52 protein-coding genes and 1 tRNA gene (1 of these 53 only partly in view) are annotated in these 57,233 nt (G+C 61.0%); 20 read left to right on the forward strand and 33 right to left on the reverse strand.

Features of this window, described 5'->3' with window-relative positions:
• The first annotated feature begins 293 nt into the window (after nt 1-293).
• Nucleotides 294-1,076, forward strand: a complete 783-nt coding sequence (locus NA645_RS11575) for an IclR family transcriptional regulator (protein ID WP_256048935.1) — start codon at nt 294-296, stop codon at nt 1,074-1,076.
• Nucleotides 1,077-1,094: 18 nt separating this feature from the next.
• Here the strand turns inward: NA645_RS11575 and NA645_RS11580 are convergent, their stop codons facing one another.
• Entirely contained in the window at nt 1,095-1,673 is a 579-nt protein-coding gene (locus NA645_RS11580) for a TetR/AcrR family transcriptional regulator (RefSeq protein ID WP_256048936.1), read from the reverse strand.
• Nucleotides 1,674-1,764: 91 nt separating this feature from the next.
• Here NA645_RS11580 and NA645_RS11585 point away from each other — a divergent pair, with 91 nt between their 5' ends.
• Nucleotides 1,765-2,649: a serine aminopeptidase domain-containing protein gene (locus NA645_RS11585; RefSeq protein WP_256048937.1), complete on the forward strand. Its 885-nt coding sequence runs from the start codon at nt 1,765-1,767 to the stop codon at nt 2,647-2,649.
• A 145-nt stretch (nt 2,650-2,794) separates the two neighbouring features.
• Nucleotides 2,795-4,144, forward strand: coding sequence for a spinster family MFS transporter (locus NA645_RS11590; protein ID WP_256048938.1), 1,350 nt, complete (start codon nt 2,795-2,797; stop codon nt 4,142-4,144).
• A 48-nt stretch (nt 4,145-4,192) separates the two neighbouring features.
• Here NA645_RS11590 and NA645_RS11595 read toward each other — a convergent pair whose 3' ends face one another.
• The 8 genes from NA645_RS11595 to gabD form a co-directional block, all read right to left on the reverse strand.
• Nucleotides 4,193-5,680 (reverse strand): HsdM family class I SAM-dependent methyltransferase, encoded by a 1,488-nt coding sequence (locus tag NA645_RS11595; RefSeq protein WP_256048939.1) that lies wholly within the window; start codon nt 5,678-5,680, stop codon nt 4,193-4,195.
• A complete protein-coding gene (locus NA645_RS11600; RefSeq protein WP_256048940.1) occupies nt 5,673-7,181 on the reverse strand; it encodes an RNA-binding domain-containing protein in 1,509 nt (502 codons plus the stop codon). The genes NA645_RS11595 and NA645_RS11600 overlap by 8 nt, the downstream gene beginning before the upstream one ends.
• A gap of 201 nt (nt 7,182-7,382) precedes the next feature.
• On the reverse strand, nt 7,383-8,960 hold the full coding sequence (locus NA645_RS11605; protein ID WP_256048941.1) for a restriction endonuclease subunit S: 1,578 nt from the start codon (nt 8,958-8,960) through the stop codon (nt 7,383-7,385).
• A gap of 14 nt (nt 8,961-8,974) precedes the next feature.
• Nucleotides 8,975-11,821 (reverse strand): type I restriction-modification enzyme R subunit C-terminal domain-containing protein, encoded by a 2,847-nt coding sequence (locus NA645_RS11610; protein ID WP_256048942.1) that lies wholly within the window; start codon nt 11,819-11,821, stop codon nt 8,975-8,977.
• Nucleotides 11,822-11,960: 139 nt separating this feature from the next.
• Entirely contained in the window at nt 11,961-13,103 is a 1,143-nt protein-coding gene (locus NA645_RS11615; RefSeq protein WP_256048943.1) for an acyl-CoA dehydrogenase family protein, read from the reverse strand.
• Nucleotides 13,104-13,115: 12 nt separating this feature from the next.
• Nucleotides 13,116-14,312, reverse strand: a complete 1,197-nt coding sequence (locus NA645_RS11620) for an acyl-CoA dehydrogenase family protein (protein ID WP_256048945.1) — start codon at nt 14,310-14,312, stop codon at nt 13,116-13,118.
• Between the two features lie 46 nt (nt 14,313-14,358).
• A complete protein-coding gene (locus NA645_RS11625) occupies nt 14,359-16,464 on the reverse strand; it encodes a 3-hydroxyacyl-CoA dehydrogenase NAD-binding domain-containing protein (RefSeq protein ID WP_256048946.1) in 2,106 nt (701 codons plus the stop codon).
• Between the two features lie 371 nt (nt 16,465-16,835).
• Nucleotides 16,836-18,284, reverse strand: a complete 1,449-nt coding sequence (gene gabD, locus NA645_RS11630) for an NADP-dependent succinate-semialdehyde dehydrogenase (protein ID WP_256048947.1) — start codon at nt 18,282-18,284, stop codon at nt 16,836-16,838.
• 326 nt (nt 18,285-18,610) lie between these two features.
• Here gabD and NA645_RS11635 point away from each other — a divergent pair.
• Nucleotides 18,611-18,687: transfer RNA gene (locus NA645_RS11635), tRNA-Arg, on the forward strand.
• Between the two features lie 110 nt (nt 18,688-18,797).
• The gene (locus NA645_RS11640; RefSeq protein WP_256048948.1) at nt 18,798-20,642 is read left to right on the forward strand and encodes a site-specific integrase; all 1,845 of its coding nucleotides are present in this window, start codon (nt 18,798-18,800) and stop codon (nt 20,640-20,642) included.
• On the opposite strand, the gene NA645_RS11645 is transcribed toward NA645_RS11640, so the two are convergent.
• Together NA645_RS11645 and NA645_RS11650 are read right to left on the reverse strand one after the other, a co-directional pair.
• Entirely contained in the window at nt 20,639-21,439 is an 801-nt protein-coding gene (locus NA645_RS11645; RefSeq protein ID WP_256049008.1) for an HNH endonuclease, read from the reverse strand. The genes NA645_RS11640 and NA645_RS11645 overlap by 4 nt on opposite strands.
• A gap of 34 nt (nt 21,440-21,473) precedes the next feature.
• Complete coding sequence (locus NA645_RS11650; RefSeq protein ID WP_256048949.1) at nt 21,474-22,382, reverse strand: hypothetical protein; 909 nt, start codon at nt 22,380-22,382, stop codon at nt 21,474-21,476.
• 216 nt (nt 22,383-22,598) lie between these two features.
• Here NA645_RS11650 and NA645_RS11655 point away from each other — a divergent pair, with 216 nt between their 5' ends.
• From NA645_RS11655 to NA645_RS11670, 4 genes are all read left to right on the forward strand, one after another.
• Entirely contained in the window at nt 22,599-23,225 is a 627-nt protein-coding gene (locus tag NA645_RS11655; RefSeq protein ID WP_256048950.1) for a recombinase family protein, read from the forward strand.
• 152 nt (nt 23,226-23,377) lie between these two features.
• Entirely contained in the window at nt 23,378-23,797 is a 420-nt protein-coding gene (locus NA645_RS11660) for a hypothetical protein (RefSeq protein WP_256048951.1), read from the forward strand.
• A gap of 5 nt (nt 23,798-23,802) precedes the next feature.
• Complete coding sequence (locus NA645_RS11665) at nt 23,803-24,393, forward strand: helix-turn-helix domain-containing protein (protein ID WP_256048952.1); 591 nt, start codon at nt 23,803-23,805, stop codon at nt 24,391-24,393.
• 159 nt (nt 24,394-24,552) lie between these two features.
• Nucleotides 24,553-25,749, forward strand: a complete 1,197-nt coding sequence (locus tag NA645_RS11670; RefSeq protein ID WP_256048953.1) for a hypothetical protein — start codon at nt 24,553-24,555, stop codon at nt 25,747-25,749.
• 549 nt (nt 25,750-26,298) lie between these two features.
• Here NA645_RS11670 and NA645_RS11675 read toward each other — a convergent pair.
• A complete protein-coding gene (locus tag NA645_RS11675) occupies nt 26,299-26,670 on the reverse strand; it encodes a hypothetical protein (protein ID WP_017246016.1) in 372 nt (123 codons plus the stop codon).
• A 465-nt stretch (nt 26,671-27,135) separates the two neighbouring features.
• Between NA645_RS11675 and NA645_RS11680 the strand changes: the two genes are divergently transcribed.
• Complete coding sequence (locus tag NA645_RS11680) at nt 27,136-27,504, forward strand: PH domain-containing protein (RefSeq protein ID WP_256048954.1); 369 nt, start codon at nt 27,136-27,138, stop codon at nt 27,502-27,504.
• Nucleotides 27,505-27,536: 32 nt separating this feature from the next.
• Here the strand turns inward: NA645_RS11680 and NA645_RS11685 are convergent, their stop codons facing one another.
• Complete coding sequence (locus NA645_RS11685; protein WP_256048955.1) at nt 27,537-27,953, reverse strand: VOC family protein; 417 nt, start codon at nt 27,951-27,953, stop codon at nt 27,537-27,539.
• 917 nt (nt 27,954-28,870) lie between these two features.
• On the opposite strand from NA645_RS11685, the gene NA645_RS11690 reads away from it, so the two are divergent.
• Nucleotides 28,871-29,791 (forward strand): LysR family transcriptional regulator, encoded by a 921-nt coding sequence (locus tag NA645_RS11690; RefSeq protein WP_256048956.1) that lies wholly within the window; start codon nt 28,871-28,873, stop codon nt 29,789-29,791.
• Between the two features lie 21 nt (nt 29,792-29,812).
• Here the strand turns inward: NA645_RS11690 and madM are convergent, their stop codons facing one another.
• The 12 genes from madM to NA645_RS11750 form a co-directional block, all read right to left on the reverse strand.
• Complete coding sequence (gene madM / locus NA645_RS11695; RefSeq protein ID WP_256048957.1) at nt 29,813-30,577, reverse strand: malonate transporter subunit MadM; 765 nt, start codon at nt 30,575-30,577, stop codon at nt 29,813-29,815.
• A 5-nt stretch (nt 30,578-30,582) separates the two neighbouring features.
• Nucleotides 30,583-30,996, reverse strand: a complete 414-nt coding sequence (madL, locus tag NA645_RS11700) for a malonate transporter subunit MadL (protein ID WP_256048958.1) — start codon at nt 30,994-30,996, stop codon at nt 30,583-30,585.
• Nucleotides 30,997-31,119: 123 nt separating this feature from the next.
• On the reverse strand, nt 31,120-32,046 hold the full coding sequence (mdcH, locus tag NA645_RS11705; RefSeq protein ID WP_256048959.1) for a malonate decarboxylase subunit epsilon: 927 nt from the start codon (nt 32,044-32,046) through the stop codon (nt 31,120-31,122).
• Entirely contained in the window at nt 32,043-32,666 is a 624-nt protein-coding gene (locus tag NA645_RS11710) for a malonate decarboxylase holo-ACP synthase (RefSeq protein WP_256048960.1), read from the reverse strand. The genes mdcH and NA645_RS11710 overlap by 4 nt, the downstream gene beginning before the upstream one ends.
• A 63-nt stretch (nt 32,667-32,729) precedes the next feature.
• On the reverse strand, nt 32,730-33,515 hold the full coding sequence (mdcE, locus tag NA645_RS11715; RefSeq protein ID WP_256048961.1) for a biotin-independent malonate decarboxylase subunit gamma: 786 nt from the start codon (nt 33,513-33,515) through the stop codon (nt 32,730-32,732).
• Entirely contained in the window at nt 33,512-34,378 is an 867-nt protein-coding gene (locus NA645_RS11720; RefSeq protein ID WP_256048962.1) for a biotin-independent malonate decarboxylase subunit beta, read from the reverse strand. The genes mdcE and NA645_RS11720 overlap by 4 nt, the downstream gene beginning before the upstream one ends.
• Nucleotides 34,371-34,670, reverse strand: coding sequence for a malonate decarboxylase subunit delta (locus tag NA645_RS11725; protein ID WP_256048963.1), 300 nt, complete (start codon nt 34,668-34,670; stop codon nt 34,371-34,373). The genes NA645_RS11720 and NA645_RS11725 overlap by 8 nt, the downstream gene beginning before the upstream one ends.
• A 2-nt stretch (nt 34,671-34,672) precedes the next feature.
• Nucleotides 34,673-35,551 (reverse strand): triphosphoribosyl-dephospho-CoA synthase, encoded by an 879-nt coding sequence (locus NA645_RS11730; RefSeq protein WP_256048964.1) that lies wholly within the window; start codon nt 35,549-35,551, stop codon nt 34,673-34,675.
• Nucleotides 35,551-37,227: a malonate decarboxylase subunit alpha gene (gene mdcA / locus NA645_RS11735; protein WP_256048965.1), complete on the reverse strand. Its 1,677-nt coding sequence runs from the start codon at nt 37,225-37,227 to the stop codon at nt 35,551-35,553. Before mdcA ends, NA645_RS11730 begins: the two co-directional genes overlap by 1 nt.
• A gap of 117 nt (nt 37,228-37,344) precedes the next feature.
• Complete coding sequence (locus NA645_RS11740; protein WP_256048966.1) at nt 37,345-37,782, reverse strand: YqaA family protein; 438 nt, start codon at nt 37,780-37,782, stop codon at nt 37,345-37,347.
• A 41-nt stretch (nt 37,783-37,823) separates the two neighbouring features.
• A complete protein-coding gene (locus tag NA645_RS11745) occupies nt 37,824-38,066 on the reverse strand; it encodes a hypothetical protein (protein ID WP_256048967.1) in 243 nt (80 codons plus the stop codon).
• Nucleotides 38,067-38,246: 180 nt separating this feature from the next.
• A complete protein-coding gene (locus NA645_RS11750) occupies nt 38,247-38,675 on the reverse strand; it encodes a DNA methylase (protein WP_256048968.1) in 429 nt (142 codons plus the stop codon).
• 397 nt (nt 38,676-39,072) lie between these two features.
• Here NA645_RS11750 and NA645_RS11755 point away from each other — a divergent pair, with 397 nt between their 5' ends.
• From NA645_RS11755 to NA645_RS11765, 3 genes are all read left to right on the forward strand, one after another.
• Nucleotides 39,073-40,026, forward strand: coding sequence for a TAXI family TRAP transporter solute-binding subunit (locus tag NA645_RS11755; protein WP_256048969.1), 954 nt, complete (start codon nt 39,073-39,075; stop codon nt 40,024-40,026).
• A 141-nt stretch (nt 40,027-40,167) separates the two neighbouring features.
• Nucleotides 40,168-42,195, forward strand: coding sequence for a TRAP transporter permease (locus NA645_RS11760; RefSeq protein ID WP_256048970.1), 2,028 nt, complete (start codon nt 40,168-40,170; stop codon nt 42,193-42,195).
• Nucleotides 42,192-42,593: a DUF1850 domain-containing protein gene (locus NA645_RS11765; RefSeq protein ID WP_256048971.1), complete on the forward strand. Its 402-nt coding sequence runs from the start codon at nt 42,192-42,194 to the stop codon at nt 42,591-42,593. The genes NA645_RS11760 and NA645_RS11765 overlap by 4 nt, the downstream gene beginning before the upstream one ends.
• A 283-nt stretch (nt 42,594-42,876) precedes the next feature.
• On the opposite strand, the gene NA645_RS11770 is transcribed toward NA645_RS11765, so the two are convergent.
• From NA645_RS11770 to NA645_RS11790, 5 genes are all read right to left on the reverse strand, one after another.
• Nucleotides 42,877-44,058, reverse strand: coding sequence for a PepSY-associated TM helix domain-containing protein (locus NA645_RS11770; protein WP_256048972.1), 1,182 nt, complete (start codon nt 44,056-44,058; stop codon nt 42,877-42,879).
• A gap of 69 nt (nt 44,059-44,127) precedes the next feature.
• A complete protein-coding gene (locus NA645_RS11775; RefSeq protein WP_256048973.1) occupies nt 44,128-46,605 on the reverse strand; it encodes a TonB-dependent siderophore receptor in 2,478 nt (825 codons plus the stop codon).
• A 106-nt stretch (nt 46,606-46,711) separates the two neighbouring features.
• Nucleotides 46,712-47,659, reverse strand: coding sequence for a FecR domain-containing protein (locus NA645_RS11780; protein ID WP_256048974.1), 948 nt, complete (start codon nt 47,657-47,659; stop codon nt 46,712-46,714).
• The gene (locus NA645_RS11785; RefSeq protein ID WP_256048975.1) at nt 47,656-48,174 is read right to left on the reverse strand and encodes a sigma-70 family RNA polymerase sigma factor; all 519 of its coding nucleotides are present in this window, start codon (nt 48,172-48,174) and stop codon (nt 47,656-47,658) included. The genes NA645_RS11780 and NA645_RS11785 overlap by 4 nt, the downstream gene beginning before the upstream one ends.
• 150 nt (nt 48,175-48,324) lie before the next feature.
• Nucleotides 48,325-48,681: an NADH:ubiquinone oxidoreductase gene (locus NA645_RS11790; protein ID WP_256048976.1), complete on the reverse strand. Its 357-nt coding sequence runs from the start codon at nt 48,679-48,681 to the stop codon at nt 48,325-48,327.
• Between the two features lie 90 nt (nt 48,682-48,771).
• On the opposite strand from NA645_RS11790, the gene NA645_RS11795 reads away from it, so the two are divergent.
• Complete coding sequence (locus NA645_RS11795; protein ID WP_256049009.1) at nt 48,772-49,737, forward strand: CobW family GTP-binding protein; 966 nt, start codon at nt 48,772-48,774, stop codon at nt 49,735-49,737.
• Nucleotides 49,738-49,745: 8 nt separating this feature from the next.
• Here the strand turns inward: NA645_RS11795 and NA645_RS11800 are convergent, their stop codons facing one another.
• Entirely contained in the window at nt 49,746-50,117 is a 372-nt protein-coding gene (locus tag NA645_RS11800) for a DUF3301 domain-containing protein (protein ID WP_256048977.1), read from the reverse strand.
• Between the two features lie 34 nt (nt 50,118-50,151).
• Nucleotides 50,152-50,559, reverse strand: coding sequence for an SMI1/KNR4 family protein (locus NA645_RS11805; protein WP_256048978.1), 408 nt, complete (start codon nt 50,557-50,559; stop codon nt 50,152-50,154).
• A gap of 313 nt (nt 50,560-50,872) precedes the next feature.
• On the opposite strand from NA645_RS11805, the gene NA645_RS11810 reads away from it, so the two are divergent.
• Nucleotides 50,873-52,147 (forward strand): MFS transporter, encoded by a 1,275-nt coding sequence (locus NA645_RS11810; RefSeq protein WP_256048979.1) that lies wholly within the window; start codon nt 50,873-50,875, stop codon nt 52,145-52,147.
• Nucleotides 52,148-52,150: 3 nt separating this feature from the next.
• Here NA645_RS11810 and NA645_RS11815 read toward each other — a convergent pair whose 3' ends face one another.
• Nucleotides 52,151-52,555 (reverse strand): RidA family protein, encoded by a 405-nt coding sequence (locus tag NA645_RS11815; protein ID WP_256048980.1) that lies wholly within the window; start codon nt 52,553-52,555, stop codon nt 52,151-52,153.
• Nucleotides 52,556-52,693: 138 nt separating this feature from the next.
• Here NA645_RS11815 and NA645_RS11820 point away from each other — a divergent pair, with 138 nt between their 5' ends.
• From NA645_RS11820 to NA645_RS11835, 4 genes are all read left to right on the forward strand, one after another.
• Complete coding sequence (locus NA645_RS11820; RefSeq protein WP_256048981.1) at nt 52,694-53,620, forward strand: LysR family transcriptional regulator; 927 nt, start codon at nt 52,694-52,696, stop codon at nt 53,618-53,620.
• Nucleotides 53,621-53,910: 290 nt separating this feature from the next.
• On the forward strand, nt 53,911-56,181 hold the full coding sequence (locus NA645_RS11825; protein ID WP_256048982.1) for an ATP-binding protein: 2,271 nt from the start codon (nt 53,911-53,913) through the stop codon (nt 56,179-56,181).
• Nucleotides 56,175-56,645, forward strand: a complete 471-nt coding sequence (locus NA645_RS11830) for a response regulator (RefSeq protein WP_256048983.1) — start codon at nt 56,175-56,177, stop codon at nt 56,643-56,645. Before NA645_RS11825 ends, NA645_RS11830 begins: the two co-directional genes overlap by 7 nt.
• A 64-nt stretch (nt 56,646-56,709) precedes the next feature.
• Nucleotides 56,710-57,233, forward strand: the beginning of a protein-coding gene (locus NA645_RS11835) for a response regulator (protein WP_256048984.1). 1,885 nt of this gene lie beyond the right edge of the window; 524 of the gene's 2,409 nt are visible here — the first part of the coding sequence; its start codon is at nt 56,710-56,712; its stop codon lies beyond the right edge, outside the window.

Below are 57,233 nucleotides of genomic sequence, written 5' to 3' on the forward strand. Positions count from 1 at the left end.
GGCCGGCATCTCACGACATGCAGCGATGCACCGTTCGTCGCCTGTTATCCGGTGCCGGCGCAGTAAATGGAGTTCCAGCACGCTACGCGCCTGCTTGCACAAAGCCTCACGGCAGCAACTTGAGCAAGCAAAACAGCGAACCATTGTTTTACTGTGCAGAACACAAGCTCGTTTTATTCGACTACTATGAAACAACGCCATCCACAGCAAGGCGGACTGAGCGCACTGCCAGCCATCAGGGCGATCTGCTATCGTTCGCGCCCGCTGCCACCAACAGACAGACCGACATCACCATGAGCGACGCTGAAGACATCGAGAACCCCAAGGACCGTAAGTTCGTCGAGGCCCTGTCTCGCGGGTTGGACGTACTGCGCGCCTTCACCCACGGCTCGGTGGTGATGGGCAACCAGGACATCGCACGCATCACCGGGCTGCCCAAGCCTACGGTGTCGCGCATGACCTATACCCTGACCAAGCTCGGCTACCTCAGCTACTCGCAGCAACTGGAGAAGTATCAACTCGACTCCGGCGTGCTGGCCTTGGGTTATGCCTACGTGTCCAATCTGCGTGTGCGCCAGCTGGCCAAGCCGTACATGGACGAGTTCTCCCGACGCACCAATACATCCGTAGGGCTGACCTGCCGCGACCGACTGTCGATGATCTACATCGAGAACTGCCGCCCCGCCGAGGTTTCGACGCTGCGCATGGATGCCGGTGTTCGCCTGCCGCTGGCCACCACCGCAGCGGGCCGGGCCTTTCTCGCCGCCACGCCGGAAAAGGAGCGTGAGCACCTGATGGCAGCGCTGGAAACCAAGTACGGCGAAGGCTGGCCAGCGATGAAGCAGTCGCTGGAAGTGTCCTTCGAGGAATTCCGCCAGCATGGGTTCTGCCTGTCTCTGGGCGACTGGGACCGCAACGTTAAAGCCGCTGGCGTGCCGCTGCACCTGGCCGATGGCAGCGTCATGGCGCTGACCTGCGGCGCCCCGTCGTTCCAACTCAGCGAAGAAACCCTCAGAGGCTCGCTGGCTCATCAGCTGGAAATGCTGGCTCGCGATATCGAGAGCCTCGGCGTCTGACCTGGGCCGACGCGCTTTTTAGGCCTTGACGCTCGCCCAGGCAATCTCGGCGAGCAGTTCGCGACAATCGGCCAGGGCGGTGCGTGAACGCCCGGCCAGCCAATTGCGCGCCATGTCGTGACAGGGTCCGATCACCACCGCCAGAAAGCAGTCGCCCGGCATTCGGCGAAAGGCGCCGCTTTCACGGTGGCGACGCAGGATCGCACCGACCCGCTCGCCATGGCCGCGATTGACCTCTCGCAACCGCTCACCCATCTCCCCCGCCTCGACCCTGCCACGGTTGTGTAGAACGAAGCGCGCCCAGTTCGGGTTCTCCACCACCCAGTCGATGTAGCTGGTGACGAACAGCTTGATGCAGGCTTCGGCATCCAGCGTCTCGATCAGCCCTGCTTCCAGCAACGCGGCGTACTCACCGATGCCTTCGAGATAAAGCGCGGCGATGATCCGCTCGCGGTTGCCGAAATGGTGATAAAGGCTGCCGATGCTGGCGCCGGAGCGATCGCGGATCATCTCGATGGTCGTGGCTTCCACGCCGTGTTCGGTGAAGCAAGCCAGCGCGGCCTGAAGGATTTCCTGTTTGCGGCTGCTACGGGCCATTCGGACTCCATTTAGAATATTTTTCTAGAAATACTTTCTGCCGCTCGTATACTGCGCCGATCCAGGCCATACGAAAAGACGGAGAACAAACATGGCGACGATACAGGCTGAGGCACGCACCCTCGACAACGGCAACGGTCATCAGATTTCCAGCTACTGGTACCACCCAGCCGGCACGCCACGTGGTGCCGTACTGATCGCACCGGCAATGGGCGTTAAGCAGCGCTTCTATGCCGACTTCGCCGGCTGGCTCGCCGAGCAAGGGTTTCTGGCGGTCACCTTCGACTACCTCGGCATGGGCCTGTCCCGCCAGGTTCCACTGCGCCAGCTCGACGTGGACGTGCTCGACTGGGCTCGCCATGACGGTAGCGCGGTACTGGCGAAGGTCACCGAAGCGGCTGGAAGCCTGCCGCTGTACTGGATCGGCCATAGCGTCGGTGCGCAGATCCTCCCCTTAGTGAAGGGGCATGAGCGGCTCACCCGCATCGTTACCATCGCCGCCGGTAGCGGTTACTGGCGAGAGAACAGCCCACAGATTCGTCGCAAGGCCTGGTTCCTCTGGCATGGCCTGGCGCCGGTGCTCACCGCGCTGGCCGGATATTTCCCCGGTGGTCGCATTGGCGCGGTCGGCGACCTGCCCGCCGGGGTGATCCGTCAGTGGCGCCGCTGGTGCCTGCATCCCCAATATCTGGTCGGCGTCGAGGGCGAGCCCGTGCGCCGCGCCTTCGACGCCGTGCGAACACCGCTGACGTCGCTGTCGTTCACCGACGACGAGATGATGTCGGCACGCAACACTGAGTCGTTGCACGGTTTCTATACATCCGCGCCGAAAAACCTTTACCGAATCGCTCCAAGCGAAATCGGCGTGGCTCGCATCGGTCACTTCGGCTTTTTCCGTAAGTCCTTCGAACCAACTCTGTGGCTACGCTGGTTGTTGCCGGAGCTGGCGTCTGAGGAAAGCCGAACGGTGGCCTAACGCAGCAAAACAGATGTTTTGCACTGCGGAACTACACGACCATATTTCGAAACATATATAGGGCTTATCGAACTTGCCGGATGGCTGAACTCCGACGACATTGAGGTGGGCTGATTACAGCGATCCCATCAATTCGGAGCCTGCCATGGACAACAACAATAATGGCTACCCCTCGAGCACCCGCGCCTGGGTAACGGTCGCGATTCTGATGCTCGCCTACGTCCTGTCCTTCGTCGACCGGCAGATTCTCAACCTGCTGGTCGAGCCGATCCGCCGCGATCTGGACATCACCGACACCCACATGAGCCTGCTGATGGGCTTCTCCTTCGCGGTGTTCTACACCATCTGCGGCGTGCCGATCGGGCGCCTGGCCGATCGCAAGAGCCGCCGCGGCATCATCGCCGTTGGCGTGCTGGTCTGGAGCCTGATGACCGCGCTGTGCGGCACCGCCCGGACGTTCTGGCAGTTCCTCGTGTTCCGTATCGGCGTGGGCGTCGGCGAGGCCGCGTTGTCGCCCTCGGCCTACTCACTGATCGCTGACAGCTTCCCGCCCAAGCTGCGCGGCACGGCGATGAGTGTTTACTCGATGGGTATCTACATTGGCTCGGGCCTGGCCTTCCTGCTCGGCGGTCTGGTGGTCAAATTCGCCTCGGCCCAGGGCGATGTGCTCCTGCCGGTCCTCGGCATGGTTCGCCCGTGGCAGCTGATCTTCCTCGTGCTCGGCGCTGCCGGGGTGTTGTTCACCGCCGTCCTGCTGCTGATCCGCGAACCGTCGCGTAAGGGCGTCGGCGCCGGCGTCGAGGTGCCGCTAAGCGAAGTGGCCGGCTATATCCGCCAGAACCGACGCACCGTGCTTTGCCACAACTTCGGCTTCGCCTGCCTGGCCTTTGCGGCCTATGGCAGCTCGGCGTGGATCCCGACCTTCTTCATCCGCACCTACGGTTGGTCCGCCAGCGACGTGGGCGTGCTCTACGGCTCGGTGGTGGCGGTAGCCGGCTCGCTGGGCATCATCGCCGGCGGGCGGCTGTCCGATCTGCTGCACCGCCGCGGTTATCGGGACGCGCCGCTGCGCGTGGGAATCATCTCCGCCGCGCTGACGCTGCCGCTCAACCTCGCCTACCTGGCTGGCACTGGCGAACTGGCGCTGGCCTTGATTGCCCTGCATGTTTTCACCATCGCCATGCCCTTTGGGGTCGGCCCGGCGGCGATCCAGGAAATCATGCCCAACTCCATGCGCGGCCAGGCCTCGGCGGTGTACCTGTTCGTCATCACCATGGTCGGCCTCGGCATCGGCCCGACGGCAGTGGCGCTGGGCACCGACTTCGTCTTCGGCGACGACAACGCCCTGCGCTACTCGCTGCTGATCGTCACCGGCATCGCTCTGGTCGGCGCGATCATCCTGCTCGGCATGGGATTGAAGCACTATCGCGGCAGCCTGGACCGGCTGCAGGAGTGGAAGCCGCAAGGATCGGGAGGGGCAGTACAGCCCGCCTGAGCAAGCCTCCAGTAGACAATCCGGCCAGTCGCTGGCCGGACGTCCCCTCTATCGGCCACCCAGCCCCGCCAGCACTTCGCGGAAGCTGGCCAAGCCGGCCTCGATGTTCTCGATAATCTCCTCGGCCAGATCATCCGGCTCGGGCAGGTTATCCAGATCGGCCAGCGTCTTGTCCTTCAGCCAGAAGATATCCAGGCTGGTCTTGTCGCGGGCGAGAATCTGATCGATACCGTACTTGCGCCAGCGGCCGTCGGGGTTGTCCGATTCGTGCCAAGTTTCTTGCCGGTTCTGGCGATTCGCCGAGTTGTAGCAGCTGATGAAGTCCTGAAGATCCTCGAAGCGCAGCGGCTTCTTCTTCAACGTGTGGTGAACGTTGGTGCGGTAGTCATAGAACCAGACCTCCCGCGTCCAGGGCGTCTTGCTCGCCGGATGGTTATCGAAGAACAGCACGTTCGCCTTGACGCCCTGCGCGTAAAAAATCCCGGTCGGTAACCGCAGGATGGTGTGCAGCTCGGTGGTTTCCAGCAAGCGCTTGCGCACGGTCTCACCCGCGCCGCCCTCGAACAACACGTTATCCGGCACCACCACGGCCGCGCGCCCCGTGCTCTTGAGCATGCTGCGAATGTGCTGTACGAAGTTGAGCTGCTTGTTCGAGGTGGTGGTCCAGAAGTCCTGACGGTTGTAGGTCAGGTCATCCTTCTCCTGCTCACCTTCGGCATTGGTGAAGCTCATCGAGCTCTTCTTGCCGAACGGCGGGTTGGCCAGCACGTAGTCGAAATGCTGGTCGCTCTCTGCGATTAGCGAGTCGTTGGGGGAAATACTGCTTTCACCGTCGATCTCGCCGATGTTGTGCAGCAGCATGTTCATCAGGCAAAGCCGCCGCGTGCTGGCGACGATCTCGTTACCGAAGAAGGTGTGATTCTTCAGGAAATCCTTCTGCGCCTTGTCCAGGTTCGGGTTGGCCGCGAGAAAATCGTACGCCGCGAGGAAGAAACCGCCGGTGCCGCAGGAAGGATCGGCAATGGTCCGGTTCGGCTCTGGGCGCATACACTCGACCATGGTGCGAATCAGCGCGCGCGGGGTGAAGTACTGGCCGGCACCGGACTTGGTGTCCTCGGCATTCTTTTCCAGCAGGCCTTCATAGATATCGCCTTTGACGTCAGCGCCCAACGTGACCCACTTTTCATCGTCGATCATCGCTACCAAGCGGCTGAGCTTGGCTGGATCCTGAATCTTGTTCTGCGCCTTGGTGAAGATCTGCCCGAGGATGCCCGGCATGCCGCCCAACACCAGCAGCGTCTTGACGTAATGCACCTCCAGCTCAGCGCCGCGCTTTTCCTTCAATTTTTTCCAGGCGCAGCCCTCGGGAATGCCGATGTCGCGGTTGTAGGGCGCCTGGCTGTACTCATCGGCCATCTTGAGGAAGATCAGGTAGGTCAGCTGCTCCAGGTAATCGCCATAGCTGACGCCATCGTCGCGCAGCGTTGTGCAGAAGCTCCAGACCTTGGAGATGATTGCGTGGGTGTTGCTACTCATGGTGACTGTCCTGCTGAGCGAGATGCGCCTGCCCGGCGGGCGTGAGGCGATATGTTTGCAGCCGGCTATTGGGTTTTTCCGGCAAGGTGTATTCGATGAGGTTTTCCGTCAGGAGCTGGCGCACCGCCTGGTTGAGCGGTCCGGAGACGCTGCGCTGGCCGAGCGCGCGTGACAACGCCGCCTTGCTCAGAGCGCCGCTCTGCAGACAACGCAGGACCCGCAGTTGCAGCGACTCTGGCTGTGACTCTGGCTGTGACTCTGGCTGTGACTCTGGCTCTGCCCAAGGGCTGGGCTCCCGGATGATCATGCCTTTGTCCGACAAATCTGGCCTGTAGGGCAGCATCAGCGTCACGCGAAAGATCGATTCCTCACTGAGGATCGGGTCCTGCCCGCCAAAGGCGCGGGCGTATTTGAACAGGTTGCGCACGCCGGAACCCAGTTCCTCGGCCCACTGCATCTCGCGGAACACCCGGGCGATGGCCGGGTTCTTCGGCGAAGGCGCGAAATCATCCGGGCGCAGCAGGCCCAGGCCGTGAGGGTTGTTGCTGTTTTCCGTGGTCACCCGATCACGCTGGATGATCAGCTTGGCTGGAAACGGGTTGAGGTATTCACGGTGAATCAGCAGGTTGGCCACCACTTCGCGAAAGATCCGCTCACGCAGGCTGACACGCTGGTTGCCCTCCAGATAAAAGGGATCGGCGACGTGCTTGTTCACGAAGGCCATCAGCCGGTCGTAGCTTTCCAGCAGGTTGGTGCGGATATCGTCGCGGTCGTCGTAACGGTCGAGGTCCTTCACCCGCAGAATGGCATCGGTGCGGTGATGCGGCACCACGCCCAGCGCCACCTCGTCGCGACCGAACAGCAGCGCGCCGGCCATGGAAATGCCCTCCTCCCCGGTCTGGTAATCGCGCTGATACAGGCGGGCGCTTTTCAGCAGCTCCAGATCATCCAACTCGGCCCAGGGGTGACCGCTGCGCTGCAGCCGCACGTTATGCCGCACCCGCTCGATCAGGTCGTTGCGCAGGTCATCCAGGCGGAGGAACGGAAAGATGCGGTTCTCGCTGTAGCTGACCTGTTTGCGCAGGTACAGCTCGGCAATCAGCTGCGACCGGCCGGTGATATCGAAGTCGCCGTCCTCGTTGCGGCTGAAGATTCGGCCATTGCAGCTGTGAACCTGGGAGCTTTCCGGCACGCTCAATACCAGCAACACCTGCCCGTCCAGCTCAACCTGCTCGGGCACCAACGGCATCGGCGGGTTGATCTTCTGCGGGTTGTGCAGCGTATTGGCGAGGTCCTTGCGCATTTGCGCCAAGGCCTCGGGCGCGATGCCAGTCACCTGACCATCATCCGCCGCGCCCAGTATCAGCGTGCCGCCGCGCTGGTTGAGAAAGGCGCAGATGGTTTCGTAGATATCGCGATTCAGTGCCTCGCGGGCACGCTTGAACTCGACCGTCAGGCCTTCACCGTCACGTAGTAGGCGCGCCAGATGTTCAGGCGTCACGGCAAAACCTCCGCGGCGGGGTACGCACGCAAACCCTGTAGGAGCGAGGGGGACGCCTAGTCCTTGCTCGCGATGCTTTTGCGCTGTGGCGAATCGCGAGGCCGCAGCAGTTCCCTACCACTGCCGGCACTTCCCACATCCCTGTGGGGCGCAAGCTCGCCCCTACAAAAGCGCTTTGCGGCGTGCGTCCTGTCAGCAGACTCATACCGATGCCTTCGCCTTGCGCCCACGCGCCTTGGGCTGAGCGGCGCGCTCAGCTCGAATACGCTCGAGCAGCACGCTGGCCGGTTCGTCATTCGGGTCTTGCGGCACCAGCTGGCCGGAGAAGGCTTTTTTAAGGATGGATTGGCGCAGGGCGTCGGCTTGTTGCAGGGAGTGGGTGATGGTTTGTTGGAGCTGGTCAACTTCAGAGAGTTTGGATTCGATTTCTTTAATGATCAGGCACTGCTCGAAAGGCGAGCAGACAGGTACTGGAGTGCTCTTGATGTCGTCGCCCGAGACTCCCGACTGCCCTGCTGTTGTCCGAATTTTTGATTCAATAAACTGGCGTGAAGCCCCCGAATTTAATGTTTTTTCCAAGTAGGAAGTGGATATTTTTTTGGAAAAAACTCTCGTTTGTACCAGCTTGTCCGGGAAAAGATATTTTCCGTCTGACCGATACTCGGCACAGACACCTACATAGTGTCGCGACCCGTTATAGCGTGTGAAAACTAGGTCGCCGCGCTGAAGGTAATAACTATCAAACCCTCCGGTTGAATTGTCGATGTACCTAATGTCTGTCATATCGAAGAAGAGTGGGCGAACGGCACTGATTCTGAAAATTGGCGTTCCAGAATCTCCATCGGGCTTAGCTGAAATTCCGTTCCTTACCAGCGAGCACAAATCTCCGTACTTCACCCACGCCCACCCCATCGGCAGTTTCGGCAACTCGACCAACTCCTCGACAGTCAACGGTGGCAATGCTTTCTGCACTTTGGGCTTACTAGGCTTGCTACCGACTTTGCCATTTTCTTCCCATTCTTTCTGCGCGGCCTGCCAGTCCTGCAACAACTGCTGGTCGCGGCCCTCGCGCTCCTGCTGGATATGCGCCAGCAGGGCCTCAGCGGATTCCAGTTTGTCTGGATTCTGCGCGCGCCAGCCGGCGGTCAGCTTGCCCTCGAATGCATGCTTGAGCAGGACCTGGCGGTAGACCTTGAGTTGTTGCTGGGCGGTGCGCAGGTTTTCCACGCCCTTGTCCAGCTCAGAAAACAGTTCTTCGATTTTGGCGACGATGCGCTGCTGTTCGGAGGCTGGTGGGAGCGGTATTTTGCTTTCATTGATATAGCTGGTCGGAACGCGGCGCTGACCAACTGCGCCTGTCATGTTGCGTTCCGCAATCATTCGGAACTGTTTGGATGACACGAAGTAGTAGAGATATTGCGGGCTGATATCACCGTAAACACGTAACACATGGAATTCGGTGGAGCCAAAGCCAATGTCATTTTGCAACGCAGGAACAACGGCCATCTTGCCGTTTTCCATGCATGGCGTGATCTTGGCGAATAGCACGTCACCTTCACGAAAACCGGTATAGCCTTTCTTTACTTCGGAAAATTCGCGCTGCGCGCTTACGTCGATATGTCCTGTTTCGGCTTCCACAGCGGGCATAGGGACAAATGATACCAACAGGTTGTCGTCGATATCCCGCTTGTCCAGTGTTGGGTTTATTTCTGCTATTTCAGGTAGCTGAACCAGTGACCAACTTGTAGGCAGCTCACTTTGTTCTTGCCCATTGTCCACTACTTCATTCCCCATCACGCCACTAACGCCTCATTAATCTCATCCATTACCGCCTCGTACTGCGCGCCAAACTGCTCATAGAAACCACCCAACCCGCCATGGCGGTTGAAAGGCGCGAAGTCTAAAGCATCGCGGTCGATATGGATCGAGGTGGCGATATGGTCGCGGATCATCTGTAGCCACTGCATCTGCGCTTCGTTGAATTTCTCGCCGCCGCCAGCGTGGCGCTTGAATATCCACTGCTTGAAGTTGCGATTGACCGTGTCTTCGAAGGGGGTGACTTTCGCGTCCAGCCCGCAGACGCGCCGGATCAGCGCGACCAGGGCAGTCAGTTCATTGAGGGGGTTCTGGCCGCTGACCTCGTCCAGCCGGGCGTAGGCCTGCCACACGTGCAGCGGCGCCAGATGCGGCTTATCCGTCGTGAGCCGGTCGAACAGGGCGCGAATCTGCTCGTAGGTGACTTCGCGGCGACGCTGTGGCTGAGTGAAGTAGATGCTCAGGGCGTCGATTTCATCGCGGTGTTCCTGCAGGTAGGCGGCAAAGTCCTCGCTGAGGCTTTGTGCCTGTTCGGCGCTGTCGCGCTGCCAGCCGGCATTGAGCACTTCGTCCAGGGTGTCGTGGTCGATCTTCTGTTCCTTGTCGCGGCGAATGCGGTCGATCACCTCGATCAGTTCGCCGTTGAACACCTTGGCCGCGTCCTTGACCAGCTCGGCCTGGGCCTGATCACGCAGAGCCTCGCCGGGGTCCGTGCCGGCGGGCTGGCCGGCCAGCTGCAATGCACGGGCTTCGACCAAGTCAGCATCGATGGCATTGAACAGCCGGCTGACGATCTGCTGCAGGCTGACACCGCCGCTAAGCGCTTCAAGCTTCTTGTGCTCGGCCGGCTCCAGCTGCTTGTTCAACCGCGCCAGGCGTCCGGCCAGGGAGCTGACGCTGTCACTGTCGCTGGCGCCCATCATCACGCCCATGGCTAGGTCCTTGAGCGGCACGCTGGGCTTGGTGATCAGCGGCTGGCTGGCGGTTTTCAGGGATTTGCTGACACCGATGGCATCGACGATGACGTAGTGGGTCTTGCCGGTGATGGCCGCCGAGGAGACCTTCTGCAGGTCGTCTTTTTCCAGCGTGCGGGTGCCGCGGCCCTTCATCTGTTCGAAGTAGTTGCGGCTCTTCACGTCGCGCATGAACAGCAGGCATTCCAGCGGTTTGACGTCGGTGCCGGTGGCGATCATGTCGACGGTCACGGCGATGCGTGGGTAGTAGGCGTTGCGGAACTGGGCGAGCAGGTCCTTCGGGTCTTCGCCGGCTTCGATGATGTTGCCGTCGGCATCCTTGCGGTCCTGGCCGACGCGGTAGGTGATCTTCTTGCAGAAGGCGTTGCCTTCACCGAACTCCTCGCGCACGCAGTGGATGATGTCGTCGGCGTGGCTGTCGGTCTTGGCGAAGATCAGCGTCTTGGGCACCTGATATTTGCCGTCGGCTTCGTAACGGTTCGGGAAAATCTCCGGCAGCTGGTCGCGGAAGGTGCGGATCACCGTGCGGATCTGGTCCGGGTTGACGATGTTGCGGTCGAGCTGTTTGCCGCTGTAGGCCTCGTCTTCGTCCTGTAGCTCCCAGCGCTTGCGACGGGTCAGGCGTTCACGGCGTTCGATCTGCTGTTCGGCGCTCAACGCCCCGCCGCGCTGGGTCACCGCGGTTTCGATCAGGTAGACCTCGTTGCCGACGTTGACGCCATCGGCCACGGCCTTCTCGTGACTGTAATCGCTGACCACGTTCTTGTGGAAAAAGCCGTAGGTGCGGTTGTCCGGCGTGGCGGTAAGACCGATCAGGCTGGCGTCGAAATAGTCGAGCACCTGTTGCCAGAGGTTGTAGATGGAGCGGTGGCACTCATCGATAAAGATGAAATCGAAGAACTCCGGCGAGATCTTCGCGTTGTAGACCACGGGCAGCGGCGCCTTGGGTTTGGTCAGTTGCTCGGCTGGGTTGATCTCTTCGGCGGCGTCATCCAGCTCCTCGCCCTTGAGCGTCGCGTATAGACGCTGGATGGTGCTGATGCACACCGCGCTGTCGCTGGCGACATAGGCGGACTTGAGCCGCTGCACCGGGTAGAGCTCGGTGAACTTGCGGTTATCGTCGATGGGCAGATAACTCATCATTTCCTGCTCGGCCTGTTCGCCGAGGTTCTTGGTATCGACCAAAAACAGGATGCGCTTGGCGCCGGCGTGTTTGAGCAGGCGGTAGATGGCGGTTATCGCCGTGTAGGTCTTGCCGGCGCCGGTAGCCATTTGAATCAATGCACGTGGCCGCGCGGCATGAAACGAGGCTTCGAGGTTGCAAATCGCCACTTCCTGGCAGTCGCGCAGGCGCAGTTCGCTGGCTGGCAGCTGCTCCGGGTTGAGCGGCGGTATGGCTTGCAGACGTGCGCGCAGCGCCAGCGGCTGGCCCAGCCATTCGCGCAAGGTTTCGGGGCGGTGAAAATTGAATACTTCCCTGGAGCGCGGCTTGGGGTCACGCGCATCGGTGAAGCGGGTGATGACGCCTGTGCTTTCATAAAGGAAGCGCAGCGGTTCGCTGGCCTTGATCCACTTCAACTGGGCATTGGCATAACCCAGCGTTTGATCTTCAACAGCGCTGATGCTATGCCCGACTTCCTCCCGCTTGGCTTCGATCACGCCCACAGGCTTGCCATCGACGAACAACAGGTAGTCGGCAGGCCCGACGCTGGTGCTGTACTCACGCACAGCAACACCGGGGCCGGCGCTGAAGTCGATCTTCTTCTGCGCCTGCACAACCCAACCGGCCTGACGCAGTTGTTCGTCGATGCGGTCGCGGGCGAGCTGTTCGGGGTTCTGATTCAGCGTCATGGGGTCATCCAAGCAGGCGGGACGACTGGATGGTAACCGCTTTGCCACGCGTGTCGGCAGAGGGCTGAGCGCCGCGGATAGATATATGGAAAGCAAAACCGGGCCATGAGGCCCGGTCCTGGCGTAGCGACTGACGTGGTTACGCCACCTGCATCAACTTCGCATAGGCCTTCAGATGATGATCGTCGTCACCGAATTGGTGGGCAATCATCACCAGGCGTTTGGCGTGGTGGGCGAGGTTGTATTCCCAGGTCATGCCGATGCCGCCGTGCAGCTGGATCGCTTCCTCGGCCACCTTGCGCGCGGCGCGAGCGCAGATGTATTTGGCGGCGGCAATGATGCGGCGGCGGTCGTCGTTGTCTTCGCCATCGGCAAAGGTCGCGGCGAGGATCGCCATGCTGGTGGCCTGTTCCAGCTCGGTCTGCATGTCGACCATGCGGTGCTGCAGGACCTGGAACTTGCCGATCGGCACGCCGAACTGCTTGCGCGTCTTGAGGTAGTCGAGGGTCAGCTTGCAGGCTTCGTCCATGCTGCCCAGCGCATCGGCGCACTGCGCGGCGATGGCGCGGCCCTGTTGGTAGCGCAGCGCGGACAAGGCATTGCCCACCTCACCGAGCACCGCGTCAGCACCGACCTGCACGTTGTCAAGGAACAGCTCGCAGCCCTTGCGCCCATCAATGGTCGGATAGACGCGCCGGCTGACGCCCTGGGCGTTGGGATCGACGAGGAACAGGCTGATGCCGGCCTCGTCGCGGCTGTCGCCAGCGGTGCGCGCGGAGACGATGATCTGCCCGGCGCTGTGCCCACCGATCACCACGACCTTGCGTCCGGACAGACGATAGCCGCCTTCGACCGTCTCGGCCTTGGTCTGCACGTCGTTGAGGTTGTAGTGGCTCTGCGGCTCTTCGAAAGCCACCGCCAGCTGCAGCGAGCCGGCCGCCACCTGAGGCAGCAGGTCTTCCTTCTGCGTGTCGCTGCCCAGCTGGTTGAGCAATCCGCCGCCATAGATGACCGATTGCAGATAGGGCTCAAGCGTCAGGCCGCGACCCAGCTCGGTCATGACCAGCATGGTTTCCACGCCGCCGCCGCCAAAGCCGCCAATTTCTTCGGAGAACGGCACGGCGGTCAGGCCCAGCTCGCCCAGCTGCGCCCAAAACTCGGCGGAAAAGCCCAGCTCCGACTCGCTGAATTTCTCGCGCTGCTCGAACGGGTAGGCGTCGCGCACCAGACGCGCCGCGGTGTCTTGCAGCATTTGCTGCTCTTCAGTCAGTTTGAAGTCCATTGCGGTGCCTCCTCACAGCTCGAGAATCATCTTCGAGACGATGTTCTTCTGGATTTCGTTGGAGCCGCCGAAGATCGACAGCTTGCGCATGTTGAAGTAGTCGCCGGCCAGCGCCGCGCTGTAGTCGGCGTGCAGCAGCTCACCGTCGTAATCCAGCTGCAACTCTTCATCAAGGAACGGCAGCGCGTAGGGGCCAATCACCTTGCGCAGCAGGCTGGTGATGGCCTGGCGGATCTCGGTGCCCTTGACCTTGAGGATCGAGGATTCGGCACCAGGGACGCCGCCCTCCTTCGCCGCGGCGAGGATGCGCAAGGTGCTCATCTCGATGGCCATGAGCTGCATCTCGACCTCGGCGACCTGAGCGCGGAACAGCGGGTCCTCGAGCATCGGCTTGCCGTCGCAGACTTCCTTCATGGCGATGCGTTTCAGATGCGCCAGCGCCGCTTTCGAGGCGCCAATGCCGGCCAAGCCCGTGCGCTCGTGGGTCAGCAGGTACTTGGCGCAGGTCCAGCCCTGATTCTCTTCGCCAACGAGGTTTTCCACCGGCACCCGGACGTTATCGAAGAAGACCTCGTTGACTTCGTGATCGCCGTCCAGGGTAATGATCGGTCGCACGCTGATGCCCGGCGTGCTCATATCGATCAGCAGGAAGCTGATGCCGCGCTGCTGCTGGGCTTCGGGATCGGTACGCACCAGGCAGAAGATCATGTTGGCGTGCTGGCCGAGGGTGGTCCAGGTCTTCTGGCCGTTGACCACGTAATGGTCGCCGTCACGCACGGCGCGGGTCTTCAGGCTCGCCAGGTCGGAACCGGCACCCGGCTCGGAATAGCCCTGGCACCACCAATCCTCGCCGGAGAGGATGCGCGGCAGGTAATGATCCTTCTGCTGCTGGCTGCCGAACTTGATGATCACCGGGGCGACCATGTTGACGCCGAACGGCACGGTACGCGGCGCACCAAAGGCGGCGCATTCCTCGTCGAAGATGTGCTTTTCCACCGGGCCCCAGGTGGTCCCGCCCAGTTCCACCGGCCAGCCCGGTGCGTACCAGCCACGCTTGACCAGAATCTGCTGCCAGCGCTGATGGTCTTCCTTGGACAGGTGCTTGCCGAGCTTGGTCTTGGCGGCGATGTCGGCCGGCAATTCGTTGGTGAGGAAGGCGCGCACTTCATCGCGGAAGGCGAGCTCTTCGGCCGTGTAGTTGACGTTCATGGATGGATCCTCGTTATCCGATCGGCAGAGTGCAGGCGGGCGGCGCTCATTGCCCGGCCTGCCATTCGGTAAAGGTGCGGCCTTCGGCGGCCAGTTTTTCCAGTAGCGGCGCGGGCTTCCACCAGTCGCCGCAGCGTGCGTGCAGTTCCTTGACCCGCGCCAGCACGGTGTCCAGCCCGACGCTGTCGGCGTAGAACATCGGCCCGCCGCGGAAGGCCGGGAAGCCGTAACCGTTCAGGTAGATCACGTCGATATCGCTGGAGCGCTGGGCGATGCCCTCTTCGAGGATCTTCGCGCCCTCGTTGACCAGCGCGTAGATGGTCCGCTCGACGATGTACTGCTCGTCCAGCTGGCGGCGCTCGATGCCTTTTTCCCGCGACGCTGCTTCGAGCATAGGCGCGAGTTCCGGATTCTCCAGCGGCGTGCGATTGCCCGGCTCGTAGCGGTAGTAGCCCGCACCGGTCTTCTGCCCGAGCATGCCGGCTTCGCAGAGCTTGTCCGAAACCGTGGGGAAATCGCGATCGGCCGGCAGGTCGACGCGCTGGCGCTTGCGGATCGCCTGACCGATATCCAGACCGGAAAGATCGCGCATCGCAAACGGCCCCATGGCCATGCCGAAATTGCGCAGCGCACCGTCGACCTGCTGCGGCGTGGCGCCCTCTTCCAGCAGAAATTCCGCCTCGCGGCCGTACTGAAAGACCATGCGGTTGCCGACGAAGCCGTCGCAGACGCCGACCACCACCGAGACCTTCTTCAGCTGCTTGCCAATGGCCATGGCGGTGGCCAGCACTTCATCGCTAGTCTTCTCGCCGCGCACCACTTCCAGCAGGCGCATCACGTTGGCCGGGCTGAAGAAGTGCAGGCCGACCACGTCTTCGGGGCGCTTGGTGAAGGCCGCGATGGCGTTCAGATCCAGCGACGAGGTGTTCGAGGCGAGAATCGCGCCTGGCTTGCATACGGCATCAAGCTGCTCGAAGACCTTCTGCTTGACGCCCATTTCCTCGAATACCGCTTCGACCACCACGTCCACATCTGCCAGTGCGGCGTACTCGGTGACGCCCTCGACCAGCTTCAGGCGCGCTTCCATCGCCTCCTCGGTCAGGCTGCCGCGCTTGACGCTCGCGGCATAGGTATCACGGGCGCGCTGCAGGCCGCGCTGCAGCGCCTCGTTATTGATTTCCAGCAGCTTCACCGGCACACCGGCATTGGCAAAGCTCAGGGCGATACCGACACCCATGGTGCCGCCGCCGATCACCGCGGCGGTGTTGACCGCACGCGGTTTCACATCGGCCGGCAAATCGTTGATCTTGCTCGCCTGGCGCTCGGCGAAGAATGAATGGATCAGCGCGCCGCGCTGTGGCGAGTTCAGGCACTCGACGAATAGTTCGCGCTCGCGCTTGAGGCCCTCGGCCAGTGGCAGCTGGGTGGCGGCCTCAACCGCCGCGATGCAGCGCAACGGCGAGAACAGCCCCGGCATGCGCTTGGCCACCTCGGCATGCTTGGCGCGGATCAGCGCCTCGTTGTCGGCATTTTCCAGACCGCGGGCCTGTTCGCCGCTGCGGCGCGGCGCGCGACCTTCCTCGACCATGCGATGGGCGTAGGCCAGGCCGGCTTCGGTCACATCGCCGTCGAACAACTCATCGACAATGTGATGTTCAACGGCCTCAGCCGCACCGATCGGCGTGCCGCTGACGATCATGTCCAGCGCCTTGGCGACCCCGGCCAGACGCGGCAGCCGCTGCGTACCGCCGGCACCCGGCAGCAGGCCCAGCTTCACTTCAGGCAGGCCGACCTTGGCGTCCCGCCGGGCGATGCGGTAATGGCAGCCCAGCGCGACTTCCAACCCGCCACCCAAGGCGGTGCCATGGATTACCGCGATACTCGGCTTGCTGCTGCCTTCGATGACCTCGATCACTTCCGGCAGGCTCGGCGCCTGCGGCGGCTTGCCGAATTCCTTGATATCGGCGCCGGCGATAAAGGTAGTGCCCTCGCAAACCAGCACCACGGCGCGCACCTGCGAATCTGCCTCGGCGCTTTGGAAGGCCTGCAGCAGACCCTGGCGCACGGCATGGCCGAGCGCGTTGACTGGTGGATTGTTGACCGTAATCAGGGCGATTTCACCCCGATGTTCGAGCCGTACGACGTCCGTCATGACTGGCCTCCGCTTGTGAAATGATGATTGGACTTGTTATTTCACGGAATCTTGTTTCGCACAGCAGAATAGTAGAGTCATTTCTGTCTGTCGAGGACCCAGCACTTATTCCAATTCATTCAGGCACCCTATGGCGCGCCTGAATGAATTCCGTGGTGAAGAGACAAGGCAGCCTCAGGCCGAAGCAGCGGAGCGCAGTAGGGTGGGTTAGTGGTGCATCAACGCCGATGCCGCCGCAGAACATCAAGCGCCGCGTAACCCACCGCGCGGAGCTCAGCCGTACTTGATAGGTGTCGGCGCACAGCTGAGGTATGAATCAAGACGCTGCCGCGTCGCATCTAACACCGGTAGATGCGACGCGGCGGCAGGACTTACAGCCCCAGGCAGAGATACTTGATCTCCAGATAATCCTCGATGCCGTACTTGGAACCTTCACGGCCCAGCCCGGACGACTTAACGCCGCCGAATGGCGCCACCTCGGTGGAAATCATCCCCGTGTTGACCCCGACCATGCCCGATTCCAACGCCTCGGCGACGCGGAACACCCGACCCAGATCGCGGGCATAGAAATACGCCGCCAGACCGAACTCGGTATCGTTGGCCAGCGCGATACCCTCGGCCTCGTCCTTGAAACGGAACAACGGTGCCAGCGGCCCGAAGGTTTCCTCCTTGGCGACCTTGGCGCTATGCGGCACGTTGATCATCAAGGTGGGCTCGAAGTAGCTGCCGCCGAGCTCATGCGCCTTGCCACCGGTAACGACCTGAGCGCCATTGGCTACGGCATCCTCGATGTGCTCCTTGACCTTCGCCGTGGCGCGGTCGTCGATCAATGGGCCGATATCGACACCCTCATCGAGGCCGTTGCCGATCCTCAACTTTTCTACCGCCGCCTGGAATTTCTTGGCGAACTGGTCGTATACACCGTCCTGCACATAGATGCGGTTGACGCAGACGCAAGTCTGCCCGGCGTTGCGGTACTTGGACTGCATGGCGCCTTTGACGGCCTCATCCAGATCGGCATCGTCGAACACGATGAACGGCGCGTTACCGCCCAGCTCCAGCGAAACCTTCTTGATGCCCGGTGCGCACTGCGCCATCAGCTTGGCGCCGACCTCGGTCGACCCGGTGAAGGTGATCTTGCGCACGATGGGGTTGGCGGTCAGCTCGTCGCCAATGTCGCCAGCCGAACCGGTGATGACGCTGAATACACCCTTGGGAATGCCGGCGCGCTCAGCCAACTCGGCCAGCGCCAGCGCGGAGAACGGCGTCTGGCTGGCGGGTTTGACCACCATGGTGCAACCCGCCGCGAGTGCCGGGCCTGCCTTGCGGGTGATCATCGCCGCCGGGAAATTCCACGGCGTGATCGCCGCGGTAACGCCGATCGGCTGCTTGATGACGATGATCCGCTTGTCTTTCTGATGCCCAGGAATGGTGTCGCCATAAACGCGCTTGGCCTCTTCGGCGAACCACTCGATAAAGGAGGCGGCATAGGCGATCTCGCCCTTGGATTCGGCCAGCGGCTTGCCCTGCTCCAAGGTCATCAGGCGGCCCAGATCGTCCTGGTTTTCCATCATCAGCTCGAACCAGCGACGCAGCTTCTGCGAACGCTCCTTGGCGGTCAGGTCACGCCAGGCCGGCAGCGCGCGCTCGGCCGCTTCGATGGCACGACGCGTTTCGGCGGCGCCCATCTTCGGCACCGTACCGAGGATTTCACCGCTGGCCGGGTTGTTCACCTTGATCGTCTGGCCGCTATCGGCGTCCTGCCAGCTGCCATCTATATAAGCCTGCTGACGGAACAGAGCGGTATCTTTGAGTTGCATGGCAGTCTCCTTCGAGCCGGCAGGTGCTGCCGGGACAGGGCCGTCTGGCCGGGAATAGTGGGTAAGCCGCGTTTTGCATCACTCGACACCCGTAGAGCTGAAGCAACCACAAGGGTTCCTGGCGCCGGCGATGCGTTTGAAATCTCAAACGCATGCTAGGACCCGCGCCTGACGATAGGCAACAACATGTTCGGAAAAATTAACGGACCATAGCCCAGCCTGATAACCGGTCCGGTCATCGACGACGCGGCCGCAACCATGGTCGCACGGCCGCCGAAGCGCCATGGACGACCACGAAGGACATGCGTATGATTGCCCCCCGCAACGCATCCGTAGCTCAGCTGGATAGAGTACTGCCCTCCGAAGGCAGGGGTCGTGGGTTCGAATCCCGCCGGATGCGCCATTTTCCCTAAGTGCTTGTCAGGTATGAAAATACTGATGACCACTGCTCCGGAATCGCTGGTGTGACACTGAGTGGTGCTCGTAGGTGGGGCATCGCAGAGGTGCGAACCCATGCCAGTGCAGCCCGCGTACATCACCCGAAACCGTCACGGGACCTTCTATTTCCGTATGGTGGTTCCTCTTCCCGTGCGCAACGTGCTGGGCATGAGGCGTGAAATCCGGCGATCATTGAAGACAGACAGCCAACGGCTGGCGCTTCGACGTGCGAGACAGTACGCCGCCCGCTTCGATGCTGTATTCGATAAGGTGCTGAACGTGGTTGACCGCAACGACTACATCCCGACCGACGACGACCTCCGGCTGCTCAACGAAGAAATCGAGCGAGCAGATCAGACTGTTGCTTGGGGCGCTTGGGCAAGCGGGCCGGTTGAGCTGGCGCAGCCAACAAAATCGACTTTGTCCGACGACGAATGGCGCGAACTCGATGAGCGGCAGCGATGGGACGCGATTGCGGCGCTTCTTAACGGGGAAGCGAGCAGAGGTATCCAGCCTCACCAGCGGGAGATTGCCGAACGACTGTACGCCAGCGGGCGAAGCTGGCCGTTCGTTAGGTTCAACAAGCGCCTGCCACAAATGCTGTATGACCTTGAACCGACAAGCTCAGGCACCTTGCCGTTCGCTACTGCTGCTCCCCAGACGGGACAGAAGCCGGCGAATCTGGAGCCTGACGGCCCAACAATCTACGAGCTGTGGCAGCTTCAGCGAGAAGCCGAAGAGCGCCTGAACAAAAAGAAGTCACCCAGCGCCCACGTCGATGAGCAAGGGCACGCGCGGCGGTTGAATATCTTGAGTGGAAACAGGCCGTTTGGCTCCCTCTCGTTGGAGGAAATCAACCAGCTGTACCTGCTCACCCAGCAGGTCAAGGCGGTTCCCGGCCAAAAAATCCCGCCGCCAGACTCGCCAATCGAAGCCATCTTGGCTAAGCCGGGCGAAAGGCTGATCAGTGGACCAACCATCGAGAAGCTAATCACTCGGCTGGGCGCGATCCACCGGTTTGCCTACAAGAGAAGCTATACAACCGTCGATCCAGCCAGAACCGAGGTGCCGGCTGTGAACGGTGCTGCCGACCGCATAGACCGGGAGGACAAGCCGTTTTCAACCCGAGAGCTTCAAGCGATCTTCTCCGGCTATCTCTACGCGGGCACCGACACAGGCTCCGCAGAGCTGGTGTTCCCATACCAATTTTGGTTGCCGCTGCTTGCTCTATTCACGGGCGGGCGACTCAATGAGCTTTGCCAGCTCGAATCGACTGACGTCCGCCAGGAAGAAGAAACGGGCATTTTCTTCATTCGCATCGCCAACGAAGGCACCAAGTCGCTGAAGAACCACCACAGCCGCAGGGCAATCCCGCTTCATGACGACCTGATCAGAATCGGATTCTTGGATTTCGTAGCGCAGGCCAAGAACGAAGGACGTGAAAAGCTTTTTTCGGATGGACTCACCTACCAACCAACGAAGGGCTGGGGCGGGATTGCCACGACATTCTTTACGAGGATGCCGAGCGCAAGCACGAAGTATGGCGGGTACTTCCATACCATCGGTATCCGCAAGCGCCTCGCTGATGGGAAGCCTGACGGCAAAAAATTCCATGCCTTCAGGCACACCTTTGTCGACCTTCTGCGCAATACCAGCGACGAGGCTGTACCGCTGATCCCGGTTTTCACTGGCCACGCTGCCAGGAGCAAGAATCAGTCCGATGACTATGGCTCAGGGTTCTGGCTCAAGAAGCTACACAAAGCCTTGCACTCGGTCACCTTCCCGGTGGACCTCGCTGGCATCTCCTACGCCGACTTCGAGCAGCGATTGGGGCACATCATGACGCCGTGCATTCAGGCACATCGTGACAAGCACCGTGTGACAGCAAACAAAGCGAAAGAGGTTACTGAAACCAGCTAGGAAGGCTCGTTGCACCAATGCCCGCGAATCATTCCCTTGAGTTGATCAATGCTAAGGGTTGTTCTGCGCTTCCGGTGGATGACCGCATGGCAATTCGCGCACAAAGTGATCAAGTCGGTTTCGGGATCGACAAGCTTCGCACCATCGAATTCTGAAATCGGTTGTACATGGTGCACGTGAATGTAGCCACGTGCGTACTCGCCGTATGCCTTCTCGAAGTCAAAGCCGCACGCTTTACAGGCAGTACCATGAACTGCGATGGCCTGGCACCTGAGCTTGGGGTCTCGCTCATAGCGGACGCCGTAGTAGCTTGTCGTGCTGCCTTCGACTCCAGACCGGAAAGCCAAGGCATCTTCGCTTTCCTCGGTCTCCGCAATCTGTAGCGATTTGAGCTTGGCTCGCTTCAGAATGCTCTGGTACGTGCTCTGATCGATCGACCGGACACCGTTACGCCAGTAATTGCTCACCTTGGATGGTGGAATGGACTCTAGGTAAGTATCGCCATCTTTAGCGAGAACAGGCCACTCGAATGGCCGAAAATCTTCAACCAAGGCAAACAGATCCCCCTTGGAACTGCTTGGGTCAGGGTAGACCTTGCCTATGCGAGCGACTCCGAAGTAGTGCGGCTCCGGGCTTAGGCGTCTAGCGACGAATGCTTTGTCGGTCAGCCTCCCCTTGTAGTAAATAACTTGAACGCCCGGGGTAAGAATCTTGCTATACCGCTTGGGAAAGTGATAGACCGCCCCCGCCTCGTCACTCCATTTCGATACATCGTTCTCGACAATAACCGCAGGCATGGGTCTTGCTCCAATAACTTCGAACATAGAGCTCCTACCTTAGCGAATCGAACAGCTTATGCGCTGATACGGGTATCCGGTCTATCTGGCCAGGCTGCAAAACCCTTACTGTAGTGCGGCGCTCGCTTCCTTCTACTAGACCGTAAAATATGTAGTAGTTATCCCGCTCATAGTTCTTCCACCCCCGCTCGACCACGATGCGTGGATCGCAATGAGCGCTGACCTCATGGCCGGGTGACTGGAAGTTAAAAAAATGCCGAGCATTGCCGCCCTTGATAGAAGTAGGCATGCCGAATATCAGCAGGCTCCGTCCTATGTATCGAGCACTGTCTTTTTGTACTTTCTCCACTGACACAATGAGGTCACCTAGCCGCACGGCCTCCTGGTCATCGAACTGAACATTGATATCCAACGACCTCTGAGCTAGATAAACGAGCCTTCGGACGGTTCTGAATTCGCCGGCGTTCAGAAGTGACCCGTTTTCATCGAACACAAGCTCGAAACCTCGACGGCCGAGACCTGTCCCACCCTGAACCTCACGCTTCGGCTTTCTTGACTGATCGGAGAAGTCGTCCTCGTCCTCATCGTCATCTTGAAAGTCTTTCCATCCCGCGAACGTTACTAGGTTGATAGCTTTCTTCTCACGGCCGCTGCCATCCCCATCCCCGCCCCGCCCCGATTGCCGATGTGGGCAGGCTACCGTTTCAAATCCTTTGATATGAAAGTAAAACGCATCAACCTGGTCTTTTCGCTTGGCTTCCCTCCGAGGCATACGGCTACACATCACTCCGCAATCTGGGCAATAGACTGCGCCGTGATGATCATCGTCTACATATAGCTCAGGCGGGATGCGAGGAGCATCCTCAAGCAGAGAAGGATCAACTCGTTTTGGCTGATCCTCTAATGGGTAAAGCGCAACGACCGGTATTGAAATCTGAGACATGGCTTCCATTCCGTGCAAATACCTACCGAGCATATACCTATAAATGGCAGGGCCATAGCCTAGCGGCTGGCATGGATAACGCTCTCAAACTCCTATACCCATCTGAGAGACGCCAAGCTCTCGCACGAGAACTATCAAAAGACCTGTAGACGCAGGGCACTTGATCGAACTATCATTCCCCTATCGACTACATAGTTACTTGAGAACGCACCAGCCATGAAAGCCCGCCTGTACCTGAGAGCATCGACAAAGGAACAAGACAGCCACCGCGCAGAGCAAATCTTGCGAGAGTTCGCGGCCGACCGGCGCATGACCATTGCCGGCCTCTACGCCGAGAACATCAGTGGCACGAAGCTGGAGCGCCCGGAGCTGATTCGCCTACTCGATGAAGCTGAGCCAGCTGATGTGCTGCTATGCGAGAGCGTGGACAGGCTGTCCCGCTTGTCTCAGGGCGAATGGAAGCAGCTCCGCAGCATGATCGAATGCAAGGGGCTCAGGTTAGTAGTGGTAGACCTTCCGACCACGCACCAGCTGGCCAACAGCGACGATATCGCTAGCCAGGTTCTAAGGGTCATCAACGATATGCTTCTTGACCTGATGGCAACGATGGCGCGACTTGACCAACAGAAGCGAGTCGAGCGGATCAAGCAAGGGCTTGAGCGCCGCAAGGAGCGTGGCGAGACGATTAAGACCCGTGGCAAGTCAAAGTCATGGGTTGCGGCCCAAGAGATGTTGTTGAAGTTCCCGGACGCCTCGGCAGATGAGATTGCCAGATTGGCAAAATGCGGAGTGGCGACTGTTTATCGAGCCAAGGCTGAACTTCCAAAATCCTTACACACATAAGCAAACCGAAGTCAAGCATAACTCTAGACACAAGACGCCAAACGCAATAAAATATTGGCGCTGAATTAAACAGCGCCTTAACCATCAACCACAAACACTTGGAGGAAGCCCTATCGGGAAGAATTTTTCACAACGTTACTAAGGAGTAACGGATGCAATACCTGGAAACAACTGCTCAGCAGTTCATGCAATCCGACAACGGCAGCTATTCGCGCCTTGCCGATCTACTTAACAAACTCGCTCCCCGCTCTGACGGTTCCTGTTGGACAAGAAACTCCGCTTACCACTTCTGCCGAACACACGGCATTAAATCGAGCCGACGATGCCGCAATCAACCAGCTGCCGGTTGCACGCAACGCGCTAAAACTCGCCAAGCCATCATCGCTGCAACTCTCGCCGCACTCACAGCCGATGGCAAAACCATCTTCGATATAGCTCCGGTCGAGCTGAAAGCCATAGTTAGGCTGTCAGGCGCACCGATGCACAATGTGCGCAACAACTGGCACGAACTTGCCAATGAACTCAACGCACTGGCAGGACTTCCACCGTCCATGCTGATTGTTGAGGAGTAAGCGCAATGAGCACGAAGACCACGCCGGACATTGAAGCTCAGGCCGTCATACTCCGTGAAGCGGGCTATTCCTGCCCCGCCATCGCCGAGAAACTCGACCTCTCCTTATCTACCACCAAACGCATTCTGAAGCGCCGCAGCGCTGTTGCTGGTGCTGCAACCGAAAGTCTTGTCGAGCAAGCACGTCAAAGCATGCTCAACACCGCCTTCGATCTGGACGCGGTACAACAGCATGCCGCCGCGCTGGTGCTGGACGATCTCGCATTGTCCCGCATGATCCGAGGGAAGGTCGTGGAAGTCATAGAGGGTCTCGACCTCAGCACCAGCACGCCTTATCAGGCGATGCGAACAGTGGTCGCAGCAGCCACAGCCCTTGAACTCACGCAGAAGGTGGCGCGGCGTGCCCTGCCGCTTGATCGCTTGGCAGAAGCCACGCACGTTGAAGAGCTGTCCGAGCTTCGCATTCGAATCATGACCGACGATGACGTCCGGGAGATTCGAGAGCAGCAGCGCCGCGAAGCAGCCGAGCGCATCTCTGGCAACTCATTGCTGACCGAAGAAGAAGACAATGGGGTAGTGGAGCTGGTGCAGGACTGACATCTACAACGAACCGACACCGGGCCGAACATGACACCACGAGCCCGGTTGTCGAAACCTTAGAAATACAACGCCTACTCGACCCCATAGCGCTCAATGCGCAGACCTGAAAATTGAAAATCAGTCAGAGGGACGGAGGCGATACAGAGCATTGGACAGATGCGCAAGAAAACAACCCCTACCTTGAGCTTGGAGGAGCGCGAAGCGCTTTTTGACGAGCTTGAAGCGGAAGCAGAAGCTTCACTATCCCCCCGCCCTTCGTTGACTGTCAGAGAGCACGTTAGCGAACCGGAACGCCCGCTCTATGAATATGAGAGCGACCGCACACACAAGACCCCGGAGGAGATAGATCAAGAGATTGAACAGATGTGCGCCGAGCTCCTGGCCGACTGTGGTAAGTCGCCAGCAAGCGAAATGTCGCAAAAAAAACGCAGCTCGAATCCAAGCAAGGAACAACCGAGCAGTGGCAAAAATGCCGCTGAATCTAGCGCCGAATCAGGAGCAAACTCAGGGAAAATTACAAAATTTGGAACCCAACGAAAGAGGGTGGCAAAGCTCTCTACGCCAGACGCCGCGCGGACCTTGGTCGCGATGGTGATGGGGCAAGAGGACCGCTTTGGAGCTATAGGGGGTAATACCCCGTATAGCCCTAACACCGGAGCTTTTGTTAGACGAATGGTTAAAGACTGGCTGAAGTCACGATACTGGGGGCAGGCGATGATCCTTGACTCTACTCATCACCTACCCCCACCTGACAGCTTGCCAGATTGGAATCGACTGCCATCGGACGTGGCTCAGTTCTTCAAGCTGATAGCCGTACTGCACCACCCGGATGCGATATTCGCAACGATTCGCTTAGACATCGACATTGGCGAGCGAGCAATCCACGCGAAGCAAGGCCCATGCAGTTGGCTGGCCGAACGAATCACAAGGGCGCTCGCCTCGGCAGACATCGACTCTACCCACATGGCCTTCAGCATCGAGTTCGCCCCGAAGCAGGCGAAGACGATTCACAAGCTCCACATCCACGGAGCGCTTCACATCCCGGCACACCTACGCGAGCAAGCCAAGGAAGCACTAAAGCAGGCGCTAGCGCCGCTTTACGCGCAGCACGGCACCAATGAAGCGATCCAGCTCGAAGAACCGCACAGAGCGCCCGACGTGGCGCGCTACATTCCGAAGGACGAAACACCTACACAGAACAAGCTCAAGCGCCTGCGCAGAACCAAGGCCGGGAATGGCGCGCACAGATCAACAAGCGAAGCGACGCGCGGCGGGCAACAAAACTACTCCAGCATCAAGCAGTTCATTTCCGGGAACCCGTTTCTGTACACCGGATGCCCGGACTTCTCTTAGAACCCGTGAGAGACAGCACCAGCTCAGCCAAGAAGCCACCTAGAACGCTCATAGCGATGCGATCTGGCAAAAGAAGAGCAGACCTAGCAGCGAATCACGAACACCGCTCTAAACGCTTCCTAGGGGCTCACAGCAAAACAGGCAATATCAAGAAACGCGGGCAAAAAAATCAGTGGTAGTTGAACTAACTAACCACTGACTGAAGTACGAGCTTGGACGGTGTGAATTATACACAGAACTTACCGACACCGGCAGACTTCCCGATATCGCGAACCATCGCTACTGTATTCGCATCAACGAAACAGGAGCGAAACCATGCAGCACAAAGTTATAAGCTACTCAGCAGCCTGCGAACTTATTGAACAGTTAGGCGCTATCGAAGTACACAGCGCCGGATGGGCGCAGACGTTTAGAGCGGAGAACAACGGGAAGCCAATCTACATTCAACTTCCCGGAGAGGGGGACTGTTTGGTGATTGGTTAATACTTGCGAGCCTCGATCTGTTTTGTGATAACTGATTATCTTAGACAGATCGAGGCTTGAGGCGGGTTACTTGCAGTTGCCGGTCTGCAGGCGGTTGAGGAACTCCATAGAGATAGGAGTTTGGACTGTCGCAACCGATCTGATCGTGAGTTTTGTCCCGGCGGCCGTGGGTTCACCAAGAACGTAATCGGCGGGGTGTTCCTGAAAGCTTTGAGTATTGTATCGGACCACAAAGGAATGATCGAACTTGTCAAAGTCGCCGCGCACCGTATAGAAGCGACTGCAATACGGATAAGCAGTCAGGCTCTCATAGACTTCTTTGGCAGGCTTGTTCACTTCAACAACAGCATAGGGCTCGCGATGTTCAAGAGGCACTTGAGAACAGCTGACCAAGACCATCGATGCGATTACCAGTCCAAGGGTGTTTTTTAGGATCATTATTTGCCGCTCCTGATGGCAAAACAGCGGCGCGCTTTGTAGCACGCCGCCATTGGGCTCTCAATCCATGTTGTTCGGCTAACCACCGCGACGCCAGATAACTCCATTGCTTCTCGTGGGTTCGCTGTGTAACGATTCAATGAGCCATCAACCAACCCCATCAACGGCATCCACTCTTAGTGCGACGGGACCAACAGCTCAAAGAAACGAGCCGTGCTTATGGCTCTGAGCTCGAATCCCGCCGGGTGCGCCATATAAAGAAGGCCCTAGATGAAAATCTGGGGCCTTTTTCGTTTCGCGTCCCGCCATTGCAATTTTGGCGGACAGTTCTGCACACGCCACTCGCCAGGGCGAAGGCCTCATGTAGCAAGTGACGCCGCATAGGGTAAAGACTAAACAGCGGCGGGTCGGTATGGCGGCTATCGTGCTCAGCGTGTGGCCAGAAAATAGAGCCGAGGAACGCGGATGATTGACTTCAATAACAAAGGCTTTTTCAAGCTGAAGCAGAACGACGAGTACGCGGAGCGGGTCAGCTCCCTTCTGCTGGACAGCGAGCAAGTTGTCGACGCGTACAAATCGATGCGCGACGGCGTGGTGTTCACGACCAAGCGAATCATTGCGGTAAACGTGCAAGGCCTCACCGGGAGCAAAAAGGACTTCACCTCCCTGCCCTACAAGAACATCGTCGCCTATTCGGTGGAAACGTCCGGAACCTTCGATCTGGATTCGGAGCTGGAAATCTACTTTTCATCGTTGGGCAAAGTTAGGTTCGAATTCACCGGCAAGGCTTCGGTCGTTGAGATATCCAGGCACATATCCAGGCATCTGCTCTGAGGCATCCCGGGCTGGCGTTCACCAGTAATGCCTCAGTCCAGGAGCTGCGGGTTCCATACGATTTCCCAGAGGTGCCCGTCCGGGTCCTTGAAATAGCCTGAATAACCGCCCCAGAACGTCTCGTGTGGCGGCTTGACGATGACGGCTCCGGCCGTCTCGGCTATCGCCATGACGGCATCGACGTCGGCTTTCGACGCCACGTTGTGGCCCAACGTCATCTCTGTCGAACTGGCCGGACCGAGCTCCAGCCCCGTGTCATGAGCGATGCTGCTACGCGGCCAGAGCGCCAGGCGCAGGCCGGGTTGCAGATGGATGAACACTACCGCACCGTACTCGTAGGCCTCACCGGTGATACCTTCGCTCACGAAGCCGAGGCCGTCGCGGTAGAACTGCAATGACGCCTCGAGATCCTCGACCCCGAGGGTGATGACGGTAATTCGTGGTTGCATGAACAGGCTCCGTAGCAGGCTGTACTAACGCGTCCTGTGATAGTAGTGCACGGCAACAACACGGATCTGATCACTTTCCCGACCGGCTTCAGATCCCTTTACTCGACCCCCAGGTTGAATGAGCGTCACGGCAGCGTCACCGAAACCGGCCTTGGTGGAGCAATCCCCGGATCAGCCAGCCCACGGCCTGCGTGCGTGAACAAAACAGGTCCTTATGGACGTAGCGGCCGAAGCTCGGGACCCACAAGCGCTGGCTTCATTCCAGCTAGACAGCTGGGGATTATCATTCTGGCCGAGCGGGTGAAACCCGCTTCTCGGGATACTGCGCGCTGATTGAATAGGTTGGAACGAGTGGCGAAGCCTTAGTCCGACACCATCGGGCCGCAGGCGGCCTATCGGTCGGCCCCCGTGTCATGGCATGAGGCCGTAACCGTCGAGATAACGGCCGGTTCAGGCCGGCCAAGCTCCGATTCCGGGCTGTTTTCGGTGCGAATCCCCAACGCTGTCAGCAGCGTCTCGGTGACTTCCATGAATGAGTACCCATCGGCCCATATCTGAGTCTTAACGTTCAGCCTGTCATCCATTTTTTTGTTCCTAAGCCGAGCATCCGCCGGCCATTAATTCAGTTGTCGTAATTTGCCGAAGTGGCAATACGCAACTATTGCATCAAGCATGCCACTATTTGGATACAGATTTTCTCTTTAATATCAATAAGTTATAGATAAAATAATTTCCAAATGTCTTGCAAGTTGCATGACTGAGTTCGCAATTCCATGCGATGTGCATTTCAGATCATCGTTTCCGTCTGGGACGTTCGTGCGTTGCGATCAGCACAGCAAGCGGCAGCTGACTCCTACTGCCAAGCCCGAAGTTGGGCTGCGTTAGGCATAATCGACTGCCATTGCCTGAGCACCGCCATGCAGATCGACGAAGAACTCACGCTGAAGAAGCTGGAAGTATTCCTGGCATTCATGCGCAGCGGAAACCTGAGCAAGGCGGCGGCTGAGCTCAATACCAGCAATGTCAGTGTGCACCGCGCAATTCATTCGCTGGAAAACGCGCTGCGCTGTCCGCTGTTCAAGCATGAAGGGCGCAATCTGATTCCGCTGGAAAGTGCCTACGTACTCGAAGAAAAGGCCCAGAAGCTGGTGCAGGACGTGCTGGAAACGGTGCGCCAGACACGGGAGGCCGCAGGCTTCTCAGCTGAGCGTTTTAAGCTCGGCGCGCTCTACTCGCTCACGGTGAAAACCGTGCCGCATCTGATCATGGGACTGAAACTGCGCCGCAGCGAACTCAACATCGACCTGATCCTCGGCTCCAACATCGATCTGTTCTACAAGCTGAAGAACATGGAGCTGGATGCCATTCTGGTATCGCTGAACGAGAGCGTCAGCAACGATCCGGACTGTGCGCAGTTGCCATTGTTCGCTGATGACATCTTTCTCGCCGCACCGGCCGATTCACCCTTCGCCCAGCAACCGGAGGTGGATCTGAGCGACTTGCGCGACGCGACCTTCATCACCCTCACCCAGGGCTTCGCCACCCATCAGGACGGCAACCGGGTGTTCCAGCAGGCAGGGTTCGAGCCGAAGGTGGCGATGCAGGTGAACGACATCTTCACCTTGCTGAGCATGGTCAATTCGGGAGTGGGTTATGCCCTGCTGCCGGGCCGGGTGGGGATGGTCTACGAATCCCGGGTCAAGCTGGTGCCGTTGCAGGCGCGCTATCACCTGCAGCAGCACATCGGCGTGGTGTTTCTGAAAGCCAAGGAGCGCGACCCGAACCTGCTCGCGCTCCTCGCCGAATGCCGCATGTACAGTTTAAAGAACCCCAGCTGAACCACGCGGCGGTTCCCCGGTTCAGCCGAGCAGGCCTCGCATGATGAAGAACAGCAGCGATGGGCCGAGCAGGCAGCCCAGCGCGGTATAGAACGCTGCGGTCAGGCAGCCGTAGGGCACCAGTTTCGGGTCGGTTGCCGCAAGGCCGCCGGCAACGCCGCTAGAGGTACCGATCAGGCCGCCGAATATCACTGCCGAGCGAGGGTTGTTCAGGCCGATCAGCGGCGCGAAGAAAGGCGTCGCCACCATCACCAAGATGGCCTTGACCAAGCCTGCCGCGATGGAAAGGGCCATCACCTCGGAGCTGGCGCCGATTGCCGCACCGGTGACCGGGCCGACGATGTAGGTCACAGCGCCGGTGCCGATAGTGGTCAGGCTGACCGCATCGGTGTAACCGAAGGCAACGGCCACTCCGACCCCCGCCACGAACGACGAGAAGACTCCGATGAACAACGCTAGCACGCCAACGAAACCGGCGCGCTTGAGCTCCTCGACGCTGACGCCGAAGCCCGTGGCGACGATGGCAAAGTCACGCAGCATCGCACCGCCCAGAAGGCCGATACCGGAGAACATTGCGATATCCACCAGCCCCTTCTGTCCACCGGTAACCACGCCGCCGATGTAAGACAACAACAGGCCGATGAGGATGGCCACCGCCGAGCCATGCAGGCGGCCCTTGGTGAGCTTGTCCGAGAGCCAGTAGGACAGCCACATGGTGGCGCCGATGATGGCGAAGCCGCTGATCATGCCGTAGCCGGAGATCACTTTCATGAGGGATTCGTACATGGCCGTTACCCCCGTGCGCTGCTGGTGGCGGGCTTGACCGAAGCGACCGGCTCGGCTTCAGGCTTTTTTCGGCCGATCCGGTCCAGCACCGGCACTAGAGCGAAGGCCACCGCCACCGCGGCGACACCGGCGAGAATGGCCATCGGACCGCCAGAAAGCGCGCCGTATACGTTCTGTTGCGCAGCCATGGCGACCACGATCGGGATGTAGACGGCGCTCCAGAACTTGATGCCCTGCTCCGATTCCGGATTGAACAGGCCGCGTTTTTTCAGATAGCTGCCGATCAGGATCAGCAGCACCATGGCGATACCAACGCCGCCGACGTTGGCCGGCACGCCGATCGCTTTGCCAAGCAGCTCGCCGATAAAGATACCGGTGAGGGTACACAAGGCCAGGAAGGCCACACCGAAAATAATCATTGTTATTGTCCTTTTGGATTGCGCTCAGCCTGCCGAAGGCCTGGCGCGTGTTATCGAGGTAGTTGTTGTTATCCGTCGATCAGTAGGCGAGCAAGGCTCCCTCACCCTGATGAAGCACGCGATCTATCGGCTCTGGCTGCCCTCCTGACGCAGCAAGGCGTCCAGTGTGTCCAACCGAGCGCCGTCGAAAGCGATCAGCGTACCCTGTTCGAAAACCCGTCGCGCCAGCCCGGTAAGCACGGAGCCGGGCGGCAGTTCGATATGCAGCCGCACACCGCGCTCGTAGGCAGTGCGCAGGGTGCCGTGCCAGTCGACGACGCGGCACATGTTGAAGGCGAGGTCATCGCGCAGACGCTCGGCATCGAACACCGGGCGCGCCGACGAACCGCTGAGATAACGCAGGCGCGGAGCACGCAGGTTGACCTTGGCGAACGCTTCGGCCAGGTGCTGCGCCGGCGCGTCCAGCAAGGCGCAGTGCGAGGGCACACTCATCGCCAGGCGACGCGCGCATGAGGCGCCGAGAGCCTTGGCCTGAGCGGCAACCGCCGCCATGGCGGCGTCGCTGCCGGCGATGATGATCTGGTTGTCGGCATTGATGTTCGCCAGGTAGGCGGGCTCCGCAACTTCTGCCAGCAGGCTCTCTACGGTGCCCAGCTGGAGGCCGAGGATCGCCGTCATGCTGTAGCCTTCGGGGTAGGCTTCTTGCATCAGCTCACCACGTAGTGCCACCAGGCGCAGGGCGTCGGCGTAGTCGAGCGACTCGGCGACAACCGCCGCGGCATAGGCCCCTATGGACAGTCCGGCAACGTAATCGGGTCGCTGACCGTCGCGCATCAACAGACGCGCACCGGCGACGCCGGCGATCAGCAGGCAGAGCTGAACGGCGCGGGTCGAACGCAGCGCCTCGGCCGAGTCGAGCAGCAGCGCATCCTCGCCTAGCACTGCGCTGGCCTCTGCGAGGGTAGCGGCGACTTCCGGTGCGGAAGGCAGGCGATGGAGCATGCCCGGCTTCTGTGCGCCCTGGCCTGGGAAGGCGAACAGGCTGCTCATGCGGCCCGCTCCTCTAGCCAGGGATTGGCGACCAGGCGTGGTCCCTCGGCAGTCTTGACCAGCACCCGTGCCGCGCCGCTGGCCCATTCGCTGAGCGCGACGCCACCGAGCGGCGTTTCGAGTTGCAGATCAACACGACAGGCGCGACCTTCGAGCAATTGCAGCAGCGAGCGCGCTTCGCTGCGCGGCAGCGGCCATTCGGCTCTGAGCAGCAGGTCCAGATCGCTGTCCGGATGCGCCGCCGGCAGTCCGGTAGCGAGCTGAAAGCCAACGGAGCCCGTCACTCCCCACGGATGGCCGAAGGCTTCGAGCAACGGCCGCAGTTCGGCCAGCACGCGGAACACCGGCAGGTCTTCGCTGGCGCGACGCTCGAGCAGCTGCTCTGGAGTCAGCCGATGATTGACCGCAGCGACCGGCATCAGCGGGGCCAGGCGCTGATCCCGCGTGGCCCCGCGCACGCCGACGGCGACCAACCCCGGCGCGACGACGGCACGACGCACGACCACCGGCTGCCCAGCGGCGAGCACGGCGACCGCCCAGGCCGGAGCATCGGCCGGCAACTGCTCGGGGCGCATGCCCCAGAGCAGGTCGTGGGGGCGCAGATCTTCAGGCTGGTACATGGCTGTCTCCTGCTCGTGATGTCGGTTGCCGGACCACTGAGGCTGATTCACCGCCGCACGCCGTTACCACTGCGCGCGCAGCATCTCCCGCACCCGCGACGACGCCTCGCGATTCGCCGCACCGAGGCGGCCGCGCAAATCGCTGCTACCTCCGATGTCCGCGACGGCCTTGGCGAGACAGTCGCGCACACGCTGCAGGTCGTCCGCCGAGGGCTGCTCAATGCTGTCCACCGAGAGGGTTTCCCAGAGCAGGCCGAGGGTGGAGTAGTTGTCGATGTCGTAAGCCATTGGCGGCACGGACTCGGCCAGCGCCTCGAGTTCCTCGACACTGCGCAGGGTGATGCGGGCCGCGGCGGCCTTGCCCATGGCGTGCACCATCACACCCGGATCGCGCAACGCGATGATCCGCTGGGCCTGGTAACCGTGAGCGAGGAAGGCACCGGACATAGCCTTGCCAACCAGCAGGGCAACTACGGGATGCCCGGCCAGCCGTGCACGGGCATAGCCATCCACTGCACCGGCCAGCGCCTGGTGAATCCCTAAGGCTTCTTCGCGGCGGCCGTAGGCCTGACTCGGCACGTCGACGACGGCGACCAGCACGCGCTTGTCGGCCTTGTCGCGGTCGGCTTCGATGACTTCATCGACCGCCTTGCCCAGGCCCCAGCCTTCGAGCAGGCCGACTTCGCCATTGCGCGCGCGCGGGAATGGATTTTCGGCATCCGGCACCACGGCGATGTAGCGCGCGGTACGGTCACCGAGTGTGCCGTCGATGACCTTCACCGAGGCCGGATAGCCCGCCAATTCCTGGCCACCAGCCAGGGCTTGCAACCAGTTCAGTCCACGGTTCATTGGGCATCTCCTTCATAGAGGGCACGCACCGCGGCGGCGTTGAGCTGGGTGCGGGTGTCGGCGTCGGCCAGGCGCTGCAGGTACCAGGCATGGCGGCGGCTGCGCGGCTGCGCAGGTTTGCCCAAGGCAAACAGCTCATGCAATTGATCGCGGATGGCATCGGTGTCGTCGGCGACATAGGCGTCCACCAGGCCGCTGGCGTAGCGCTGCTCGCCCCCGGTCAGGCTCCAGATGAAGGGGCGGTCGCGGGAGTCGTATTCGTCGAGTCCGGCTTCCTGCTCGATCACTTGCGGGCCATTGAGGCCGACGCGGGCTTCGCGGGTGACGACCAGGTAGCTGCACAGCCCGGCGGCGATGGACATGCCGCCGAAGCAGCCGACGGAACCGGCGACCACGCCGATCACCGGCTGGTAGTCGCGCAGCTCGACGATGGCCGCCTGAATTTCGGCGATGGCCGCCAGCCCCAGGTTGGCTTCCTGCAGGCGCACGCCACCGGTTTCCAGCAAGAGCACGGCGCGGGTCGGGATGCCGTTGCGGTTGTCTTCGGCAGCCAGTTCCAGCAAGCCTGCGATCTTCGCGCCGCCGACTTCGCCCATGCTGCCGCCCTGGAAGGCGCCTTCGATGGCGGCGATCACTGCCGGCTGGCCGTTAATGGTTCCTTTCGCGACCACCACGCCGTCATCGGCCTGGGTGACAATGCCCTGCTTCGGCAGCCAGGGCGAGGTGACGCGGTCGAACGGATCGAGCAGTTCGCGGAAGCTGCCTTCGTCCAGCAGCGCGCGGGCGCGCTCGCGGGCGCCGAGTTCGACGAAGCTGCGCGACTGAAGTAAACGGGCCACATTGTTAGCAGACGAATCAGTCATGGCCGACCTCCTCCAATCCCTGCTCCAGACGCAGACGCACTACGCCGGGTGTGGCCCCAAAATCGTGAATATCGATGTTCAAGGCTGGCGGCATCTGCTCGCGGAACATCCGCTCGAACAGGTGCTGCCAGCGCTGCTCGGCGCCATTGACCGAGGTGACCACCTGGATCGCCAGCTTGCCGGCCTGGCCGGGTTCGAGCAGCACTTCCAGATCGCCCGAGCCGACCACGCCGACCAGGGCTTTGCCGCGGGCGGGTTGGCCGGCGGCAAATTCGAAAGACAAGGTTTCCATGTTCAGTTGCTCCCAGTCGGCGCCGGCGCATGCGGCGCCAGGCGGTCGAGGAAAAGGGTGGCGGCCAGGAGATCGGCGGCGCCCCCCGGCGAGGCGTTGAGGGCGAGCATGTCGCGATCGAGCAGGCGCAGCTGGCGACGACCGGCGAGGCTGGCGGCACCACCGGCCTCGAGCACGGCACGGGCACCGGCCTGCATGCAGGTCAGCCCTTCCAGCCCGGCGCGATGCAGCACGCAGGTGTCGGTCAGGGTGCTCATGATCGCCAGCAGCGCATCGAGCCGGGCGTTCTGCTCGCCAGCACCCGCATGGCGGCTGGCCAGCAGTTGCGGCAGACCGTGCTCGATCACGGCGGGAAAGCCGTGCTGCGCCTGTTCCCGCGCACCGAGCACGCCGTAGCGGCGGCAGACCCGTGCGCCATGGCTATCGGGGTTGTGCGGCGCGGCCGGATCGCTCAGCCGGGCTAGTGCCGCCGCGGTATCGGCGATGCGTCGAGCGTCTGGTGCATCAGCTTCCAAAACCGCCGCCGCGCAGAGCAGCCCCAGCGCCCAAATCGCGCCGCGATGGGTGTTGATTCCGCCGGTGACGCGCAGCATCTCCGCCTCACCTTCACGGCCCAGTCGGCCGAGGGTTTCGCGCAAAGGCTGGCCGACTCCACCAAACATTTGTGCTGCTTCAGCCATCACCTTGAAGGCTGGCCACAAAGCATTGGCCGAAGCGTGCATCAGACCCAGATGCAGGTCGTCGTGCGCGCCATTGCCGCGCCGGTCCACCAATCCAGGCTTGGGTGAAAGGTCCGCTTCGTCGATCAGCACCTGCACCGCCAGATCCGCCAGCCGCTCAGCCAGCGAGGGCTGCAGCTGACTTGCAATGAGTGCACTCATCACCAGCTCCTGAACTTGGCAGGCGGGTTGTAGAGGCCGCCGGACCAATCGACCAACTCGGCAATGCTCTTGGCCGCCAGCAATTCACGAGAGGCATCGTTGCGGCGGATGCCGAGGTCTTCCGGCAGCGCGATCAGCCCTTCGCGGCGCATGCGCTCGGTGTCCTTGGGGTTGTGGCGCAGCCCGATGCTGGTGACGCCCGCCACAGCGGCGATCATTGCCTGGCGTTCCTCCAGCGAGCGCGCCTTGTACAGGTAGGCGATGCCTTCCTCGGTGAGCAGGTGGGTGACGTCGTCGCCGTAGATCATGATCGGCGCCAGCGGCATGCCACTCTTCTTCGCCACCTCCACCGCATCGAGCTGCTCGACGAAGGTGGGTTTGCCGCCTTCCTGGAAGGTCTCGACCATCTGTACCACCAGCTTTTTGCCGCGCTCGAGCATGGTTACCGGGGCTTCGCCGCCGGGCATGGCCATGTCCAGCCAGGCCGGTGTCGGATGGCGACGACCGCGCGGGTCGTGCCCCATGTTCGGCGCGCCGCCGAAGCCAGCCAGGCGCCCACGGGTGACGGTAGAGGAATGGCCGTCGCCATCCACCTGCAGAGTGGCGCCGATGAACAGGTCCACCGCGTACTGTCCGGCCAGCTGGCACATCATGCGGTTGGAACGCATCGAGCCGTCGCGGCCTGTGAAGAACACGTCCGGACGCTGGGCGATGTAGTTCTCCATGCCCAGCTCGGTGCCGAAGCAGTGCACGCTCTCGACCCAGCCGGTCTCGATCGCCGGGATTAGCGTCGGGTGCGGGTTGAGCGTCCAGTTGCGGCAGATCTTGCCTTTCAGGCCCAGGGATTCGCCGTAGGTCGGCAGGATCAGCTCGATGGCGGCGGTGTTGAAGCCGATGCCGTGGTTGAGCGACTGGACGTTGTGTTTCTCGTAGATGCCGCGGATCGCCATCATCGCCATCAGCACGTGCACCGGCTTGATGTGGCGCGGGTCGCGGGTGAACAGTGGCTCGATGTAGAACGGCTTGTCGGCGACCACGACGAAATCGACCCAGCTGGCCGGGATATCCACCCGTGGCAGGTCGCGTGGGTCGTCGACGATCTGGTTGACCTGGACGATGACGATACCGTCGCTGAAGGCCGTGGGCTCGACCAACGCCGGGGTGTCCTCGGTGCTGGGGCCGGTGTAGATGTTGCCCTCGCGATCGGCAGTGAAGCCGGCCACCAACGCGACGTTGGGGATCAGATCCACCAAGAGGCGCGAGTAGAGTTCGATGTAGGTATGGATGGCGCCGACTTCCAGCAGGCCGTCTTCGAGTAGCTGGCTGATGCGCAGGCTCTGCGGGCCGGCGAAGGAGAAGTCGAGCTTGCGGGCGATCTGCCGCTCGAACAGATCAAGATGCTCGGCGCGGCTGACGCTGGGCATGATCATGTGCAGATCATGCAGCTTGCCGGGATCGACCTGCGCCAGGGATCGCGAGAGAAAGTCCGCCTGCTTCTGGTTGTTGCCTTCGAGTACCACCCGATCACCCGGCGCGATCAGCGCTTCGAGCGCCGCGACAATCTTGTCGCTCGGCAGGACCACGCCGTCCGCAAGACTGCGCACCTGGTCGAGACGCCGGGCTTTTTCAGCGCGACGACGCGACCACTGCGGCGGTGGGGATATTGTTGTTGTCATGCTGACTCCACAGGTTTCCGCTTTGTGGAGCGCACAGTAGGGAGATGACCGAAGAGTCATCAATCAAGCTGAGGGGCGTTTCGTTACGCTGAGGTTAACGATGGCTCTGCGGCGCCCTTAGAGCCAGCCCAGCGTAACGCCAGCGAGCAGCAGATAACGGCCACCCTTGGCCAGAGTCACCAATAGCAGGAAACTCCAGAGCGGCTCACGCAGGGTTCCGGCGACCACCGTCAGTGGATCACCGATGATCGGTACCCAGCTCAGCAAGAGCGACCATCGGCCGTAGCGGTGGTAGGCGCGCTGGGCCTTGTCCAATTGTTTCTCGCTCACCGGGAACCAGCGCTTGCCATGCAGGCGTTCGATGTAGCGGCCGATCAGCCAGTTGGCCAGCGAACCCAAGACGTTGCCGAACGTAGCCACGCCCAGCAGCACCCATGGCGAGAACGACTCGCTAAGCAGCAGCCCGACCAACACCGCTTCGGACTGAGCCGGCAGCAATGTGGCAGCGGCAAAAGCCGCAAGAAACAAGCCGAAGTAACCTGACAGCTCGAACATGAGCGCTACAAATCAGCAGAGCCGTGGCGCGAAGCCTGGGCTCAGCGCCCCGGTTGCGGGCGGAAGCCCGGCACAGCAGTGGGACGCTCTACGCGAGCGGCGGGCATGGTGCAATTGAGGTCGCGGAACGGCTGGCCATTGAGCAGTTCCCAGCCATGACCGGGCGACGTTTGACGGCAGATAACGGTGCCGTCGGCCTTGCTCTGCCATTGGTAGTAAGGCGCAGGGCCGGCAAAGGCCAGCAGCGGTAGGAAGAAACTGAAGACAAGGAACAAGAAACGCATGGCAGGGCTTCGGTAGGGAGCTGGCGCCACTTTAGCCGGATCGGCGCTTCGCGCAAGCACCGCTCGGCAAAGCGGCATAGGGTAGTACTTGTAGCTCAAGGGGACGCCTGGTCCTTACACTCGGAAGAAGGTTGATCAGGTCCGCGCGCAACTCGCTCTTACGAAAAGCGAGCAAACAATTCAGTACCAGACCTTCGCCGCCTCGCGCATGAAGATCTCTACCGTCTTCGGCCCGATACCCTCGAACTCGGCAAGGCGCTTTTCCAGCGCCGTACGGCTTTCGCTCTGCTCACGGATGTTGCCGAGCTTGCCGCCGTACTCGCTGTTGAGCTTTCCGCACAGCTTGAGCAGGCGTTCGGCGGTCGATTCGTCGTAACGCACATAGCGCCCTTCGCCGAGCATGCTTACCAATTGCTGCCGGCTGCAGTTGCAGAGCTTTCTCGACGTGTCGCGCTTGTGTTTGTCGACGATGACCCGATAGGCCTCGGCGGCGATATCCTGCTGGATGCGCTTGCCGAACAGGAAGCTGGCGATGAACCATTTGAACAAGTCGCCTTCGCCTTTCTCGATTTCGATACCTAGGTCTTTTGCGCTAATTTCGCGTGCCATTTGGCGCCTCATTTCAGCTGTTCTTCATGATGCGACGACGGCGATGGCGCTAGGTTCGAGATTTATCCATCCAAGTAACCGTCGGCGTGCCCTAGCATCGGCAAGTTTCCGCCTACTGCTTGAGGATGGTGAGCGGTTTATTGCCAATACCCTTCGAATAGACGCGTTAACTCAACGTGGCAGAGCCCTGAGGGTGTATGGCACGGCTCGTGCTTGCTCCTGCCTAGCCCGATGCGATTACCAAGACAAGAAAGCCGCACAGCGCGCCCGCTTTTCCCTAGTGAAAGCTTACCCGCCGCCGTAACCGCCCTTCTTGTCCTTGCAGCCTTTGAAGCTGCGGCCGATCGTCTATCGTCAAGGGTTGCGAAAACCAATAACAACGAAACGGAGTTACATCATGAGACTGACCAAACGCTTTGGCCTGCTTGCTGCCGCTGCAGCCTTCACTGCCAGCACCGCAGCCGTCGCTGCGCCGACCTTCATCAACATCCTCACCGGCGGCACCAGCGGCGTTTACTACCCGATCGGCGTAGCCCTGTCGCAGCAGTACAACAAGATCGACGGCGCCAAGACCTCCGTTCAGGCCACCAAGGCATCGGTAGAGAACCTCAACCTGTTGCAGGCCGGTCGCGGCGAGCTGGCTTTCGCCCTCGGTGATTCCGTGGACGATGCCTGGAACGGCGTCGAGGATGCCGGCTTCAAGGCCCCGCTCAAGCGTCTGCGCGCCATTGCCGCCACCTACCCGAACTACATCCACATCGTGGCCAGCAAGGAGTCCGGGATCCAGACCCTGGAAGACCTGAAGGGCAAGCGCATCTCCGTCGGCGCGCCGAAATCCGGTACCGAGCTCAACGCCCGCGCCATCTTCAAGGCCGCCGGCCTGACCTACGAGGACATGGGCCGCGTGGAATTCATGCCCTACGCCGAGTCGGTCGAGCTGATCAAGAACCGTCAGCTGGATGCCACCCTGCAATCATCCGGCCTCGGCATGGCGGCGATTCGCGATCTGGCGGCCATGGTCCCGATCACCTTCGTCGCGGTTCCCGAGGACGTGGTTGCCAAGATCGGCAGCGCCGCCTACCAGTCGAAGATGATTCCGGCCGGCACCTATGACGGTCAGGACGCGGACATTCCCACTGCCGCCATCACCAATATCCTGGTCAGCCACGAGAAGGTCTCCGATGACGTCGCCTACCAGATGACCAAGCTGATCTTCGAGAACCTCGATCACCTGTCCAGCGCCCACTCCGCAGCCAAGGATATCAAGCTGGAAACCGCGACCGAAGGTCTGCCGATCCCGCTGCACCCGGGCGCCGAGCGCTACTACAAGGAAGCCGGCGTCCTCAAGTGACAGCCGGGCCGGGCGGGTCTGGTACCCGCCCGGTTTGCCTTCAAGACTGCATAGCCTGATGGTCCGCATCCCGGGCCATCACGAAGAACGCCCATGCTCCGCACTGGCGCGACGCTTCAATCTTTCCGAGAGAGCCATCCCATGAGCGAGACCCAAGGGCTGCACAGCAGTCCCAGCGAATGGCCAAAGACGTTGTTCTACGTCGCGCTGCTGTTTTCCACCTATCAGATCATTACCGCCGCCTTTCATCCGGTGTCTAGCCAGGTATTGCGCGCGGGCCACGTCGGTTTCCTGCTGCTGATGGTGTTTCTCTGCTACCCGGCAAAAGGCAATGGCCGCCCCTGGCAGCCGCTGGCCTGGCTACTCGGCCTGGCCGGCATGGCGACGGCTTTCTATCAGTGGTATTTCGAGGGCGATCTGGTTCAACGCTCGGGTGACCTGACCACTACCGACATGTACATCGGCATCATCCTCACCGTGTTGGTGTTCGAAGCAGGCCGCCGGGTGATGGGCATTGCACTGCCGACCATCTGCGCGATCTTCCTGGCCTACGGTCTGTTCGGCGAGTACCTGCCGGGCGACTTCGCCCACCGTGGCTATGGTTTCGATCAGATCATCAACCAGCTGTCGTTCGGTACCGAGGGCTTCTACGGCACGCCAACGTATGTCTCGGCCACCTATATTTTCCTCTTCATCCTGTTCGGCTCCTTCCTCGAGCAGGCCGGGATGATCAAGCTGTTCACCGATTTCGCCATGGGCATGTTCGGCCACAAGACCGGCGGCCCGGCCAAGGTATCGGTGGTGTCATCGGCGCTGATGGGCACCATCACCGGCTCCGGCGTGGCCAACGTGGTCACCACCGGGCAGTTCACCATTCCGCTGATGAAACGCTTCGGCTACCGACCGGCCTTCGCCGGCGCAGTGGAGGCCACGGCCAGCATGGGTGGGCAGATCATGCCGCCGGTAATGGGCGCCGTGGCTTTCATCATGGCCGAAACCATCAACGTGCCGTACATCGAAGTGGCCAAGGCGGCGCTGATTCCGGCCATGCTGTATTTCTTCGCGGTGTTCTGGATCGTGCATCTGGAAGCCCGCAGCAAGGACCTCAAGGGCCTGCCGAAGGACCAATGCCCGAGCGCCTGGAGTGCGGTTAAGGAACGCTGGTATCTGCTGATTCCGCTGTTCGTGCTGGTCTACCTGCTGTTCTCCGGTCGCACGCCGATGTTCTCCGGCACTGTCGGTCTGGCACTGACGGCCATCGTCATCCTCGGCTCGGCGATCATTCTCAAAGCCAGCAGTTTCTGGCTGCGCGCCGCCTTCTGGATTGCGCTGGGCGTGCTCTGCGCCGGCTTCTTCCAGCTTGGCATCGGGGTGATTTTTGGTGTCATCGCGTCGCTAGTGGTGGTCTGCTGGTTCATCAAAGGTGGCCGCGACACCCTGCGCGCCTGCCTGTTCGCCCTGGTGGAAGGCGCGCGCCATGCGATCCCGGTGGGTATCGCCTGTGTGCTGGTGGGGGTGATCATCGGCATCGTCTCGCTGACTGGCATCGCCAGCACCTTCGCCGGCTACATCCTGGCCATCGGAGAGAACAACCTGTTTCTCTCGCTGGTGCTGACCATGATTACCTGCCTGGTGCTGGGCATGGGCATCCCGACCATTCCCAACTACATCATCACCAGCGCCATCGCCGCACCGGCGCTGGAGCAGCTGGGCGTGCCGCTGATCGTCTCGCACATGTTCGTCTTCTACTTCGGGCTGATGGCCGACCTGACGCCGCCGGTAGCGCTGGCCTGCTTCGCCGCAGCACCGATCGCACGCGAGAACGGCTTCAAGATCAGCCTCTGGGCGATCCGTATCGCTGCCGCCGGCTTCGTCGTGCCCTTCATGGCGGTCTACGATCCGGCGCTGATGATGCAAGGCGATAGCTGGCTGGCCACTGTCTACATGGTGGTCAAGGCACTCTTCGCGGTGTGCCTGTGGGGCATGGCGGTAACAGGCCACCTGAGCATACGCATGCCGCTGTGGGAACGGCTGTGGGCACTTGGGGCCGGATTCGCCCTGATCCTGGCGATGCCGATCAGCGACGAAATCGGCTTCGCCCTGGGGATCGCCCTGGTAGCCCAGCACGTCTGGCGCGCCCGCCGCGCCGAGCGTCTGGCGGCAGCGTGATCGGGTTGTGCCTGGGGCTGGCCGGTGTGGTGTGGGCGCAACTGCCCACACCCGCCTTCACCCTGGCGTGGAACCACACCATCGAGAAGATCCGCTGGGAAGAAGACTACCGCGTGACGCCGGACGGGCTGCTGCTCGGCGAAGCGCGGATCAAGGGCACCGGCGCCGGCATGGAAGTTCCGGATGACGCCCAGTTGCGCGACGGCAGCTGGCACTACCAGCGCCAGCTGCCGCCTCTGCAACCGCTGCGTGTGGGGCGAACCCCTGAAGCCGGCGATTATCAGCTGTGTTTCGACCAGCGCTGCCACGCGCTGAGCGAATGGCTCGGCCCGCCCACTTCGGAGCAGCCCACGCTGGAGCTGTGGAGTTGCAGCGTGCCGGCAAACAGTTCCTCTTGATTACAGCAAGTCCGCTCGAGACTCCGCAGTAGGGTGCGCTCCGCACCCCAGCAAAGCATAAAAACCGCGCCCAACCTCGGTGCGCAGAATGAATCGGTGAGAGGCGATTCATTGCACCATGGCCCCGATGGTTCCCACGCTCCTGCGTGGGACTCCTCCAACCGGTGCTGTGATCCAGACGCAAGCCACCAGGCGTGCCCACGCATGAGCGTGGCACGATCAGACATCAGCCTGACGGCAGGTCCGCTCGACAACCGACCCCACGATCAGTGTGGGCGATCCGTCAAACCGCCAGTTCCGCCTCCCGCCTAAGCGCCGCCGCCCTCCTCGCGCGCAGCTTGCGCCACCAGATCACCACACCGGTCACCGACAACACGGCAATCGCCACGCCCAGCACCGCTATTAGAATCCGCCCCGGCATGCCAAGGATGCGCCCGCCATGGATCGCCGGCTGCAGCATGTGGAATTGCTCGCCCAGGGTGCCCTGCCCCGGTATTTCCTGCCCCAGCAACTGCGTCCCATCAGTGCCATGGAAAAACAGCCAGGCATTGCCCTGGTTGCTGTCGTGATCGCCGAAGCCGGCGCCGTAGAAGTTGTATTCAAAACTGTAGTACAGTTCGCCGATGGGCTCACTCAGGCCCAGCTCGGCCGCATGCTGCATGGCGTAGTCATAGGCCTGATGGAAATCGTAGGCCGTGGTGCCCAGCTCTTCTTTAGGCAGCCTGCCTCGCGCCTCGTAGACGCTCGGTTCCACCGCTGAGAACAGTGACACCACCGGTTTGAACACCTGCTCGGGCAGGTTCATCGCAATGCTGCTGACCGCCACCGGTGTGAGCAGCAGCCACAGCCACAAACCGCCGGCACGGTGCACGTCGTGGTTCATGCGCTGGCGCTTGATCTTCCATGACGTCCACCACTTACCAAAGAACGGCCGGCCACGCGGGAAGGTCAGCAACAGCGAGACGAAGCAGTCGAGCGTCCAGGCGATCGCCACGATGCCCATCAGCCACAGCCCCCAGTTGCCCGGCAGCGACAGGTTGTAGTGAAACTCCAGCATGAAAGGCACGAAGTTCTCCCGCGAGAAACAGCATTCGCCCCAGTAGCGTGTCCCCACCGGCTCGCCGGTCACCACGTCGAGGTACTGCACCACAGGTTTGATATCGAAAGGCTTGGCGGTGGCCGGATCGTTGCGCGGCACCAGCGCCATCAACGCAGCGTGACCCGGCTCGTCGGGGAACTCCATGTACCAGACCTGCATCCGCGGGTTGGCCTGCTGTACGCGCTCGACCAGCGTACCCGGTGCCAGCACCGGGCCTTCGCTGGTGGTGTGGTAGAACTCGGGGTTCAGCCACTCGTCCAGTTCGTGGTGAAAGGCCAGGATCGCGCCGGTAATGCCCGCGAGAAACAGGAACAACGCGGTGGCCAGACCGATGTAACGGTGCAGCAGAACAAGGAGGTAACGCATCATCAATTTCCGTATTACAGAAAGCACAAAGCCGCCAGCCCGTTAAAGCCGGCGGCGCGAACGTCAACCTTAGAAATCGTAAGTCAGGGTGGCCATGACGTTGCGCTCTTCGCCGTAGTAACACTGGTTAAGGCTGTTGCAAGCCGCCACGTATTTTTCATCGGTCAGGTTGTTCAAGTTCAGACGTACACCCACGCCGTCCAGCCCGACGCGCGACATGTCATAGCCGAGCATGGCGTCATACAGAGAGTAGGACGGGATACGCAGGGTATTTTCCGCATCCGCCCAGCTCTTGCCGAAGTAACGCACCCCACCGCCGATTTGCAGGCCGGCGATCAAACCCTGATCGAAGGTGTAGTCCGTCCACAACGACGCCATGTTGCGTGCCACTGCGTTGGGCGTATTGCCACGGTTGTTGATGCCCGCCGTACCGATGTAGTCCTTGCTGTACTCGACATCCATGTAGGTGTAGCTGGCTAACACGTTGACGTTTGCCAGCGGGTTCAGACGCGCTTCCAGCTCCACACCACGTGAGGTGATTTCGCCAACGGAGCGGAAAAAGTTCTCGTTGGAATCCTTGCTCGACAGATTGGACTGCTTCAGGTCGAACAGCGAAATCGTATAAAGATCATCCGTACCAAGAGGCTGATACTTCAGCCCGAGCTCAACCTGCTCGCCTTCGGTGGGATCAAGCAAACTGATGTCGTAGGCGCTGCCATCGAAGTTATAGGCGCCGGTGGCGTTGGGATTGAACGACTCGGAATAACTGATGTAGGGAGACAAGCCGTTGTCGAAGGCATAGAGCACCCCGATGCGTCCGGTGAATTGCTCGAGCTTCGACTGATCGGACTGATCACCGTAAATCGATTCGGTCTGATCGAACGAGACGTCGACCCAATCCTGCCGTGCGCCCAGAGAGAATCGCCAGTTGCCCAAGCTGATCAGGTCCTGCACGTAAAGTCCGGTCTGCTCCAACTCACGCGATTCATCGTACTGGTGATAGAAGGTCGGGCTAGCGGCACTCACGCTGCCGGTGTAGGGGTTGATATTGCTCAATCCGCTACCTGCGTCGTAGTCGACCTTGGCTTTTCGACGCTGATAATCCAGGCCCGTTACCAGCGTATGGCTGAGCGCGCCGGTATCAAAAAGAAACTGCAACTGGTTATCGATGGTCCAGGCATGTAGCACTTCGTCGGCACCGGTGTAGTAGCGCACCAGCTCATCCGCCGTGGCATAGCCATACTGGTAGACCTGCCCGGACTCCACCGTCGAATCGAGATATTGGAAATTCTGGCGGGCGGACACCACATCGTTGAAGCGATGCTCCAGCTGATAGCCGATCATCTGCTGGTCGCGCTCGAATTTCTCGTAGTCTTCGTCGCCTTCAAAGAAGCTGCGCGAAATGCGTTGCCCATTGTGCGAAGTGATGGTGCCATCTGCCGGCAGACCGCCATGGTAGCCGCTCTCGGGATCGTGCTGAAGCATGGCAAGCAGGGTCAGGCGGGTATCTTCGGTGAAGTCGATGCTCAGCGACGGCATCACCGCATAGCGCTTTTCCTCGACGCCATCGACCTGGTTATCCGCATCCTTGACGACTCCAACGAGCCGATAAGCGATCCGCTCATCATCCAGCGGACCGGTGAAGTCGAAAGCGGCCTGCTTGTTGTCTTCGCTGCCGTAGGACAGCTGGATCTGCCGGCTGGCTTCGTATTGCGGCTTCTTGCTGGTCATCGCCACCAGACCGCCGGGTAGGCTGCGACCATAAAGCACCGATGACGGCCCCTTGAGGATGTCGATGCGCTCGATGAAATAGGGGTCTACCTGCAGACTGCTGTAGGTACCGCTATCGCCCAGCAGCTTTTGACCGTCGAGGTAGAGGTTGTCCACCGAGCCATCGGTGATGCCGCGCATGGCGACATAATCGTAGCGAGTGGTGGCGCCGTAGGGCGTGCTCATCAATCCCGGCGTATAACGAACCGCCTGAGCGATGGAACGCGAACCCTGATCCTCGATTTGCTGGCGGGTGACCACCGAGACCGTCTGCGAGGTTTCCACCAACGGCATGCTGGTCTTGGTCGCCACGCTGCTGTGGGTGGCGTTGTAGCCTTCCATCTCGCCCAGGGCGTTACCCAGCGCGAAACCTTCGACCACCATGGGCTTCAGCTCGACGGCCTCGGCCTGTTCACGAGGCGGCGATAACGCCAGCGAGTAAGTGCCACGTTCATCGCGCACCGCCTGCAGACCACTGCCCTGCAACAATGCATCGAAGCCCTCCGCGACGTTGTACTGTCCCTGCAGGCCAGCCGATTCGCGGCCCTCGGTGAGACGACCATCGACCGACAGCATCACGCCAGCCTCGCCGGCAAAGCGGCTCAGCGTGCTGGACAGCGGACCGGCTGGGATATCGTAGCCGCGCATCTCCTGCTGACTGGCCGCCTGTGCCAGCACCGTCGGCGAGGCGACGAGCGTTGTCAGCGGCAAGCAAAACATGGCGGCGCGGATGGCGCGGGACAGACTGGAACGGCGAAGCGGAGCGATGGAGCGCATGGGTCATCCTTTTGCGAGAGCAAAAAAATCGTGATCGATGCGGTTATGCCCAGCGACGCCAAGCAAAAGGGAACTGCAGATAAGAATTTTTTACATTCGCGTTTTGTCAGGCGGATGACGGCTCGAGGCTGACCCACCAGGGCAACCGCCGGTTGATGCGCAGCGGCAAGGTACTGGCCAGAGCCTCGAGAATCCGCTCCGTATCAGCCAGCGGATAGGCGCCGACCACCCGCAGGCCGGCGATGCGCGGATCGCAACCGAGATAGCCCTGACGATAGCGCGCCAGCTCGGCGACGAACTCGTCCAGACGCAGATCATCGGCCAGTAGGACGCCGCTGCTCCATGCCTGACGACCCGGCTGAACGGGCCGACCAGGCCTGATTTGCAGAGCATCGAACGCCACCTGCTGGCCTTGCAGGACGGTATGAACACCACTGCGCCCGGCGGGCCTGATATCGATGGCGCCCTCGAACACGCTGAGCTGAGTGCTGCCGTCGCGCTGCAGCACCGAAAACCTCGCAGCGCTGCGTGCCTGAAGTTCGCCTTCGGATGTGCGTAACAGCAGCGGGCGCCGTTCGGCAGAGGCCTGCAGCAACGCTTCGCCACGATACAGCGACAGCTGCCGAGCCTGATCGTTGAACGCGACAGCCAATGCGCTATCGGTGTTCAACCACAGCCGCGAGCCATCATCCAGGCGCCAGTCGCGCACCTCCCCCACCGCCGTACGGCGGTCCGCCGCCCAGCTACGCCATGGCAGCGCACCGCCGGCGAACGCCAGCAAGGCGCCGCCGCATAGAATCGAAAGGGTCTTGAGTGCGTGCCGCCGAGTCGGCTCGCGACGTTGCAGCAGAACCGTCGCTGCGGAGCCGAACGGGTCGCTCGTCAACGGCTGCAACCGTCCGCTGATCTGTTCCACCCGCTGCCAAGCCTTGGCGTGCTCGGGTATGGCGACCCAAGCGCGCCAGGCCTGGCGATCAGACTCGCTGACCGCATCGGATTGCAGCACCGCGAACCACTGGGCTGCGGCTTGCAGTACCTGATAATCGAGGGTCATGGCGCGTCGTCGAGCAGAGTCAGGCAGTGCAGCATGGCCTGCGCCATGTATTTCTTGACCATGCGTTCGGAGACGCCAAGCTCGGCGGCGATCGCCGCGTAGGTCATCCCCTGCAACTGGGAAAACAGGAACGCACGGCGAGCCTTATCCGGCAGCCGCGCCAGCATCGCGTCGACTTGCAGCAAGGTTTCGATGACCAGCGCGTGGGATTCGGGTGACGGCGCGTATGACTCCGGCTGCGAGGCGAGCGCGTCCAGATAGGCCTGCTCGATTTGCCTGCGGCGCCAGTGATTGATCAACAGGCCTCTGGCGACGGTATGCAGGAAGGCTCGCGGTTCACGAATCGCTTCGAGGCTGTGATCTTTGGTCAGGACACGTACGAAGGTGTCTTGCGCCAGGTCCGCTGCCTTCTGGCTGCAGCCGAGCTGACGGCGTAGCCAGCCGTTCAGCCAGCCCTGATGATCGACATAGAGTCGATGTACCAACTGTTGCCGGACCATCCCCTGGGTTGCCATGGCTGCTGCCCTTTGCCGTCGAGATCGTAATGCTAACGCTTCTCAACTTCACAAGCTACGGCAGTATATGTACTGCCGACGTGGGCACGTTCGAGACGAACCCTGCCACAGGAGGAAAGCAAGTGTTTCACGTGGAACGCCCATGAATCCTCAGGGAGCAACCCACTCGCCATCACTGGCCTGCTCGCAGGCCGGCTGAAGGAAGCGCGCATCGCTGGCGATGCCGTAATAGTGAATGTCCTGTCGATAGGGCATGTTGGACACCTGGGCGTTGCGACAGACGCCAAAGGCGCCGCCGGGACACTGCTCAACGAAGCTGACCTCGACCTGCTGCCCTTTGAGTTCAGGCTGACAAAATCCGGAGCGGAACAACTCGGCCGGAATATTACGGTTCTGCTGACAGACCTTCACCTCGATGCGCTCGTCCTGGCTGTGGATGACGCAGCCCTGGGCCGACGCCTGGCCAGCGACACCTAGCGATAGCAGCAGACAACACAATAAACGCATCGATTATCCCTTCATCTGACTGCGGCGACTCTAGCACGCAGGCCCCATGGCCGCTTCCAATCCATCCGCCGAATGAGCACCATGGCGCCCATGCTGACTCAAATACCTACTCACGTAATCTGCGGCCCCCTCGGCGCCGGCAAGACCAGCTTGATCCGATCGCTGCTGGCGCAGAAACCCGCGTCCGAGCGCTGGGCAGTGTTGATCAACGAGTTCGGTCAGATCGGCCTCGACGCAGCACTGCTGAGCACCGATGAAGCGGGCATCAGTCTCGCGGAAGTCTCCGGCGGCTGCCTGTGCTGCGTCAACGGCGTGCCCTTTCAGGTCGGCCTGAGCCGATTGCTACGCAAAGCCAAACCGGATCGGCTGCTTATCGAACCTTCCGGGCTGGGCCACCCGACTGAGCTGCTCACTCAACTCGGCGCGCCGCCATGGCAGGATGCTCTGGCGCTGCAGCCCTGCCTGGCGGTGCTCGACGCCGCCGCCCTTGCGCGTGACGAGCCCTTGCCACGCAGCGTGCAACAAGCGATTCAGCGCAGTGGCCTATTGCTGCTGAATAAAAGCGAGGCGCTGGATCAGGCAGATCGCCAGCGCATCATGGCGGGGCTGCCCTCATTGCCATTGCTCTGGACGACCCAGGGCGAATTTCCGATTACAGCGCTACCGGGTATCGACCAGCGAGCCGGCCCCCGAGCCGACAGCCCGCTTCCTCTATCCGCCTCTGCGGCACCCGTCGGCGATGTCTGGCTGTATCCGCAACAGCCGGTCTGCCAAAGCCAGGCAAGCGCAGACGGCTGGAGCATCGGTTGGCGTTGGCATTCAAGTCAGCGTTTCGATCTGCAGCGTATCGAGCGGTGGCTCGGTAGCCTGGATTGGCGCCGGGCGAAAATGGTGCTCCATAGCCCCGATGGCTGGCGCTCGGCCAATGCCTTGGCCGGCGAGCGGCTGCTATTCAAGCCCAGCGAATGGCGAAAGGATTCACGCCTCGAATTGATTTTCAACGGACCCGCAGACGAAGCGCTTCTGAAAGCAGCAATGGCCGCCTGCCGCCTTTGATCGAGAGATCAGTCATCGCGACGCCAATCGTCCATTTGAATCACCCGCCCCGAATCCGGCGGGGCCTTGAAGGGATGCGCTTGCATCTCGATCGGACCCGGTCGCGGACCGAACATGATGATACTGCCTTGATGCCGCTGCTCGCCCGTCACGGTGAATTCGAAGCCGTAGACGCGCGCAAAGCGGCGTTGTCCGCGCGCGTCGCGCACAAAACCAAGGCGGCGAAACGCGACGTTGCCATCGAGCAGATCGACATCCATCTTTTCGCAATGGCGGCGCACCGCTGCCAGCGCACGCTCGCGTATGCCATGGGAATGCCAGAGCCAGGCGGCCGCTGTCATCAACAGGAGGAAAACGCACAGATTGCCAAGCGTCACCATGACCTTGGCGTCTCCTTGCGCCTGAACACGCGACTCAACTCTCCAGCCAAACGTCGCGCACCCAGTGCCACACGGTTTCCCAGCTTTCATCGGTGAGTTCATGCGCGTCACCATCGAACAGCATGACTTCGCCTTCCAGATCGATCACGTAGTAGTCGGGGCCGTCCTGACAGATCGGCAACAAGTCCCGAGCCACGCCGGCATCCCATGCGTTCGCGGCCACTTCCGGTAGGTAGGTATGCGATTGCGGATCGACGGCGGTCACCGGCTCGAGCCGGCCATAGACGACGTCGCTGACCGTTAGCAGAAATTCGCGCAGGCCGAACGGCAAATTGATCAGCAGCTCTTCTTCGATTTCAACTAAGCGGTCGTCGTCTGGCAGTTCCAACGGAACCGGTACCGGCTCGTTAAGTTCACGCAGCTGTTCAATTACCTCTTCCATGCCGTCCCCGTTCGTGAAGTTCGCGTTCAAAGACGAGTTATACAAGCCCGAACGCACACGAGCCAGCCCCGCGCCAACAACAATCGTCGCCATCATCTGAGCGCTGAGCAGCAGCGCGCGCTCGCCTACGAAGAACCGCGGTTATGGTTGGATACGGAGGCGGCCGGATCATGGCCATCGGTGCGCGCCGATGCGTCCTTCTCGCCCGAATCGGTCGCGATCTGAAAGGGCCAGCCGGCGTTTGCCTGAAGCCCCACCACTCCAGTAGATTGGCCGGCTTTTCGGCCCGACCCTGGTGCCCCGGATATTTGCCATGTCCCGTTCCGACGCTTCCGCTCTACCCGCTTCCGTCTACCGTCAGCCCGGTTTTCTGCCGTTTCTGATCAGTCGAGTGCTGGCCATGTTCGCCGTGCAGATTCTGGCCGTGGTGGTGGCTTGGCAGGTGTACGAAATGACTCGCGATCCGCTGTCGCTGGCCTATGTCGGCCTGGCTCAGTTCGTGCCCATGCTGTTGCTGCTGATGCCTGCGGGAGATCTGATCGACCGTTACGACCGCAAGCGCATCCTGATGCTCAGCTGGGGGCTGGAGGCGCTGTGTGCGGCGGCCTTGCTGTGGTTGTCGCTCAGTGGCGGGGCAATCATCGGCTTCTACATTGTGCTGGTGTTCTACGGCTGCGCCCGGGCGTTCACCGGGCCGGCGCTGTCCAGCCTGCTACCGCAAATCGTGCCGCGTGAAAAACTGGCTGCGGCAATTGCCGCCAACAGCATGATCGTGCGCGGGTCGACCATTGCCGGGCCGGTGTTCGGTGGTGGCCTTTATGCGCTGGGCGGTGGCGGGCTTACTTATGCGGCGTGTCTACTGTTCTTCCTGGCCGGGATCCTGCTGCTGCGCTGGGTGCCGGTTCGCTATGCCGAAGCGATGCAGGCGCTTGAAACCACGGCCTGGGCGCGCTTCACCGCCGGCATCGGTTTCATCCGCTCGCGGCCAATCATCCTCGGCACCATTTCTCTCGACCTGTTTGCCGTGCTGCTAGGCGGCGTGGTGGCGCTGCTACCGATCTATGCCCAGGAGGTGCTGGAAGTCGGCCCCACCGGCCTCGGTCTGCTACGCAGCGCCATGGCCCTCGGTGAGGTGGCGGTGGGACTGTATATCAGCGTACGGCCGTTCAATCGTCACGTAGGGCTGGTCATGTTCGCGGCGGTCGCGCTATTCGGCCTGGCCAATCTGGTATTCGCGCTGTCGAGCCTGTTCTGGCTGTCCTTCGCCGCGCTGATGGTGGCCGGCGGTGCGGACATGGTGAGCATGTATATCCGCTCCTCGCTGATCCAGTTCTCCACACCGGATGCCATGCGCGGTCGGGTCAACGCGGTGAACATGCTGTTCATCGGCTCATCCAACGAGCTCGGCGAATTCCGCGCCGGCACCAGCGCCGCCTGGTTTGGCGCGGTGCCGGCGGCGCTGCTGGGCTGTGCCTGCACCCTGACGGTTACGGGCGGTTGGCTACTGGGCTTCCGGAGTCTGCGCCAGGTCGATCGCTTCGAGGACGCCGCGCCGCAAGCACCGTCGCGCACGGCCTCAGCGAAATAGACGTCAGCTTTCCGCAGCTTCCGGCAGTCTGGCGATGACCTTAATTTCGAACTGAAAGCCGTAGAGCCAGGTCACGCCGACGGCTGTCAGGGTCGGGTGGGGCGCGCTGCCCCAATAGTCCGGCACGACTTTCCAGATCGTGTCGAATTGCGCTTCGGGATCGACGATGAACAGGGTCACATCGATCACGTCATCGAAGGTGCAGTCCGCCGCCTTGAGGATGGCATTCAAATTCTCGAACGCGAGCCTGACCTGAGTTTCCAGCTCAGGCTCGGGCGAACCGTCCTCGCGGCTGCCAACCTGCCCGGAAACGAACAGCAGTCCATTGGATCGGATTGCCGGCGAATAGCGGTTTCGCTCGTAGAGCGCCTGGCGTGCGGGTGGGAAAACTACGTCGCGCTGTGTCATGGAATCTCCTATTGGGGTCGAACCGCCCCGTCATTCAGGGAGACCTGAATCTAGGCGCGCCGTCGCGCGGGATAAACAGGCAAGTCCGGTCATCATTGTTTGTAGAATCCAAACAATTCCTGGAACGGTGGAGCCAAGATGGACCGCTTCGATGCGATGCAGGCATTCGCCCGCGTGGTGGAAACCGGTAGTTTCACCAAGGCCGCCGAGACCCTCGGCACGAGCAGAACCAGCGTGACGCAACTGGTGCAGCAGCTGGAGGCGCGGTTGCGCGTGCGGCTGCTCAACCGCACCACACGCAAGGTCGGGGTCACCGCCGACGGTGCCGTCTATTACGAGCATGTGCTGCGCCTGCTGGCCGATCTGGACGACGCCGAGACGAGCCTGTCCGGCGCCTCGGCATCGCCGCGCGGCAGGCTGCGGGTGGACGTGCCCAGTCCCTTCGCCCGGCTGATTCTGATACCCGCACTGCCAGCGTTCTATGCGCGATACCCCGACATTCAGCTGGACCTGGGCGTAAGTGATCGCACAGTGGACCTGATCGGCGAAAACGTAGATTGCGTCATGCGCGGCGGCGAGCTCACCGATCAATCGCTGGTGGCCCGGCGCGTCGGCGAACTGCAACTCGGCGTGTACGCCGCGCCGGGCTACCTGGAACGCGCTGGCACGCCGCAGCATCCGCGGGAATTGGAAGACTCGCATCACCGCATCGTGGGATTCGTCTGGGCACGTGCCGGCAAAGCCGCTCCGTACGCCATGCGCCGCGAGGGTGAGAGCATCAGCTTGCTCGGCCGCTATGCGTTATCGGTCGATGACGGCAACGCGTACCTCGCCGCTGGCCTGGCCGGCCTCGGCGTGCTCTGGCTGCCGCATTACATGTCAGCCGAGCACGTCGCGCGCGGTGAACTGGTACCGCTATTCGAGCGCTGGCGACTCGACTCCATGCCGATGTACATCGCCTTTCCGCCGAACCGGCACCTCAGTGCCAAGCTGCGCGTGTTCATCGATTGGATGGTTGAACTCATGGCAAAGCATTTCCCTGTCCGCAGCCGGCATATCTTGTGACCCTCGCTGTCAGACCATTACGAACACGACTCGCACGGCGGACTGCCAAGCATTCAAGAAGGAAAGGGCCTACATACCTATCCTCACATGCCCCTCAAAAGACTGGCTTTGGCTAGCTCAGCGCATTGGCGAGCCAGTTCGGTCGGGTTAAAGTGCCTGCCAAACTACACGCTCTGTTGTCGGATCCAAACCTGCCATCGCAATTACGGCGCTGTCACTGGCATTGAATAGCAATTCGCTTTGTGCCTGCCTGTCACTTCGGTCCGAACAGGACATGAACAAGGACCACAATGACCACTACCGAGGCCCACGACCTGCTTAAGGCCATCGACCGATGCGCCGATGAACCCATTCACATTCCCGGCAGCATCCAGCCACACGGTTTCCTTCTAGTAGTCGACGAGCCGCAGCTGCGAATACAGCAAGCCAGCAAGAACGTAGTGGAATGGCTGGGCCTCGAGGCATCGACATTGTTGGGCAAGCCGCTTTCCACACTGCTCAACATCGAGCGGATCGATGCTGGCCTGGCGGCGCTGACCGAAGATGATCAGAACCCTTTCCACCTGAGCGACGTAAGCTTCAGCCTCAACGGCGCTGGGGAGTCTGTGTTCGCGGTGATGGCGCACCGCCGCAAGGGCCAGCTGATCCTGGAGTTCGAGCGAGCCGGCGATCCCCTTGATGCCTATAACTCGCTCTACCCACTGATGCGTACCTTCGTCGTGCAGCTGGAAGAGACCCGCGAGCTGGAAAGCCTTTGCCAACTCGCCGTCAAAGAGGTCAAGCGCATCACCGGCTTCGGTCGGGTCAAGGCTTACCGGTTCGATGCCAATGACAATGGCCTGGTACTGGCCGAAGCGGCTGACCCTGGCTATGCGCAGTATCTAGGACTGTGCTTTCCGGCATCCGATATCCCGCCTCAGGCCCGTCTGCTTTACCAAGAAAACCTGATTCGGGTCATCCAGGACGCCAATTACCAGCCTTCGCCGCTGGTGCCGGCACTGAACCCCTCAACCGGCGAGCCTTTGGACCTGAGTTTCGCGGCGCTACGAAGCGTGTCACCGGTGCATCTGCAGTACATGCGCAACATGGGCACGCTGGCCTCGATGTCAATCTCCATCGTGATCCGCGGGCGGCTCTGGGGCCTGATCTCCTGCCACAATGCACAGCCGCGCCACGTCAGTTACCAGACCCGAACATCATGCGAGTTGCTCGGGCGCATCCTGGCGTTGCAGATCGAGGCACGGGAAGTCGAAACCCTGGCGCAGCGCAAGCTTGAACTGCGTCAACAGATTGTACGCCTCCTGTCAGCGATGGCCGACCACGACAGCGTAGTGGACGGCTTTCGCCAGTTGCCGGATGTGGCGCTCGACTTTGCCGGCGCCCATGGCGCGGCGATTATCTCCGCGGAAACCTGCGAAACCATTGGCGAAACCCCCGACCACGAACAAATCTTGCAGTTGGCCAAATGGCTGGGCGCACAGCGCGACCGGCTGATCTACCACAGCGACTGCGTATCCCTCGATATTCCCGATTTGCCAGAACTGGCCGAGTATTGCGCTGGTGTCATGGCGATCTCTATCTCCCGCCTGCATGCACACTACCTGATCTGGTTCCGCCATGAGCAGATCAAGACCGTCGATTGGGCCGGACGACCGGAGAAAAGAGTCGATCTCGAGAGTGGTGCGCTCAGCCCGCGCCATAGTTTCGAACGATGGCGGGAAACCCTGCGGGGTTACGCGACTCCCTGGGAACGGGACGAAATCGAAGGCGCACTTGAACTGCGCAACGCGGTGCTCGGCATCGTGCTGCGCAAGGCTGAAGAAATGGCCCAACTAGCCGGCGAGCTGCGTGCCAGCAACAAGGAACTTGAGTCGTTTTCGTACAGCGTGTCTCACGACCTGCGGGCGCCGCTGCGGCATATCGCCGGGTACACCGAGTTGCTCAGCGAACTGGAAGGCAGTCGTCTAAGCGAGCGGGGGCTACGCTTTCTGGACAACATTTCGGATGCGGCCAGTTTTGCCGGCACCCTGGTCGACAATCTGCTGACCTTTTCGCAAATGGGCCGCTCCGCATTGCGCATGTCTGATGTGGATCTCGGTGCGCTGGTTGCGTCGATCCGGGAGGAACTCACCCCCGACTGCGAAGGCCGACAGATCGAATGGCATTTGCTGCCGATGCCAATCGTAGTGGCCGATGCGGCTTTCCTCCATATGGCGCTGCGCAACCTGTTAGGAAACGCCGTGAAATACACCCGCACGCGCGAGCGGACAGTGATCGAGGTCGGCGCTGAGCAACGCCACGGAGAGGTGATTGTTTACGTCCGTGACAACGGCGTGGGCTTCGACATGCAATACGCCGGCAAGCTATTCGGTGTTTTTCAACGCCTGCATCGAATGGAGGAGTTCGAAGGCACCGGTATCGGCCTGGCGAGCGTGCGCCGCATCATCGAGCGCCACGACGGCCGTGTCTGGGCGGAAGGTGAACTAGACAAGGGCGCTACCTTCTTTTTTTCGCTTCCTAAATTGACCTATACATCTCTGGACCGAGACACGCGATGCTGAAACCGATACTGCTGATAGAGGACAACCCCCACGACCTGGAGCTGACACTGATTGCGCTGGAGCGCAGCCAGTTGGCGAACGACGTGGTGATCATGCGCGATGGCGCCGAAGCGCTGAGTTATTTGCAGCGCACCGGAAGCTATGCCGGACGGGCCGATGGCAACCCCGCGGTACTGTTGTTGGATCTCAAGCTGCCGAAGGTCGACGGTCTGGAAGTACTCAAGATAGTGCGCGAAACGCCTGAGCTACGTAGCATCCCAGTGGTCATGCTGACTTCATCACGGGAAGAACCCGATCTGCTCAGGGCCTATGAGCTCGGCGTGAACGCATACGTGGTGAAGCCGGTCGAATTCAAGGATTTCGTCGCCGCGATCTCCGACCTCGGTCTCTTCTGGGCCGTTCTCAACGAGCCGCCACCCGGTTCCCTGCGGCTCAAACGTGGTTTTAACGACGAACAGAACTGAACGACCTGCCGCCGCAGAAGACCGGCGTGCTGCCTCGAATCCTGCCTTCCTCGACCGGGTAAAAATGCCAACGCCAAAGAACATTAGCGTCCTGTTCATCGAGGATAGTCCGCACGATGCCGAACTGGCCCAACTGTCGCTGGAGCGCAGCGGCTACGTCCTGGCGCATGCCGAGCGGGTTTATGACCAAGCGGGGGTAGTCGAGGCGCTGCAGCGGCGCGAATTCGACGTGATACTTGCGGATTTCATCCTGCCGGGCTATTCCGGCAGCCAGGCATTGCAGGACGCGCGCAGGCTGGCCCCGCAAATACCTTTCATATTCATTTCAGGCGTATTCGGCGAAGAAAATGCAGTCAACATGATGCGTTCCGGCGCCGTTGACTATGTGCTCAAGCAGAACCTGGGTTTTCTACCGAAAGCCGTCGAGCGGGCGCTGAGCGAGGTCAACGAGCGCCGTCGCCGCCTGCAGGCCGAGCAGGCGCTGCGGGAAGTGGAAGTACGCGCCCGTCTGGCCATCGATGCTTCGCGCCTAGGCATGTGGGACTACGAGCCGCAAAGCGGAACCCTGATATGGGACGAGCGTTGCCG

The organism is Stutzerimonas stutzeri (assembly GCF_024448955.1).
Taxonomy (GTDB): domain Bacteria; phylum Pseudomonadota; class Gammaproteobacteria; order Pseudomonadales; family Pseudomonadaceae; genus Stutzerimonas; species Stutzerimonas stutzeri_AQ.

Bases quoted from the DNA above. Each gene is read 5' to 3' on its own strand.
- NA645_RS11575 (WP_256048935.1), top strand. From the start codon at position 294: ATGAGCGACGCTGAAGACATCGAGAACCCCAAGGACCGTAAGTTCGTC.
- NA645_RS11580 (WP_256048936.1), bottom strand. From the start codon at position 1,673: ATGGCCCGTAGCAGCCGCAAACAGGAAATCCTTCAGGCCGCGCTGGCT.
- NA645_RS11585 (WP_256048937.1), top strand. From the start codon at position 1,765: ATGGCGACGATACAGGCTGAGGCACGCACCCTCGACAACGGCAACGGT.
- NA645_RS11590 (WP_256048938.1), top strand. From the start codon at position 2,795: ATGGACAACAACAATAATGGCTACCCCTCGAGCACCCGCGCCTGGGTA.
- NA645_RS11595 (WP_256048939.1), bottom strand. From the start codon at position 5,680: ATGAGTAGCAACACCCACGCAATCATCTCCAAGGTCTGGAGCTTCTGC.
- NA645_RS11610 (WP_256048942.1), bottom strand. From the start codon at position 11,821: ATGACGCTGAATCAGAACCCCGAACAGCTCGCCCGCGACCGCATCGAC.
- NA645_RS11615 (WP_256048943.1), bottom strand. From the start codon at position 13,103: ATGGACTTCAAACTGACTGAAGAGCAGCAAATGCTGCAAGACACCGCG.
- NA645_RS11620 (WP_256048945.1), bottom strand. From the start codon at position 14,312: ATGAACGTCAACTACACGGCCGAAGAGCTCGCCTTCCGCGATGAAGTG.
- NA645_RS11625 (WP_256048946.1), bottom strand. From the start codon at position 16,464: ATGACGGACGTCGTACGGCTCGAACATCGGGGTGAAATCGCCCTGATT.
- gabD (WP_256048947.1), bottom strand. From the start codon at position 18,284: ATGCAACTCAAAGATACCGCTCTGTTCCGTCAGCAGGCTTATATAGAT.
- NA645_RS11640 (WP_256048948.1), top strand. From the start codon at position 18,798: ATGCCAGTGCAGCCCGCGTACATCACCCGAAACCGTCACGGGACCTTC.
- NA645_RS11645 (WP_256049008.1), bottom strand. From the start codon at position 21,439: ATGCCTGCGGTTATTGTCGAGAACGATGTATCGAAATGGAGTGACGAG.
- NA645_RS11650 (WP_256048949.1), bottom strand. From the start codon at position 22,382: ATGTCTCAGATTTCAATACCGGTCGTTGCGCTTTACCCATTAGAGGAT.
- NA645_RS11655 (WP_256048950.1), top strand. From the start codon at position 22,599: ATGAAAGCCCGCCTGTACCTGAGAGCATCGACAAAGGAACAAGACAGC.
- NA645_RS11660 (WP_256048951.1), top strand. From the start codon at position 23,378: ATGCAATACCTGGAAACAACTGCTCAGCAGTTCATGCAATCCGACAAC.
- NA645_RS11665 (WP_256048952.1), top strand. From the start codon at position 23,803: ATGAGCACGAAGACCACGCCGGACATTGAAGCTCAGGCCGTCATACTC.
- NA645_RS11670 (WP_256048953.1), top strand. From the start codon at position 24,553: ATGCGCAAGAAAACAACCCCTACCTTGAGCTTGGAGGAGCGCGAAGCG.
- NA645_RS11675 (WP_017246016.1), bottom strand. From the start codon at position 26,670: ATGATCCTAAAAAACACCCTTGGACTGGTAATCGCATCGATGGTCTTG.
- NA645_RS11680 (WP_256048954.1), top strand. From the start codon at position 27,136: ATGATTGACTTCAATAACAAAGGCTTTTTCAAGCTGAAGCAGAACGAC.
- NA645_RS11685 (WP_256048955.1), bottom strand. From the start codon at position 27,953: ATGCAACCACGAATTACCGTCATCACCCTCGGGGTCGAGGATCTCGAG.
- NA645_RS11690 (WP_256048956.1), top strand. From the start codon at position 28,871: ATGCAGATCGACGAAGAACTCACGCTGAAGAAGCTGGAAGTATTCCTG.
- madM (WP_256048957.1), bottom strand. From the start codon at position 30,577: ATGTACGAATCCCTCATGAAAGTGATCTCCGGCTACGGCATGATCAGC.
- madL (WP_256048958.1), bottom strand. From the start codon at position 30,996: ATGATTATTTTCGGTGTGGCCTTCCTGGCCTTGTGTACCCTCACCGGT.
- mdcH (WP_256048959.1), bottom strand. From the start codon at position 32,046: ATGAGCAGCCTGTTCGCCTTCCCAGGCCAGGGCGCACAGAAGCCGGGC.
- NA645_RS11710 (WP_256048960.1), bottom strand. From the start codon at position 32,666: ATGTACCAGCCTGAAGATCTGCGCCCCCACGACCTGCTCTGGGGCATG.
- mdcE (WP_256048961.1), bottom strand. From the start codon at position 33,515: ATGAACCGTGGACTGAACTGGTTGCAAGCCCTGGCTGGTGGCCAGGAA.
- NA645_RS11720 (WP_256048962.1), bottom strand. From the start codon at position 34,378: ATGACTGATTCGTCTGCTAACAATGTGGCCCGTTTACTTCAGTCGCGC.
- NA645_RS11725 (WP_256048963.1), bottom strand. From the start codon at position 34,670: ATGGAAACCTTGTCTTTCGAATTTGCCGCCGGCCAACCCGCCCGCGGC.
- NA645_RS11730 (WP_256048964.1), bottom strand. From the start codon at position 35,551: ATGAGTGCACTCATTGCAAGTCAGCTGCAGCCCTCGCTGGCTGAGCGG.
- mdcA (WP_256048965.1), bottom strand. From the start codon at position 37,227: ATGACAACAACAATATCCCCACCGCCGCAGTGGTCGCGTCGTCGCGCT.
- NA645_RS11740 (WP_256048966.1), bottom strand. From the start codon at position 37,782: ATGTTCGAGCTGTCAGGTTACTTCGGCTTGTTTCTTGCGGCTTTTGCC.
- NA645_RS11745 (WP_256048967.1), bottom strand. From the start codon at position 38,066: ATGCGTTTCTTGTTCCTTGTCTTCAGTTTCTTCCTACCGCTGCTGGCC.
- NA645_RS11750 (WP_256048968.1), bottom strand. From the start codon at position 38,675: ATGGCACGCGAAATTAGCGCAAAAGACCTAGGTATCGAAATCGAGAAA.
- NA645_RS11755 (WP_256048969.1), top strand. From the start codon at position 39,073: ATGAGACTGACCAAACGCTTTGGCCTGCTTGCTGCCGCTGCAGCCTTC.
- NA645_RS11760 (WP_256048970.1), top strand. From the start codon at position 40,168: ATGAGCGAGACCCAAGGGCTGCACAGCAGTCCCAGCGAATGGCCAAAG.
- NA645_RS11770 (WP_256048972.1), bottom strand. From the start codon at position 44,058: ATGCGTTACCTCCTTGTTCTGCTGCACCGTTACATCGGTCTGGCCACC.
- NA645_RS11775 (WP_256048973.1), bottom strand. From the start codon at position 46,605: ATGCGCTCCATCGCTCCGCTTCGCCGTTCCAGTCTGTCCCGCGCCATC.
- NA645_RS11780 (WP_256048974.1), bottom strand. From the start codon at position 47,659: ATGACCCTCGATTATCAGGTACTGCAAGCCGCAGCCCAGTGGTTCGCG.
- NA645_RS11785 (WP_256048975.1), bottom strand. From the start codon at position 48,174: ATGGCAACCCAGGGGATGGTCCGGCAACAGTTGGTACATCGACTCTAT.
- NA645_RS11790 (WP_256048976.1), bottom strand. From the start codon at position 48,681: ATGCGTTTATTGTGTTGTCTGCTGCTATCGCTAGGTGTCGCTGGCCAG.
- NA645_RS11795 (WP_256049009.1), top strand. From the start codon at position 48,772: ATGCTGACTCAAATACCTACTCACGTAATCTGCGGCCCCCTCGGCGCC.
- NA645_RS11800 (WP_256048977.1), bottom strand. From the start codon at position 50,117: ATGGTGACGCTTGGCAATCTGTGCGTTTTCCTCCTGTTGATGACAGCG.
- NA645_RS11805 (WP_256048978.1), bottom strand. From the start codon at position 50,559: ATGGAAGAGGTAATTGAACAGCTGCGTGAACTTAACGAGCCGGTACCG.
- NA645_RS11810 (WP_256048979.1), top strand. From the start codon at position 50,873: ATGTCCCGTTCCGACGCTTCCGCTCTACCCGCTTCCGTCTACCGTCAG.
- NA645_RS11815 (WP_256048980.1), bottom strand. From the start codon at position 52,555: ATGACACAGCGCGACGTAGTTTTCCCACCCGCACGCCAGGCGCTCTAC.
- NA645_RS11820 (WP_256048981.1), top strand. From the start codon at position 52,694: ATGGACCGCTTCGATGCGATGCAGGCATTCGCCCGCGTGGTGGAAACC.
- NA645_RS11825 (WP_256048982.1), top strand. From the start codon at position 53,911: ATGACCACTACCGAGGCCCACGACCTGCTTAAGGCCATCGACCGATGC.
- NA645_RS11830 (WP_256048983.1), top strand. From the start codon at position 56,175: ATGCTGAAACCGATACTGCTGATAGAGGACAACCCCCACGACCTGGAG.